The following is a 57,671-nucleotide window of genomic DNA, read 5'->3' on the forward strand; positions in this document are numbered from 1 at the left end:
TGTATTGCTCGCCCGTGGGGCTGACCAGCGAACGGCTGTTGATGTCCAGCTCCCAACCGTTAAAGCGATAGCTTTCAACCAAACGGCGCTCTTCCGTACCGCCGCCCAGATTCATGGTGCGCGACAGCAGGTTACGGGCGCGGATGGTTAACTCACGGGGATTGAACGGCTTGGTGATATAGTCATCGGCACCGATTTCCAAACCAAGAATTTTGTCCACTTCGTTGTCGCGACCGGTCAGGAACATCAGCGCGACGCTGGCTTGCTCACGCAGCTCACGCGCCAATAGCAAACCGTTCTTACCTGGCAGATTGATATCCATAATCACCAGATTAATGTCGTTCTCGGACAAAATATGATGCATCTCTGCACCGTCAGTGGCCTCGTGAACCAGGTATCCTTCCGCCTCAAAAATACTTTTGAGGGTATTGCGAGTTACCAACTCGTCTTCAACAATAAGAATGTGCGGCGTCTGCATGTTTGCTACCTAAAATTGCCAACTAGAATAATAAAGAGAAGTACAGAAGTCGCTGTTATCATTGGAGTTTTTAGGTAAAAGGTCACCATCTCACTCAACATTGGACTAAAGTACGTAAATGCGTTCTTGATGCACATTTCACCTGCACGAAATTACGCTAAACAGGCGACAGCGGAACCAGCCTAACAGAGCTCAAAGTGGTGCACAGTTTAACCTTATTAACAGCAACATAACAGTAAACACTGATTTTACCGGCTGATAAATCTACGGTTCCATTGACATATATCAAATTTCATTGTAGCACGTTAACTATTTTGTGAAAAACACTTAGCAGATTGCCTGTTTAAGTCACAATTTAGCATTTTTTGAGAACGATTCAGCATGGCCGGTCGCCGGGGTGAATCGGGCTGTGCCGACTCCCTTTTTATTAACGGCATGATATAAATAAAATTTATCGCTCAATGATTTTTACCCTGCTGGAAAATTTTTTTCCCCGGCGGTGAAAACGCATTGGGGTGTTTTTGTGAATTAAATGTTTTTACATGTTGCGATAGCGCTTTCCGCCTGGTTAGCGCTGATAACGTCTTTTGACCGGGCTTTGCGGCGCGGTGAGGTCCGCGAGGCGTGCGCAAGGTTTAGGGCTTTCGGCTTGCCGTCAGCGGGTGCAGCACGCTGTCGATGAGCCGCGCGGTGTAGGCGTGGCCGGGCCGATGGAGGACGTTATCCACGCTGCCGTATTCCACCAGGCGGCCCTCTTTTAAGACCGCCACGTCGCGACACAGCTGGCTGACCACCACCAGATCGTGGCTGATAAATAAGCAACTGAACCGATATTCCCGCTGGAGTTTTTGCAGCAAGTCCAGAATGTGCGCCTGCACCGACACATCCAGCGCCGACGTCGGCTCATCGGCAATCAGCAGCGTCGGTTTCAGCGCCAGCGCCCGGGCGATGGCCACGCGCTGGCACTGGCCGCCGGAGAGCTGGTGCGGATAGCGCTGACGCCATTGCGCCCCCAGCCCGACCTGTTCCAGCAGGTGGTCCACCTCGGCGGCGACGGCCGCTTTACTGGCGCCGGTATGCACTTCCAGCGGCTCGGCGATGGACTGGGCGATACTGTAGCGCGGATTGAGCGAACTACGCGGGCTTTGAAACACAAAGCCGATGGTCCGGCGGATACGCCGGATATCCTCGCTTTTTCCGCGCACCATGCTGACGTCATCGATGGTGATATCGCCCGCGCTGGGGGCGATAAGTCCCGCCAGCGCCCGTCCCAACGTCGATTTCCCCGAACCGGACTCGCCGACAAGGCCGGTAAAACAGCCCGCCTGCAGCGACAGGGAAACGTTGTCCAGCGCATGAAAACGCTGCCTGCGGCGGCGATATTCCACGTGCAACCCCTCAACGTTCACCCGCACCGGCGCATCGGCAAACGCGGCCGCCGGTGGTTTGCGCTGATAGCGCGGGATGGCGGCCAGCAGGGCGCGGGTGTAGTCAGCCCGCGGCCGAGAGAACAGGTCGGCGATATCGGCGGTTTCGACGATTTCCCCCCGACGCAGCACGATCGCCCGATCGGCGATATTCGCCACCACCCCCATATCGTGGGTAATCAGCAGGATGGCAATGTCGATGCGCCGGCGAAGCTGGCGCAGCATCTGCAGTATCTCTTTCTGTATCGTGGCATCCAGCGCCGTTGTCGGCTCATCGGCGATCAGCATGTCCGGATCGCAGGCCAGCGCCATGGCGATCATCACCCGCTGGCATTGGCCGCCGGAAAGCTGGTGCGGGTAAGAGTCGATACGGCCGGCGGCGTCGGGGATCTCCACCAGTTGCAGTAATTCCAGGGTACGCGCCCTGGCCGCCGCCCGGTCGCTCGCTTTCTTATGGGTGAGCAGCACTTCGGCGATCTGCTCGCCGATGCTGAACACCGGATCCAGCGCCAGCCGCGGGTCCTGGAAAATCATGGCGATGCGTTTGCCGCGTAATTGCTGTAATTGCCGCGGCGAGGCGTCCAGCAGCGACTGGCCGGCAAAGGTCACCGTTCCGCCGATGCGGGCGCCGGCGGGCAACAGACCGAGAATCGACAGCGCCGTCAGGCTCTTGCCCGACCCGGACTCCCCCACCAGCGCCAGCACTTCATGTCGGTACAGCTCGAAGCTGAGATTGGTCAGCGCGAGCTGGTAGCCCGACGGGTGCTGAAACCCGACGTTGAGGTCGCGCACTGTCAGTAAAGGGGACGGCTTGTCTGCGGGCATCGGCGCATTTCCTCTGGGCGATAAACGGGTTATTGCGGGTTCTGACGCAGCCAGCGATCCAGGCGGATGATGGCCAGCACGTAAATCGGGAATACCGACAGCAGCGACGGCAGGTGCAGAGACTCGTCGGCGCCGTGCGGGTAACCGTGCCCTTCTGGCAGAAAGTCCGGAATTCGCTTCTCCGTGCGGGCATAGCCGGGTCCGAAGGTGATGCCGCGCGGCAGCACCTTCGAATGGGTGGCGCCGCCCATCGCGTAGGGCGCTTCATCGCCGGGGCGGATCGCCTGATAGCTTTGCTGCAGGATCTGCACGCGCGGATCGTTCTCTTCAATATAAAAAGGCGGCGCGTCTTTCCACGTCAGCAGCCGGATCCCATGCGGCAGCAGATTGCGTTCCAGCGCGGCGAGCAGGCTTTCCGCGTTTTGCGTCACCGGATAGCGAATATCCAGCGAAACCTGCAGGGCGCGTTCGTGCGGATGAGGGCGCCAAATCCCGGCGTTAAACGTCAGCTTACCGGACGGCCGATCTTCAAAGGCGATGCCGATCTCTTCACCGTAAGGAGACGACAGCGCCTGTTCAAAAAACAGCGCCGCCTGCCGGTCGAGATCTTTCAGCAGACGCGCCTCCAGCAGCGCGGAAAACAGCACCCGCACGGCGCTGAGCGTGCCTTCGGGGAAGGCGGCGTGGCCGGCGATGCCCTGCGCCTCCACCCACAGCCCGCCGTCTTTGGGCGTTGTGCTGATGCGGCCCTGCGCCAGTCCGGCAAGCTGCGCCAGCCGTTCGCCGGCCGTCTTTTGATCGACACCGGTCAGGAGCAGGCCGGCGCGTTCCGGCACGCTGTTGCCGGCGATCCCGGCGGAAAAATTCGCCAGATGCTCGCCGACCGGGACGTTCAGCGTCAGGGTAAGCTGTCCTTTCTGGGCGTAATTGACCGGAAAACGTCCGTCGGTAACGATGGAGATCGCCGGAACCGGCGCGTTCCGCGCGTACCAGCTCAGATCCTCCATGCCGGTCTCTTCCGCCAGACCGTAGATAATGCGCAGGTTGTGCGCCAGCGGGATCCCCAGATCGCGGATCAGGCGCAGCAGGTAGAGATCCAGCACGGCGGGGCCTTTGTTATCCGCCACGCCGCGGCCGATCAGAAACTCGCCTTTGCGGGTGACGTCAAACGGCGGATAGACCCAGTTTTCCCCTTCCGGCACCACGTCCAGATGGCTGGCCAGCCCGATCTCCTGCGGATGGTCGCCGTAAATAATCGAACCGGCGTACCCCTGATGGGTTTCGGTGCGAAATCCCAGTTCGCGGGCGCGGTGAAGCGCCAGATCCAGCACCTGGGCGCAGGCCGGCCCGAAAGGCGCGCCCTCGGCGGCCTGATCCGCCCGGCTGACGCTGGGAACGCGCACCCAGGCGCTCAAATCGTCGAGCAGTTCCTGCTGATGTTGCGCCACCCACTCATCGATGCGGGACAGCCACTGCTGCTCTTGCTGATTCAGGGATGTAGACATATCGCCTCCGTTATTCCGGTTATGTAACGACTAGGCTGGCGGCGAGGATGGATCGAACGCCTGCTTCAGCGCGTCGCCGATAAAATTGATGGACAGCACCATAACAAACACCATTACTCCCGGCGGCAGCCACAGCCACCAGGCATTGCCCAGCACCCGCATGCTTTGCGCCGCCGACAGCATATTGCCCCAGCTTGCCGTGGGCTGTTTCACCCCCAGCCCGAGAAAGCTGAGCGCCGCTTCGGCCAGAATACCGGTGGCGATGGCCAGCGTGGCGTAGACAATCACCGGTCCCAGCGCGTTAGGCAGCAAATGGCGGAAAATAATGCGCCCGTGCCCGACCGCCATGACCCGGGCGGCATCTACATACTCCTGGCGGGATAAAGAGAGAAACTCGGCGCGCACCAGACGGGCGATGCCGGTCCAGTTCAGTACGCCGATAATCACCACCACGTTCCAGGTGCTGGCGCCGAGGATCCCCGCCAGGGTGATGGCGATGGCGTAAAAGGGAAAGCACATGATGATGTCGGTAAAGCGCATAATGACGGCGTCGATCCCTTTGCCGAAGTAGCCGGCGATCCCGCCCAGCGTCACGCCGATGATGAGCTGCAACAGCGTGGCGCTGAACGCCACCAGCACCGACACCTGTCCGCCGTAGATCAGCCGGGTGAATACATCGCGTCCCAGTTCGTCGGTGCCCAGCCAGTGGCGGGCGGACGGCGGCGCTTCTATCTGCGACAGATCGATATGATTGGGATCCAGCGGGCTGACCAGCGGAACGACGATCACCAGCAGCACGATCAGACTCAGCGCCACCAGCCCGATCATCCCTGGACGATGCCGGCGGAAGCGCCGCCACATCACATTGCCCGCGGGCTGCGCCGCGCCGGCCAGCGGAGGAAACGTGCTGTTCATGATGCGTACCTCACTCGCGGATCGACCAGCGCGTAAAGCATATCGGCCAGCAGATTGGCCACCAGCGTCAGCAACGCCAGCAGCATGATGATGCCCATCAGCAGGTTGTAGTCGCGGTTCAACACCGCTTCATAGTTGAGGCGGCCGATCCCCGGCCAGGAAAACACGGTTTCGGTCATCAGCGCGCCGGAAAACAGCACCGGAATTTCCAGCGACAGAATGGTGATCATCGGCTTGGCGGCGTTTTTCAGCGCGTGTCGCCAAATGATGCGGCGCCGCGACAATCCTTTGGCGTACAGGGTGCGGATAAAGTCCTGGTCGATAATCCCCAGCATGCTGCTGCGCAGGTATTTGATAAACACGGCGCTGTTCATCAACCCGAGCACCAGCGCCGGCAGCGCCAGATGACGCAGCACGTCCAGCGCATAATCGATCCCCTGCAGAGAGTGGCCGAGGGTGACTTTGCCGGAAACCGGCAGCCAGCGCAGATCGACCGCGAAGATTTTGATCAACACCAGCCCGAAAAAGAACGACGGAATGGAGAAAAATACAAAGCTCAGGGAGACGGCGAGGGTGTCCAGCGGCGAATTGCGGTGCAGCGCGGCGAGTATGCCCACCGGCACGGCCACCAGCAGCGAGATGGTCAGCGCCGCGCCGGCCAGCAGCAGGGTATTGCCGAGGCGGCCGGCGATCACCTCGCCGACCTGGGCGCGATAGTGCAGCGAGAAGCCGAAATCCCCTTGCACGATACGCGCTAACCATTTGAGGTATTTAAGATAAAGGGGATCGTAATAGCCGACTTTCCGCAATAGCGCCTCTTTTACCGCCGGCGGGGCGCTGGGGTCGATCATCAACGCATAGGGATCGCCGGGCTGCAGATTGATCAGCAGAAAAACCAGCAGCGAGATCCCCAGGGCAATCGGCAGCACCAGCAGCAGGCGGCGGGCGAAATAAGCGAGCAACATCAGGCTAGGGCGCTCCCTGTCGACGCCGGGACAGGGCCGCAACGGTTTGGCGTCATGGGGCGATAGTCCACTGATTCACCTGGCTAAAGGCCTCATACGCGTAGGGCTGGTACTGGCTAATGCGCGGATTGACCGCATAGCCGAGGCTGGGAATATAGAGCCAGGTGAGAATGGCCAGTTCGTTCTGGCGCTGCGCCCATTGGTGCAATAGCTGATTGCGCGCGCCGCTTTCCACCGTGCGATTGGCTTCATCCCCCAGTTGGCTAAGCCGCTCGTCGCTGAAGCGCTCCCACCAGTAATCATTGCTGTACTGCCCCGGCCGGAACATGCCGCCCATCAGCAGCAGCTGGTAGGGCGTCTGCGGGTTTTGCAAAATGGCCAGCGTGGAGTTGAAGTCGCCGACGATGATATTGACGTCGATACCGATCTGCTTCAGATCCTGCTGAATGATCGCCGCCGACTGTTCGCGCGTGCGGTTGCCGGTCGGCACGTGCAGCGTCAGGACCAGACGCTTGCCGTCTTTGACGCGGATGCCGTCGCCGCCCGCGACCCAGCCCGCCTGTTCGAGCAGCGCGGCCGCTTTCTCCGCCGAGTAGGGATACTCGTTCAACTGCGGCGGGTAGGCGGGATCCTGCGGGTGGATCTTGGCGTTAAATAGCTGACCGTTGCCGAACAGCAGATGATCGATAATGCCCTGGCGGTTGATGCCGTAAATCAGCGCCTGCCGCACGCGGGTATCGGCGAGGATCGGATCCTGATGATTGACCGAGATGTACTGGCCGCTGGTGCCGTTCAGCACAATCAGATTGATGCCCGCATCCTGGTAGAGTTTTAAATCCGTCGGGTTAAACGAGGAAAGCTCGACGATATCCAGCTCGCCGTTAATTAATTCCGACTGGGCGGTGTCGCGATTGCTGACCTTGAAGATCAGCCGTTCGGTCTTGGGCGCGCCCTTGAAATAGTCGTCGTTGCGCGCCAGCTCAACGTATTGATCGGGCACGAAACTCGTCACTTTATACGGCCCGGTTCCCACCGGGCTATTCAGCAGAGCGGTGGCGCTGCTCCACTCGGCGATCGGGGTCTTTTCCCAGATATGCTTCGCCAGCACCGGGCGGTCGGCAAAATAGGAGAGCGCCGAGGCATAGGGCGTGGTAAAGGTGAAGCTCACCGTGCGATCGTCAATGACCTTGATGCCGCTGACGGCGTCGGCGCTGCCTTCATGATACGCTTTGAACCCTTCGAGCTGGGTGGCGAATTCCGGCGTATCCGCCGGCCAGTGCGCATCGGCGGTGGCCTGATAGGTAAACGCCACGTCCCGGGCGGTGAAGGGTTGGCCGTCGTGCCACTTCACGCCGTCGCGGAGATGAAACGTCAGGGTTCTGCCGTCCGGCGAATATTCATAGCGCGAGGCCAGCGAGGGGGTAAATTCCTGCTGCGGGCTAAGTTCCACCAGCCGGTCGAAAGTGACGAAAATGACCGCGCGATCGTAATCGGTGAAGTAAAGTTCAGGATGAAAATTCCCGCTGGGCGAAGACCACAGCGCGTAGCGAATGGTGGAGGGCGAAGCGCCGCCGGCGGTATCGGCGCTATCGCAGCCGGCCAGCAAAAATAGGGAAAACGCGACGACGGCCAGCTTTTTTATTGCGCGGAATGGGCCGGTGGAAAGTACAGCGGAAGCGGGCATGTTAATTTCATCCTGAATCAAGAAATGGTAGTCTGGTACGTCAGGTTTTATCCGCGCCTGGCCTGTTGCGCGGCTGTCGTCGAAACCGTTCAGGTAAATATAAAGTAAAGAAAATGATGGGGTTAGCTCAATTCCAGATTACGTTATGAAAAATAAACATACCCTTCGTTTAACGGCAGCGGTAAGCAAGCGGTTTTATTTTTTTTGTTTTAACGGGTGACGTAGGGTACGGGGAAGTGGTGATGCAGTTTCATATTATTTTGGTTGAACCCGCGCGGGCTGAAAATGTGGGCGCCGCCGCCAGGGCGATGAAAACCATGGGATTCGGCGGGCTGCGCATCGTCGGCGGCAATATTCATCAGGATCCGGCCGCGCGCCGCGTCGCCCATGGCTCCGGGGATATTCTGGATGCGGCGACCACCTTTCCTACGCTGGCCCATGCGTTGACGGATATTGATTTTACCGTTGCGGCCACGGCGCGCAGCCGCGCCAGATTCCGTTATTACTGCACCCCCGCCGAACTGCTGGGGGTGATGCGGGAAAAACAGCACTGGGTGGGAACGGCGGCGCTGGTTTTCGGGCGGGAAGATTCCGGCCTGACCAATGAAGAGCTCGAACTGGCGGATATTTTAACCGGCGTGCCGATGAAGGCGGATTATCCCTCCCTCAACCTTGGTCAGGCGGTGATGGTGTACTGCTACCAGCTGGCGGAGCTGATGCAGGTGAAACCCGACGCCGCCGTCGCGCCGCAGGAGGGGCAATTGTCGGCGCTGCGTCAACGGTTGGAGCGGTTGTTAATCAATCTGGCGGTGGAGGATGATGAAAAGCTGCGCGACTGGATCCATCAGCGGCTGGGGCGGTTGGAGCGGCGGGACACGGCAATGCTGCATATGTTGCTGCATGACATCGAGAAAACCCTATCGAAATAAAAAGTTTATCAATGATTCTTTTGCAGTTAAATGTATTAGCTTTTCTATTTTTGTGAATAATTATTTTTAAAGATAAACTTTTCATAGATTATTCAACGTTTGTCGCTTGGCCTCCGCCGCGATGAAAAAAAAGAAATCCGTTGACTTCAAGGGGCGATTGCCCTAACTAATAGGGTCATCGGATTTAAATTTACCAAGACAAGATTTTATCATGCGCCATATCAGCCCGATCGCCACGATTATTACCATCACCATTACAACCAGTAACGGTGCGGGCTGACGCATACAGAAGAATCGAAAAAAGCCCGCACCGAACAGTGCGGGCTTTTTTTATGGCGGACTATCCTTGTCCGCCACCTTGACAGGCCGTCGCGGGGCGACGTTTAAAATCGCTCCAGGCGATTTTTTTAGTGCGGGCTACCCTGCCCGCCGCACCTTAAGCCGCGGTAAGCGGCGTTCAAAAACGCTCCGGGCGTTTTTGTCGATGGAAATTCAGGAGAAAAGATAAAAATGCGAGTGTTGAAATTTGGCGGGACTTCGGTGGCGAACGCGGAGCGATTTATACGCGTGGCCGACATTATCGAGAACAATGCGCGCCAGGGACAGGTTGCCACCGTCCTGTCGGCGCCGGCGAAAATCACCAACCATCTGGTTGCGATGATTGATAAAACCGTCGCCGGACAGGATATTCTGCCTCATCTTAACGACGCCGAAGCTATCTTCTCTTCCCTGCTGCAAGGTCTGGCGCAGTCTCAGCCCGGATTTGACGCTACCCGCCTGAAAGCGCTGGTGGATCAGGAATTCGCGCAGTTAAAACAGGTGCTGCACGGTATCTCCCTGCTGGGGCAGTGCCCCGACAGCGTGAACGCGTCCATTATCTGCCGCGGCGAAAAGCTCTCCATCGCCGTTATGGAAGCGGTGTTTCAGGCGCGCGGCTACGGGGTTTCCGTTATCAACCCGGTGGAAAAACTGCTGGCGCAGGGGCACTACCTTGAATCCACCGTCGATATCGCCGAATCCACCCGCCGCATCGCGGAAAGCGCCATCCCGAAAGAGCACGTGATCCTGATGGCCGGTTTCACCGCCGGTAATGAAAAAGGGGAACTGGTGGTGCTGGGCCGCAACGGCTCCGACTATTCCGCCGCGGTGCTGGCCGCCTGCCTGCGCGCCGACTGTTGCGAGATCTGGACGGACGTCGACGGCGTTTATACCTGCGATCCGCGCCAGGTGCCGGACGCCAGATTGCTCAAGTCGATGTCCTATCAGGAGGCGATGGAGCTATCCTACTTCGGCGCCAAAGTCCTCCACCCCAGAACCATCGCCCCCATCGCCCAGTTCCAGATTCCCTGCCTTATCAAAAACACCGAAAATCCACAGGCTCCCGGCACGCTGATCGGCCTGGACAGCACCGACACCCAATATCCGGTCAAAGGCATCACCAACCTGAACAATATGGCGATGTTCAATATTTCCGGGCCGGGCATGAAAGGGATGATCGGCATGGCGGCCCGCGTATTCGCGGCCATGTCGCGGGCGGGCATCTCGGTGGTGCTGATTACCCAGTCCTCTTCGGAATACAGCATCAGCTTCTGCGTGCCGCAGAGCGAGCTGGCGCGCACCAGAAAGACGCTGGAAGATGAGTTCTATCTGGAATTGAAAGAGGGCGTGCTGGACCCGCTGGACGTGATGCAGCGCCTGACCATCATTTCGGTGGTGGGCGACGGCATGCGCACGCTGCGCGGCCTGTCCGCCCGTTTATTCTCCGCGCTGGCCAGCGCCAATATCAATATCGTCGCCATTGCCCAGGGCTCGTCCGAGCGCTCCATCTCCGTGGTGGTCAACAACGACGTGGCGACCACCGGCGTGCGCGTCGCGCACCAGATGCTGTTTAATACCGACCAGGTGATCGACGTGTTCGTCATCGGCGTCGGCGGGGTCGGCGGCGCGCTGCTGGAGCAGATCCATCGCCAGCAGCCGTGGCTGAAGCAGAAGCATATCGACCTGCGGGTGGTCGGCATCGCCAATTCCAAGGCGCTGTTGACCAACGTCAACGGTATTCCGATGGACAGCTGGCGCGATGAGCTGGCGAAAGCCCGCGAGCCCTTTAATCTGGGGCGGCTGATCCGTCTGGTAAAAGAGTATCATCTGCTCAATCCGGTGATCGTGGACTGTACTTCCAGCCAGGCGGTGGCCGATCAATACGCCGATTTCCTGGCCGACGGCTTCCACGTGGTGACGCCGAACAAGAAAGCCAATACCGGGTCGATGAACTACTACCAGCAATTGCGCAGCGCGGCGGCGAAATCGCGCCGCCGCTTCCTGTATGACACCAACGTGGGCGCCGGCCTGCCGGTTATCGAGAACCTGCAAAATCTGTTGAACGCCGGCGATGAGCTGATCCGCTTTACCGGCATCCTGTCCGGTTCGCTGTCGTTTATTTTCGGCAAGCTGGATGAGGGGCTGTCGCTGTCCGAAGCCACGCGTCAGGCGAAAGAAAAGGGCTACACCGAGCCCGATCCGCGCGACGATCTGTCCGGTATGGATGTGGCGCGCAAGCTGCTGATTCTGGCGCGCGAAGCGGGTTATAAACTGGAGCTGGACGACATCGCGGTGGAATCCGTGCTGCCGGCCGGTTTCGACGCCTCCGGCGACGTGGCGAGCTTTATGAGCCGTTTGCCGTCGGTGGACGGCGAGTTCGCCAACCGCGTCGCCCGGGCGCGCGATGAGGGTAAAGTGCTGCGCTATGTCGGCGTGATCGAAGAGGGGAACTGTAAGGTTCAGATTAGCGCGGTGGGCGGCAACGATCCGCTGTTTAAAGTTAAAGACGGCGAAAATGCGCTGGCCTTCTACAGCCGCTACTATCAGCCGTTGCCATTGGTATTAAGGGGTTATGGCGCGGGGAATGATGTTACCGCAGCCGGCGTATTCGCCGACTTGCTGCGAACCCTGTCATGGAAGTTGGGAGCTTGATTATGGTTAAGGTGTATGCGCCAGCGTCGATTGGCAACGTCAGCGTCGGGTTTGATGTGCTGGGTGCCGCCGTTTCGCCGCTGGACGGCTCGCTGCTGGGGGACTGCGTCTCCGCCGTCGCGGCGGATCAATTCAGCCTGCGCTGCGAAGGGCGATTTGTCGCCAAGCTGCCGGACGATCCGCGGCAAAATATCGTCTATCAGTGCTGGGAGCGTTTCTGTCAGGAAATCGGTAAAACCATCCCGGTGGCGATGACGCTGGAAAAAAATATGCCGATCGGCTCCGGCCTGGGCTCCAGCGCCTGTTCGGTGGTGGCGGGCCTGATGGCGATGAATGAATTCTGCGGCAAGCCGCTGGACGATACCCGCCTGCTGACGCTGATGGGCGAACTGGAAGGGCGTATTTCCGGCAGCGTACATTATGATAATGTAGCGCCCTGTTTTCTCGGCGGCATTCAGCTGATGCTGGGGGAAGAGGGCATTATCAGCCAGCCGGTGCCGGCGTTTGACGACTGGCTGTGGGTGATGGCCTATCCGGGCATCAAGGTGTCGACCGCCGAAGCGCGGGCCATTCTGCCGGCGCAATATCGCCGCCAGGACTGCATCAGCCACGGCCGTTATCTGGCGGGCTTTATTCACGCCTGCCATACCGGGCAAGCCTCGCTGGCGGCTAAACTGATGAAAGACGTAATAGCAGAACCTTATCGGACCAAACTGCTGCCCGGCTTTGCCGAGGCGCGCAAGGCCGCACAGGATATCGGGGCGCTGGCCTGCGGTATCTCCGGTTCAGGCCCGACATTGTTTTCCGTATGCGATGACATAGGCAGCGCGCAGCGGCTGGCCGACTGGCTGCGGGATAACTATTTGCAGAACGATGAAGGTTTTGTTCATATTTGCCGTCTGGATACCACAGGCGCGCGACAACTGGGATAATGCATGAAACTCTACAATCTTAAAGATCATAACGAGCAGGTCAGCTTTGCGCAGGCTATTCAACGGGGGCTGGGAAGTCAGCAGGGACTGTTCTTTCCTCTGGAACTGCCCGAGTTCGAGCGCACTCAAATTGATGAACTGCTGGAGATGGATTTCGTTACCCGCAGCAGCCGCATTTTATCCGCCTATATCGGCGATGAAATGGCCGATGAGACGGTCTATCAGCGCGTCAAGGCGGCATTCGCCTTCCCGGCGCCCGTCGCCGCCGTAACGGAAGATATCGCTGCACTGGAGCTGTTCCACGGCCCGACGCTGGCGTTCAAGGATTTCGGCGGGCGTTTTATGGCGCAGATGCTGACGGAAGTGGCGGGCGACAATAAAATCACCATTCTTACCGCCACCTCGGGGGATACCGGCGCGGCGGTGGCGCACGCGTTTTACGGTCTGGAAAACATCCGCGTGGTGATCCTCTACCCGGAAGGGAAAATCAGTCCGTTGCAGGAAAAACTGTTCTGCACGCTGGGCGGCAATATTCACACCATCGCCGTCGACAGCGATTTTGACGCCTGTCAGGCGCTGGTCAAGCAGGCCTTTGACGATGAAGAGCTGAAAAAGGCCATCGGTCTGAATTCGGCCAACTCGATTAATATCAGCCGGCTGCTGGCGCAAATCTGCTACTACTTTGAAGCGGTGGCGCAGTTGCCGCAGGAAGCGCGCAATCAGCTGGTGGTTTCGGTGCCGAGCGGCAACTTCGGCGATCTGACGGCCGGCCTGCTGGCCAAATCCCTCGGCCTGCCGATTAAACGCTTTATCGCCGCCACCAACGCCAACGACACCGTGCCGCGTTTCCTGAGCAACGGCGCCTGGCAACCGAACAAGACCGTCGCCACCTTGTCCAACGCCATGGACGTGAGCCAGCCGAACAACTGGCCGCGGGTGGAAGAACTGTTCCGCCGTAAAGACTGGCAGTTGAAAACGCTGGGCTTCGGCGCGGTAAGCGACGACACCACCAAAGAGACCCTGCATGAGCTTGAAGCGCTGGGCTATACCTCCGAGCCGCACGCGGCGATTGCCTACCGTTTGCTGCGCGATCAGCTTCAGCCCGGCGAGTTCGGGCTGTTTCTGGGTACGGCGCATCCGGCGAAATTCAAGGAGAGCGTGGAAGCCATTCTGGGCAAAACGCTGGAGCTGCCGGACGCGCTGGCGAAACGCGCCGATCTGGATTTGCTGTCGCACCATTTCCCGGCTGATTTCGCGCAGCTGCGTCAGTTCCTGATAACCTTGCCGGAGTAACCTTGGTGTAAGGCGGCGGCGTCCGCCTTGCACTCTCATTCTCCAACTTGTTATCTTCGCGCCGGCGCTATTGCTGCTGCCTGGACAGGTCCCAAATATTGGGCAGCAGGGTATTGGAATAGCCCGAAATAAAGGTTTTTTCCCGGCCGTCGGCGTCATACACCGCGCGCCGCACGGCGCCGATATTGGCGCCGTAGACATGGATGCTGATAGAGACCGCGTCCTCCAGCTCATTGCTTACCCGGTGAACGTCGCCGATAGTGGGCGACACCGCCTCCACCTCGCCCGGGCGCAGCAGCACCGGCGGTCCGTCTTCCACCAGGCGCCCATCGCGACGCACAAACGACTGCGAACGCTCCGCCCCGCGCAGCAGGCCAATCAGCCCCCAGACCCGATGGTCGTGCACCGGCGTGGATTGTCCGGGCCCCCAAACGAAACTCACCACCGAAAACCGCTGGCGGGAATCCACATGCAGCAGATACTGCTGATAGTGGTCGGGGTGCGGGCGGGTGAAATCCTCATCCAGCCAGTCGTCGTGGCGTATCAATTCCGCCAGCAGCGGCCGGCCCTGGCGCAGCAGGCTCTCTTCATCGTCAGCCGACTCCACCGCCGCCGCCAGTTTGTCGATAAAGTCGCGTAGCCGGTCGTGTCTTAACGTTGCGCTCATATTCTCTCCTTCACTCTGGTTTGCAAAACCCGCGCGCGCTGGCGCGGGGGATTTGTCCGGCGGCCGCGCCGGTCTATGCGGCGTGCGGCGCCGGCAGCCCCAGCCCGGCGGCCACCGACGCGGCGAAGCTGGCCGCCGCGTCGCGCAGTTGGTGCGGCAGGGCGGCATGCACCAGCCACAGGCGGTTTTGCGGGGCGAAATCCGCCAGGGGCAAAATGCGCAGCCGATCGGCCCACAGGCCGTTTTCCACCTGAAAGCGCGGCAGCAGACCTAACCCGCCGCCGCTGGCGATAAGCGACTGCTGCAGGTTGGAGCCGATCACTTCCATGGTGATGCGCAGCGGCAACCCTTGTTCCGCCAGCGCGCGTCGCAGCGCGGCGCGAAAACCGCACCCCTCCGGATTAAGCACCCAGCCGTGGGGATAGCACTCCGCCAACGTCCGCGGCGGGGGCGTTTTGTCGCGCGGCGCCACTACCGCCAGCGGCACAGGCCCGAGATCGCTGCTATGCAGCCCGTCGGGAAACACGTTGCCGGCGGGAAACATCAGCACCGCGGCGTCCAGCGCTCCCTGCCGCAGGCTCTCCAGCAAAGGCAGCCCCCAGTGGCTGACGATCTGCGGCCGGATATCGCGGTACTCGCCGGACAGCGTCGCCAATGCCGACATCACCCCCCGCTCCGCCAGGCTGTGCGGCAACCCCAGGCGCAGCGCGCCGCTCGGGCCCTCTTTGCGCGATACCAATTGACGCAGGGCGTCGATCTCGTGCCGAATGCGCCGGCACTGCCGGTAGACGCTCAGACCGAGCGGCGTGGGCTTGAGCGGCTTGGTTTGCCTGTCCAGCAGCTGCACGCCCAGCGCCTGCTCCAGATTTTGTACGCGGCGCGTGACCGCCGGCTGGGTTAGCCCCAGCTGAGTCGCGGTAGCCTGGGTGGATTTCAACTGCACCAGCGTCACAAAGGCGTCGATATCATCTATTTTCATAATAAACGGGCGCTATATTTATCGGGCCGAAAAAATAGCCCGAGATTATATGGATAGGATATTGGCTTATTCATTGACGGAAATATTGGCCCGTTGAATGATATCTTTACTGATGGAATAGGTGGCCTTAATTAATTCGCTGGTTTGCTCCGGCGTTTTTATTTCCGGCGATACGCCGATGCCGGTTAATTCCGCCTGGGTTTTCGCATCGCTTAACGCCTCACTAAAGGCGCGGCGCAATTTTTCCACCACCGGCTGCGGCGTGCCCGCGGGCGCGACGGCGATAAATGAGCCGGAGAAGTTCCACTGCGGATAGCTGGCGGTAATCGACGGAACGCCGGGTAAATCCGGCGCGCTGTCGGCGCCGAAATAGGCCAGACCGCGTAGTTTCCCGGCTTTGACAAAGCCGTTGGCCAGCGGATCGGAAACCAGGTCGATATGTCCGGCCACCGCGTCGGCCAGCGAGGGGGCGCTGCCCTTATAGGGAATATGCAGAATATCGACGCCGCTCAGCATCTTGAAATATTCCATGGAAATATTGCCCGGCGTACCGTTCCCCGAGGTGCCGTAAGTTAGCTTTCCTGGGTTTTTCTTCGCATAATCAATCAGTTCTTCAATGGAGTTAATCGGCAGCGATGGATTGACCGCGATAACGGAACGCGAGCCGCCAATATGGGCCAGCGGCGTGAAGTCCTTGAACGGATCAAACTGCGCCGGCAGCAGCTGCGGCGCGATGGCCAGATTGCCGATGGAGGCATTCAGCAGGGTATAACCGTCCGGACGCGCATGCGCCACTTTGGCCGCTCCCAGCGTGCCGCCCGCGCCGGGGCGGTTCTCTATCACTACCGGTTGACCCAGCCGCTGTTCCAGCGCGCGCGCGACGATGCGCGCTGAATTGTCATTGGTGCCGCCCGGCGTATAAGGGACGACATAAGTGATGGGGCGCGTCGGATAGGCTTCCTGCGCCTGTGCCGGCGTCCCCGCCACGATCGCCATGACGGCGGCGACGCGTATAAATGCATATTTCATTATCTATTTTCCCTCTTTATTTATCCCGGCAATGAATATGTGGAATTTATCTTTAGAAATTAAAAATGCGTACTTAGAATAGGGGCATAATTATAAAATTACATGATATAAATAACCGGTATTATGCAAACTATCTATATATTTTTTTGCTGACTAAAGTTGATTCATCGCTAAAGCGATATCGCTCTTTGGGCTGATATAACAAAACAGGCAATGAAAAGCAGACAATGATATGAACGCAAATAAACGGGAAATATATTTCGGGTTGTTTATTCGGGCCCTCGGCCTCCGCCCGGGGGCTGTGTATGTCACGGCGCATTAATCAACCTGACGCGCTCAGCGGCCTGCTGTATCTGCTGCTGGGCGGCGCGTTCGCGATCGTCGCCTGGCGGCATTACCCGTTGGGCGGCGCGGCGCGCATGGGGCCAGGCTTTCTGCCGTTCTGGCTCGGTGCCTTGCTGATGCTGATCGGCGGCTGGGTACTGGCGCAGGGCATACGTTCCCGCCTTGCCGAACGTCTGTCCCCTACGAATTGGCGCGCCCTGGGGCTGGTCGCCGGGTCCATCGTGGCGTTTGCGCTGGCCTTGCCCTGGTGCGGCCTGCTGTTCGCCATCGTGCTGATGGTGCTGGTCGCCACCCTGGCTGCGCCGCACGCCTCGCTGTTCCGGGCGGCGGCGCTGGGCGGTTCGCTGGCCTTGTTCAGCGCGCTGGTGTTCGTCAAGGGATTGGGCCTGCCGCTGCCCCTATGGCCGTTTTTCATAGGATAGGATCATGGAGTTACTACACAATCTGCAGTTGGGGTTCGCCACCGCGCTGAGCCTGGAAAATCTGCTGTTCGCCCTGCTGGGCTGCCTGCTGGGTACGCTGATCGGGGTACTGCCCGGCATCGGGCCGGTAGCCACGATAGCCATGCTCCTGCCGATCACCTACGGCATGTCCCCGACGGCGGCGCTAATCATGCTCTCCAGCATCTATTACGGCGCGCAGTATGGCGGTTCGACCACCGCCATACTGGTCAATCTGCCCGGCGAGTCCTCCTCCGTCATCACCACCCTGGATGGTCATCAAATGGCGCTTCAGGGCAGGGCAGGCGTGGCGCTGGCCGCCGCCGGCATCGGCTCTTTCTTCGCTGGCAGCGTGGCGACGCTGCTTATCGCCCTGTTCGCCCAGCCGCTTACCGTCATCGCGCTCAATTTCGGTCCCGCCGATTATTTTTCCCTGATGGTGTTTGGCCTGGTCGGCTCGGTGGTGATCGCTTCCGGCGCGCTGAGTAAAACCTTCGGCATGATTATCCTGGGGCTGCTGCTGGGCACCGTGGGAACCGACGTGAATTCCGGCATGGCGCGCTACGCTTTCGGCCAGCTCAGCCTGCTGGACGGGCTGGATTTCGTCTGCATCGCCATGGGCATTTTCGGCATAGCGGAAATCGTACGCAACCTGGAGCAGGGGGCGGCGCGGGCCGACGGCACCGCGCCGATCCACACCCTATGGCCGGCGCGCCGGGACTGGCGCCGCATGTGGCCCGCCATCCTGCGCGGCACCGGCCTGGGCAGCCTGCTGGGGGTATTGCCGGGCGCCGGAGCCACTCTGGCCGCCTTCTCCTCTTATAGCCTGGAAAAAAAATGTACCGCGCGGCCGCAGGAGTTCGGCCGGGGAGCGATTGAAGGCGTGGCGGGCCCCGAATCGGCGAATAACGCCGCCGCGCAGACCTCGTTTATCCCGCTGCTGACCCTGGGGATCCCGTCCAGCGCCACGATGGCGATGATGGTCGCGGCGATGATGATCCACAACATCCAGCCCGGGCCGCAGGTGATGAGCACCAACCCGGCGCTATTCTGGGGGCTTATTGTCTCAATGTGGCTGGGCAATCTGATCCTGGTGCTGCTCAATTTGCCGCTGGTCGGCCTGTGGGCCCGGCTATTGCGCATTCCCTATACCTTGCTGTATCCGATGATCCTGGTGTTTTGCTGCATCGGCGTGTATTCGGTGAAAAACGCCGCGGCGGATCTCTGGCAGATGCTGGCCTTTGGGCTATTCGGCTATCTGCTTGGCAAACTGCGGCTGGAGCCGGCGCCGCTGCTGCTGGGCTTCGTACTGGGGCCGCTGCTGGAGGAGAATTTGCGCCGGGCGTTGCTGCTGTCACGCGGCGATTTCAGCGTCTTCGTTACCCGCCCGCTCTCCGCGGGCCTGCTGTTGGCCGCGCTGCTGCTGGTGCTGCTTATCTTTTTACCCCGGCTGAATCGCTCCCGGCAGGAAGTTTTTCAGGAATAAATCACCGATGCCATGGCCGCGTCGCGCCTGCGATAAAACCGTGGGCGGGTAAGACGGGACAGGAAAATTTTTCGCAGGAGATAATGGTCTTATGGGTGCCTATGTTATTGATAGTGAACTGTTCGGCGACCAATTCGGTACGGCGGAAATGCGCGATATTTTCAGCGATCGCGCCACGGTACAGCGCTGGCTCGACGTTGAGGCCGCTCTGGCCGACGTTCAGGCGGAGCTCGGTATTATCCCGGCCGCCGCCGCCGTCGAGATCCGCCGCCAGGCGCGCGCCGAGCTTATCGATCTGGCGGCGCTCAAGGCCGATATGGATCGTATGGCGCATCCCATTGTGCCGCTGCTTAAGGCCATGAAACAGCTCTGCGCCGGAGACAGCGGCGAGTACATTCACTGGGGAGCGACCACGCAGGACATCATGGATACGGGAACGGTGCTGCAAATCCGCGACGCATTGACGTGGGTGGAGAAAAGTTTGGCGGAGCTGATAGCGCATACGCTGGCGCTGGCGGTTAAATATCGTGATTTGACGATGGTGGGACGCAGCCACGGCCAGCAGGCGCTTCCCATCACCTTTGGCTTTAAGGCCGCGGGCTGGACGCAGGAGCTGCGGCGCGGACAGCAGCGCCTGCAGGAGATCAAGCCGCGGGTATTGGTCGGCCAGTTTGGCGGGGCGGTGGGTACGCTGGCGTCGCTTGGCGATAAAGGCATCGCGGTGCAGCAGGGGCTTTTTCGGGCGCTCGGCCTGAATGACGCCGGCATCAGCTGGCATGTGAGCCGGGATAGCATCGCGGAATTGGTGGCTCAGCTGGCCATGGTCTCCCAGTCGGCCGCCCGCATTACCCATGAAATATATAACCTGCAAAAAAGTGAAATCGCGGAATTGGAAGAGCCGTTTAATGAAGGCAAAGTGGGCAGCAGCACCATGCCGCATAAGCGTAATCCACCCGCCTGTGAAACCGTGGTGGCGCTGGCGCGCATCGTGCGCAGTACGGTGCCGCTGGCGCTGGAGGCGATGATTGCCGATCATGAGCGCGACAAAATCGCCTTGCAGACCGAGCGGGAATTTATCAGCCGGGCGTTCAGTCTGACGCACGCGGTGCTGAAAAAAACCGCCGCCATCACCGCTGGTTTGAGCGTGCGTGACGGCAATATGGAACGAAACCTCCATCTGCAAAAAGGGCTGCTGCTGTCCGAAGCGGTGATGATGCGTCTGGGAGAAAAGATCGGCCGCCAGGAAGCTCATGACATTCTTTACCATATCTGCATGGCCGTATTTGAACAGGGCGGGTCGTTACAGGACGCGCTTCAACAGGACGCAAGGGTTACGCAATGGCTGGAAACTGGCGAGCTGGCGGAATTGCTCGCTCCCCATCGCTATACCGGCCTTGCCGGTTATTTCGTCGATCGTATCGCCGGTATCGAGCCGGGGCATTAAAGGCGCGGCGCCGTGAAAATGCTCTATTGGCTTGGGAAATTGTTACGCGTTTTTTAAATGCGCGGCAAAAGTATTATACGAATTATTAACAAAAACGGATTTATTATAATTTCATAGGCGGTTAATGCTTTTTATGGATTATATGGAAAGGCGTTAACCGCTTTTTTATAGGATAAATCTTAATCAGACCATTGACAAAGTAAGCATCTGTAATGCCGCCCCCAAATTCGTCATTCCTGCGAAAGCAGGAATCTTTCTGATATCAATGCATTAGCTGAAAGCAGATCCCCGCCTTCGCGAGGATGACGATGAAGGTGAAGGGGTTGTCAGCAACCTTAATATTATTGATTCGGAGGAAATAATTAATTTTCCCGAAATATATGTTGGGTATATCCATTGTTGTTATAAATATATTTGATATGGTTGGTTGTGATGATAGAGGGGAAACCCTACTATGATTAAGCGTAGTCGAATAACTTATTCTTGTCCCTGCGGAAGTCTTTGCGCTTAGGCGAAAGTATTATCAATTAGGATAATTAATTTATGAATGAACGTCGTGTTAATGACAGTCCTCTTGATTATCTTAATTTGGGGGGCGGAGATCCTGATGAATATATGTCGAGATTAAATGATTATAGATTTAATAAATTAAAAAAACAGATTGAGTATGTGTGGTCTAATAAAGATTATTACCAGCAAAAATTTTTAGCGGCGGGAGTCAGCCATCCTCGCGATATTGCATCTTTAGACGATTTTCGCCGGCTGCCTATATTTCTCGACAAGAATAGGCATAGGGAGTCCCAGGAGCTGTCATTGGTAAAATATGGCCACCCGCTGGGACTGCATCTGACCGTGCCGCCTGAAAAAGCGATACATCTTGCGGCGACCTCGGGAACCACGGGAACGCCGACCTTTTACGTATTCAGCAGAAAAGATCTGGCCATTACGTACCGAGTCATGGCCAGGTTGTTTCGCCTGGCCGGCATACGCCCGGGCGATACGACGTTTCATGCCTTTGGGTTATCGCTGTGGCTGGCGGGTATTACCTACGTTCAGGCCCTGGAAGCCTACGGCGCGCGCCCGGTAAGCGTGGGCGCCGAGGGCGGCGTTCCCAAGATTTTGCGCTTTATGGAGCTGACCCGGCCGCGGGTGCTGTTCGCGACGCCGTCGATGGTAACCCAGTTGATCGAAAGGTCCGTCGCAGAGATAGGGAAACCGGTCGGGGCCCTGGGTATAGAAATCATTTATTGCAGCGGAGAGCCGGGCGCAAGCCAGGAATCTTTCAGGAAACTGGTGCGCGAGCACTATGGCGCCCAGGTGTTCGATGCCACCGGCGCCGCATGGCATAACGGAACCATCACCTGTCATTCGGCCTTGTCATACGGAATGCATTACATGGCCGAGGATTATTGCTTCAGATACGATCTGGTCGATCCGGAAACGAAGTTACCAATAGAACTTAAAGACGGCGCCGTGGGCGAAGCGATTCATACCGGATTGGAATATGAGGCGGCTCCCGCTTTCCGCTATGCGACCGGAGACGTCGTGCGGATTCACGTCGGCGAATGTCCCGGCTGCGGACATTTCGGCGTACGCATGGAAATCATCGGTCGTACCGACGACATGCTGGCCGTAAAAGGCGTGAAGGTCTATCCGGCGGCGATTCAAAAAGTGGTGAGAATGTTTCAGCCCGAGCTATCGGGGGAGTTGAGAATCAGGCTGGATGCTCCTCCCCCCAAGGTCAATCCGCCGTTGCAGCTCGTGGTGGAAGCGGGAGCGGAAACCGGTCAGCTCGAGTGGGATAAGCTGGCGCGGAATCTGCAACAGAAAATTCGCGAAATATTAAATTTCAGACCTCATGTGGAAGTTGTCGCTTACGGTTCGTTTCCCCGCTCGGGCGCTAAAACAAAACTTGTAGAGATCATCGAGAATTAAATTATTGAATTAAAGGGACGGGAAAAATGGCTGACGTAACTTATGCTTCAAAAAACAGAATTGCCACCATCACCATAAGTAATCCGGGAAAATATAATATCTTCACCCATGAAATAGTCGATAAACTGAATGCAGCCTGGATCAGGTTCAATAATAGCGAAGACCGGGTCGCGGTGCTAACCGGCGAGGGCGATGAAGCCTTTACCGCCGGCGCTAATTTAAAGGATATTCCCCACGACCTGTGGCGCGCCATCCCGGGCATCGGCGTTGAGGTGAACAAACCGGTCATCGCGGCTATATCCGGGCTGGTGGTCGGCGGCGGATTGGTTTTTGTGCAAATGGCGGACCTGGCGATAGCCGCCGAGCACAGCGTTTTTTCGTACCCGGAAGCAAAAATCGGCTTCACCGGCGGACTGATCGCCTCGCTGGCCGCGCGGATACCGCATAAGGTGGCGATGGAATTGCTGCTGCTGGGTGAGCAGATTTCCGCGCGCAGGGCATATGAGATTGGTTTGATTAATAAGGTCACGCCGCGAGGCGAGCACCTTGATACGGCATATTTATACGCCGAAAAAATTGCCAATAACTCATCCGTGGTGATTAAAACCCTGAAGGAATATGTCGGAAAAACGCTGCCAAAAGGTCCTTCCGAAATATCCGCCATCTATCGCGCCAAAATCGAGAGCGTCACCAACTCCGCCGATTTTCAGGAGGGGATCGAGGCGTTTATCGAGAAGAGGGCGCCCAGGTTTCAGTGATAATTATCTGTTTGCTGGTTAAGTTGCGATATTTCCATTTTTCTCATTTTAAGGGGTATTTATGGCATACGGTCTCTTGATTAATAATATCGACGGTAAATATAGCGCCGAATATGCATTGATTGATGATTATCTTAATGATGAGCACGATGTTGTTGTCGACGTCGAGTGGTCGACGATCAACTACAAGGATGCGCTGGCCATCACCGGCAAGGCTCCCGTTATCCGCAAATTTCCGCTGGTGCCGGGAATTGATTTCGCGGGTACGGTGGAATCAAGCCGCCATCCGCAATGGCGACCGGGTGATAAAGTGGTGCTGAATGGTTTTGGCGTGGGGGAGAAATACTCCGGAGGACTGGCTGAAAAAGCCTTCGTCAAGGGCGATTATTTAATAAGGCTGCCGCAAAAATTTACCACGCGCCAGGCGATGGGCATCGGAACGGCGGGATATACGGCGATATTAAGCCTGTTGGCGCTGGAAAAACACGGTATTAAGCCGGGAGACGGCAAGATTCTGGTGACCGGCGCCAGCGGCGGCGTCGGCAGTATCGCCATTGCCCTGTTATCGTCATTGGGCTATGAGGTGATAGCTTCCACTGGAAACGTGAATAATCACCCATTGCTGCACCAGTTGGGCGCCGCCGAGATTATCTCCAGAGACGAACTGTCCGCCCGGCATAAACCGTTAAATAAAGAACGATGGGCGGGGGCGATTGATGCCGTGGGGGGATTAACCCTAAGCAACGTTTGCGCGTCCACGTCTTATGGCGGCGCCGTCGCCGCCTGCGGACTGGCGGGGGGCAATGATTTTCCCGCCACCGTACTGCCTTTTATTCTGCGGGGAATAACGCTGTATGGCATTGACAGCGTACAGGCGCCGCTGGCGGTGCGGGAAAACGCCTGGGCAAGGCTGGCGTCGGATCTTGATGCCGATAAGCTCGAATTGATCGTTAGCGAAATATCATTACGGCAGGTAATCGATAAGGCGAACGGTTTCTTCGATCATAAATTCGGCGGCAGAGTCGTGGTTAATATTCAGCCAGCTCATTAAAGATTTTTATCAAAGGAGAAAACAATGAAAAAGAAAATCACCCTGGCATTGTCCATGCTGCTGCTGATATTTAATAGCTATGCCGAAGAGGTGAAGACGGTGCTTGTCGCAACGCAGGGCGAAAATCCCGGGCTGAGCTATATCGATGAAAACGGCAAGGTTACCGGGTTTGAAGTTGAAGTGCTCAATGAGATAGACAAAAGGATCCCGGACGTAAAATTCGAATATAAGACCATGGATTTCGCCTCGCTTTTTGTTTCATTAGCCGGCCGCAAGGTGCAAATCATCAACAGCAATATCTGGCGCTCGCCTGAAAGGGAAAAACAGTTTCTTTATACCAGTGAGGTTTTTTATGAAACCCCGTTCAAGCTGGTAGTGCCGGAGAATAATACGGATATCCGGGGCGTCGACGATTTGAATGGAAAAAAAATCGCCGTGTTGGGTACCGGGGTACAGGCCAAAATCCTGGAGGGGATTATCAATAAAAAGGTATTGGATGTCGCCGTGTTTCCTTCCAAATCCAATACCGAAATGGTGGGGCTATTGAATTCCCAACGTGTCGACGCCCTGTTTTTGCCGGAACATCAGGTAAGTTTATTCAATAAATACAGGAATCAGCGTTTGAAAACGGTGGGGGAGGGATTTCTGCCGGAAAATGTCCGGCCCGGCGATCCCGGCGCGCATCTGCTGCTGCAAAAGTCGGATACTGAATTGCGGGATAAGCTGGATAAGGCGATTATCGAAATCAAGCGCGACGGTACGTTGGAAAAATTGAGTTATGAATGGTTTGGCGCTGATTTTACCAAGCCGCTCAAGTTTTAACGCTAAATTTCATTTATTTTCCACCGGCCCTAAATCGAATGGTGTTTTATGGACCCTTGGTTTGACTCCAATCTTGTCTGGCGGGCATTACCCATCGTCGTGGAATATCTGCCGGTGACGCTGACTATTTTTTTCTATAGTTCGCTGATCGGTCTGCTGTTCGGTTTATGCCTGGCCATTTTCAGAGTTTATAATATATGCATACTGCATACCTTGTCCGTTGTGCTCGTATCCTACGCCAGAGGCACGCCGGTATTGGTCCAGCTGATCCTGCTGTATTACCTGCTGCCGATATTTCTTATCAGCCTGGGCGTAGATATTAACGCCGTTCCCGCACTGTATTTTGTGATTGCGGCGAACGGGCTATATCTGTCGGCGAATTTTTGTGAGGTTTTTCGCTCCGCGCTGGGTAATGTGGATCGCGGGCAAATAGAGGCCGCCTATTCGATCGGCATGAAAAACCGTCAGGTCTTTTGCAGAGTAATGATGCCGCAGGCGGTTATGCTGGCTATTCCCGATATGAGCAATATATTTCTGGTGGCGTTAAAGAGCACGGCGTTGGCATTTACCGTCGGCGTTATGGATGTCATGGGGCGGGGCATAACCCTTAGCGCCCAGACCATGCGCTCCTTCGAAGTATTTTTATCCATATCCATTATCTATTTTATTCTCTGTAGCGGGATGGAGCGTATTTTCAAGCTCGTTGAAAGAAAATTTTCATTTCATAGGCGATACCCTAAATAATTCGAGCCGAAGTATGACGGGTATAAAGTAACTTATCTCGTTGAGAAAATATGATGCTGGACTTTGCGTTTATCCTTCATGCCGTCGTCGAAGTGCTGCCTGCCGTACCCACGACGTTATTTATCACCCTAACCTCGGTGGCGTTCGGTTTTGTCGGTGCGCTGGGGATCGTTTATATCAATTATTTCAACGTTCCTGTATTGACGCAAATTTCGAAATTCTACGTTTCATTTTTTCGCGGCACGCCGATGGTGTTGCATATTTTTCTGTTTTTTTACGGTTTCCCTCACTTTTTCGACGCATTGGCGCACTATTTTTCATGGCCGGTCAGAGCGAACAGCATACCGCTATCGGCGTTGGTGATCGGCGGGCTTTCGATGAGCACCGCGGCTTTCTTTTCGGAGATACTGAGATCCGGCATCAGCGCGATTTCCATGGGGGAACTTGACGCGTCGGTAGCATTGGGAATGACGCGCTTCCAGATGATGCGCAGGCTCCTTTTGCCTCAGGCGGTGCTGTATACCATCAAGAATTTAAGCTCGAGATCCATCAACGTATTACATGCCAGCTCTATCGCTTATTGGATCTCCGTGGTGGAAATTACCGGAAAGACCAACCTTGTCGCCTCAACAACCTATCAGTTCGTCGAGGCGTTTATTGCCGCCGCCATTATTTATTGGTGCATTACCCTATCCATAGAGGTGCTCTCTTCAATCCTGGATAGAAAACTGCACGCGCGGCTATCTCGCGGTTTGTGAGGGGATAGTTATTTTACCGCTCCCGCCGTTTGAAGATCAGCTCGTCCGCCGAAGAGTGGGCCGCTTCGAAGTAATAACCGTCCAGATCGAAATCCTTCAGCTGTTCCGCCCGCGTCAGGCGGTTGCGGATAATAAAACGGCTCATTAAGCCGCGGGCTTTTTTGGCGTAGAAGCTGATAACCTTGAACTTGCCGTTTTTCTCATCCAGAAATACCGGCTTGATGATTCGGCCATGCAGTTTTTTGCGGTTAACCGCTTTGAAGTATTCATCCGACGCCAGATTAACCACAATGTCGTCACCCTGTTCGCCGAGCGCCTGATTCAGCTTTTCAGCGATCGCGTCCCCCCAAAAGCCGTAGAGATCCTTGCCCGCTTTATTGTCGAGTCTGGTGCCCATTTCCAGCCGGTAGGGCTGCATTAAATCCAGCGGCCGCAACACGCCGTATAACCCGGACAGGATACGCAGGTGGCGCTGGGCGAAATCAAAGTCCTCTTCGCTGAAATCTTCCGCGGCCAGGCCGGTGTAAACATCCCCTTTAAAAGCCAGCAGCGCCTGGCGCGCGTTTTCGGGGGTAAAGTCGGGGTGCCAGTCATTAAAGCGGCCGGCATTCAGGTCGGCCAGCTTGTCGCTGATGCCCATCAGCGAGGCGATCTGCGCCGGCGTCAGTCGCTTGCAGATGGCAATCAACCGGCTGGAATAGTCCAGCAGTTCCGGCTGAGTATAGCGTTGCGTCGCTAAAGGCGTGGTGTAATCGAGGGTTTTTGCGGGTGAAATGGTTATAAGCATGCGCCATATCCTGTCGGGCCGATTTTGATGTCCTTACTATAACAAGAACCAGACAAAATCAGGCAAGAAAGCGGCGATGGTTATAACAGGGAGCGGTAATCATCGGCCGCCTTGCGCCGGATTTCGCGCGTGTTATTATCAGATTCAAGCGAAAATACACCGCCACCAGTTCATGCTCGAATAATTCACGTATAAACCAATGAGAAATGCCAATATGACGGATAAACTGACCTCCCTACGCCAACTGACAACGGTTGTGGCCGATACCGGCGATATTGCGGCGATGAAATTGTATCAACCGCAAGACGCCACCACCAACCCATCGCTGATCCTTAATGCCGCCCAGATCCCCGAATACCGCAAGCTGATTGACGACGCCGTCGGCTGGGCGCGCGAGCAGAGCGATAGCCGTGAGCAGCAGGTGATCGACGCCACGGACAAGCTGGCGGTGAACATCGGCCTCGAGATTTTAAAACTGATCCCCGGCCGTATCTCCACCGAGGTGGATGCCCGTCTTTCTTATGACGCGGAAGCCAGCGTGGCGAAGGCAAAACGCCTGATTAAGCTTTATAACGACGCCGGCATCAGCAATGACCGTATTCTGATCAAACTGGCTTCCACCTGGCAGGGCATTCGCGCCGCGGAACAGCTGGAAAAAGAAGGCATCAACTGTAACCTGACGCTGCTGTTCTCCTTTGCCCAGGCGCGCGCCTGCGCCGAAGCCGGCGTATTCCTGATTTCACCCTTTGTCGGCCGTATTCTGGATTGGTACAAAGCCAATGGCGATAAGAAAGAATTTGCCCCGCACGAAGATCCGGGAGTGATTTCGGTCACTGAAATCTACAACTACTACAAACAGCACGGTTATGAAACCGTGGTGATGGGCGCCAGCTTCCGTAACCTGGGGGAAATTATCGAGTTGGCCGGCTGCGACCGTCTGACCATCGCGCCGGCTCTGCTGAAAGAGCTGGCGGAAAGCGAAGGGGAAGTGGCGCGTAAGCTTTCTTATAGCGGCGAGGTTAAGGCGCGTCCGGCCAAACTGACCGAAGCACAGTTCTACTGGCTGCATAATCAGGATCCCATGGCGGTCGATAAACTGGCCGATGGCATTCGCAAGTTTGCTGTCGACCAGGGAAAACTGGAAAAAGTGATTGCCGAATTACTGTAATAAACCGCACGAAAAAAAAGGCCGGATATCCATCCGGCCATTGCAAGGCGTAAACGCATAACGCCATATACTTTAGGTTGTTTCATGTTTTAGTTATTTCGCCACGGCATTGCGCGTGTTTTTGGCGATATAAAGTTTTTCGTCCGCCCGGTTCATTACCGATATCAAATCTTCTTTTTCATGGTACTCCACCAGTCCGATACTGACCGTCAGGTCCACCTCATTGCCGAATATTTCGCTATTGGCATTGCTGACCCGTAATCTGGCCCGTTCCGCCACCAGATAGGCGTCTTCCAGTCCGATATTGGGTAAAACAATGGCAAATTCATCACCGCCGATACGTCCGAAAATATCTTCCCGGCGGAATGATTTTCTAAAAACCTCGGCGACGACTTTTAGCGCCTCATCCCCGGCGCCATGGCCGAAAGTATCATTCACGTTCTTAAAGTGATCGATATCGATAAGAATGACGCAAACCGGACGTTTGGAGAAATTGGCGATGCGCAGCGCCTTGTTGGCGGCCATAAAAAAGGCATCCCGCCGCAGGTATCCGCTCAGGTCGTCATATCTTGCGGTTATCGGCAGTTCTATCAGATACTTTTTGGCGAGTATGGAGAGCAGGCTCCCCAGTATCGAGCAAAACAGCACGATGCTCAGTATAACAACCGCCGAGGTGGTCGATAAAAAGGTATCCAGTATCGAAGGAATAGGCTCCCTTGCCGTGGTGCGGATGCGCAGGCCCAGCAGTTCGTCTTTTGCCGACAGAATCGGGAAAATGACCGTCAAGGTATCCTGCCCCGCGTACTCGCCTATGGAGGGGAGTTTATTCTGACAGACGCGGATAATGGCCATATCATTAAATTGCAGATCCGAGGATGATAACCGGTTGATACATTCACTGCTCACATCGCGGGTATTAAAGGCGAAGGTTCTTATGTGCGCGACAAGATAGCGTCCGGTTTTTTCCGTGGTATCGACGTCCGTAACGTCGCCGGAATTATAGGAATCATAGGTTTTAATGATCGAGTCAAGGTTACGCTTCTCCACCCGCCAGGTTCTTTTATCTGACTCGTGTATAACAACGACGGTGATTAACAAGGAAATAAAACCGAACAGAATAAATGCGGATATCGGGTGGGAAAAAAACTCTAATATCTTATATTTAGTGCTATTCATGCATACTTCCTTGGTGTGACTTTTTACTTATTATCTTGGCGTTAAGCTATGCGCGAATTTTATCATAGTATCTTCGCCCGAGTGAACGTTAATGATAGGCGGGGTCGTTGTTTTTCTTTTTTTTAAAAGTTTTTATTTAAAAAAAGAAAGGATAACGGACGTTGGGCGGTTGAGGAAACTCGCGTTGTTCTATTATCTCTTTGGATTCAATGCAACGGGTTGCTGATTAAAATGAATTTTTTTCATTTTTGAGCGGGGACTTAATAACGATTATTCTATGCGGGCTGGGCGGCATCCCGATATGGCGAAGCCTGGCGGTGCTGCGGCGATTTAGCCGCTCGAAGCAGACAATATCCTGATAAAATTGGGTTTTCATTTTCCAGGAGTCCTCTTATGAACGTATTGCATGTGGGATTGGTATCGGTTTCCGATCGGGCGTCCGGCGGTGTTTATCAGGATAAAGGCATTCCGGCGCTGGAAACGTGGTTGACGGCCGCGTTAACCACCCCCTTTGAAATCGAAACCCGCCTGTTGCCGGACGAGCAGCCGTTGATTGAGCAAACGCTATGTGAACTGGTTGATGAGCGTGGCTGTCATCTGGTGCTCACCACGGGCGGCACCGGGCCGGCGCGTCGCGATGTGACGCCCGACGCGACGCTGGCCGTCGCCGATCGCGTAATGCCGGGCTTTGGCGAACAGATGCGCCAGATCAGCCTGCAATTTGTACCGACGGCGATTCTGTCCAGACAGGTGGGGGTGATTCGCAAACATGCGCTGATTCTTAATCTGCCGGGGCAGCCCAAATCCATTAAAGAAACGCTGGAAGGGCTGAAAGATAGCGACGGCAACGCCGTCGTCGCCGGGATTTTCGCCAGTATTCCCTATTGTATCCAGCTGCTGGAAGGGCCTTACATTGAAACCGATCCGCGCGTCGTAGCAGCTTTTCGTCCTAAAAATGCCATCCGCGAAATAAAAAACTGAAGTTTGGCGATTTCAAACATAAGATTCAGCTTTGCTGGTGTATCAGAATTTTGCCGCTATAGTAATTTTTGCTTTACACAAGACGGTAAAATTTTATTTCCACTCTGGCATTGCGCGGTATTTATGAATCACGAGCAGCATCAATCTCACCAAGGGCAGCGCCGGTTAAACCGGCAGGATTACAAAACGCTTTCTCTGGCGGCGCTGGGCGGCGCGCTGGAGTTCTATGACTTTATTATTTTCGTCTTTTTCGCGGCGGTTATCGGGGATCTCTTTTTCCCGGCGGATATTCCCGAATGGCTGCGTCAGGTTCAGACCTTCGGCATTTTCGCCGCCGGGTATCTGGCCCGTCCGCTGGGCGGCATTATCATGGCCCACTTCGGCGATCTGGTCGGGCGTAAAAAAATGTTCAGCCTGAGCATCTTGCTGATGGCGTTGCCGACGCTGGCGATGGGGATGCTGCCGACCTATGAAGCCATCGGGATTGCCGCGCCGTTATTACTGCTGCTGATGCGCGTGCTGCAGGGCGCGGCGATCGGCGGCGAGGTGCCCGGCGCGTGGGTGTTTGTGGCGGAACACGTTCCCCGTTCCCGCATCGGTTTTGCCTGCGGAACCTTGACGGCCGGCCTGACGATGGGGATTTTACTGGGATCGCTGGTCGCCACCTTATTGAATACCGTGCTGACGCCGGCGCAGATGTCGGGCGGCGGCTGGCGGCTGCCTTTCTTTATCGGCGGAATTTTTGGCCTGGTGGCCATGTATCTGCGTCGCTGGCTGCAGGAAACGCCGATTTTTACCGCCATGAGGGCGCAAAAAAAGCTGGCGGAGGAGATGCCGCTGAAATCGGTGGTGCTGAAACATAAAAGAGCGGTGGCGGTGTCGATGCTGCTTACCTGGATGCTGTCCGCCTGTATTGTGGTGGTGATTCTGATGGCGCCCACCTATCTGCAAAAAGTTCACGGCATTTCCGCGGCGCTGGCGCTACAGGCGAACTGCCTGGCCACTATCGCCCTGATGTTCGGCTGCGTTATCGCCGGTTTGCTGAGCGACCGCTTCGGCGCCAGTAAGGTTTTCATCTGCGGCAGTCTGTTGCTGGCGGCGTGCAGCTGGTTTTTCTACCGCACGGCGGCAGGCGATACGGAGTGGCTGTTCGTCGGCTATGCGCTCGCCGGGCTGAGCGTCGGCGTGGTGGGGGCGGTGCCTTACGTGATGGTGCGCGCTTTTCCGGCTGAGGTCCGCTTTTCCGGGATCTCGTTTTCCTATAACGTGGCTTACGCTATTTTCGGCGGCCTGACGCCGATTTTCGTCACGGTGATTATGAAGGTAACGCCGCTGGCGCCGGCCTGGTACGTGCTGGCGCTGTCCGGCGTCGGGGTGCTGCTGGGAATCTATTTACAGCGCGATCTGAATAGCGAGCAGGCCGGCAAGGCGCCGGAGGCGGAGCCTACCCGTTCGCCGGTCGGTATTTAATCCCGGTTGGCCACTCCCCGCCGCGCAGGGAGTGACGCCATTGTCTTAAACCGTATTGCGTACTTAGTGCGCGCCGCGCGCGCCGATGGGCAGGACTTTACGACCGAACTGTTCGTTCAGCACTTCCGCCATCGCCAGATAAATCGCGCTGGCGCCGCAGATAATGCCTTCGAAACCGGCAAAGGTCAGCAGCGCATGGTTGCCGGTAAAATTGCCGACGGCCAGTAACGCGAAAAGCAGCGTCAGGCTGGCAAACACAAACTGCAACGCCAGGTTGGCGCGTAAGGTTCCGAAGAACATAAACAGCGTGAACACCCCCCACAGGCCGAGGAAGACGCCCAGGAACTGAGGATCGCTGGCTTCGGCCAGGCCCATTTTCGGCAATATAAGAATAGCGACCAACGTCAGCCAGAAAGCGCCGTAAGAGGTGAATGCGGTAGCGCCGAAGGTATTGCCTTTTTTATATTCCAGTAATCCGGCCAGAATCTGGGCGATACCGCCGTAGAAAATGCCCATGCTGAGGATAATGGAAGAAAGCGGGAAAAAGCCTGCGTTGTGCAGGTTTAATAAAATAGTGGTCATCCCGAAGCCCATCAGCCCTAACGGACCGGGATTCGCCAACGTGTTTGCGCTCATAAAACCTCTGCAATAACAGATTATCAAAATAGATGTCGTTTAAGGTGTTATTGCCCGTGATAGCGACGGAAGCGTACCCCGTTTTACCAGCGAGCGCGGCATCATATCCGGCGCGTTGAGCGGACACAACATGGCGAATGCGGAATAGTTTGATTGAACAGGGCATAAAGGTCATTTTTTTTCATATCCCCCCTTGATGATGGAATTGTTGACCCCATCTTATTTTCAACCAAAACGGTTTGACCAAATCAAAAAGGGTTTATGTCGGCTCGTCACGCTAGCGCGGCGTCTTGGAAATATCAGGCCGCGCCGGTGGAAAATGTTGTTGTGCAGTTGAAAAATGACATTGCGTCCGCATAGTAGGTTGAACTACCACACCGAATATGACTTTTTAGTGGAGATGTTTAGATGGGTAAGATTATTGGTATCGACCTTGGTACGACCAACTCTTGTGTAGCGATTATGGACGGTACGCAGGTTAAAGTACTGGAAAACAGCGAAGGCGATCGCACCACGCCTTCAATCATTGCTTATACCCAAGACGGTGAGACTCTGGTTGGCCAACCGGCTAAACGTCAGGCGGTGACTAACCCGAAAAATACGCTGTTCGCGATTAAGCGTCTGATCGGCCGTCGTTTCAAAGATGAAGAAGTTCAGCGCGATACCAACATCATGCCGTATAAAATCATCGCGGCTGATAATGGCGATGCCTGGCTGGAAGTGAAAGATCAGAAGCTGGCTCCGCCGCAGATTTCAGCGGAAGTGCTGAAAAAAATGAAGAAAACGGCGGAAGACTACCTGGGCGAGCCGGTAACCGAAGCGGTTATCACCGTTCCGGCCTACTTCAACGATGCTCAGCGCCAGGCGACCAAAGACGCCGGCCGTATCGCCGGTCTGGAAGTGAAGCGTATTATCAACGAACCGACCGCCGCCGCGCTGGCGTACGGCCTGGATAAAGAAGTGGGCAACCGCACCATTGCCGTCTATGACCTGGGCGGCGGTACCTTCGATATCTCTATTATCGAAATCGATGAGGTTGACGGCGAAAAAACCTTTGAAGTTCTGGCGACCAACGGTGACACCCACCTGGGCGGCGAAGACTTCGACAGCCGTTTGATCAACTATCTGGTTGACGAATTCAAGAAAGAGCAGGGCTTCGACCTGCGTAACGATCCGCTGGCGATGCAGCGTCTGAAAGAAGCGGCGGAAAAAGCCAAGATTGAGCTCTCTTCCGCGCAGCAGACCGACGTCAACCTGCCGTACATCACCGCGGATGCGACCGGCCCGAAACACCTGAACATCAAAGTGACGCGCGCCAAACTGGAGTCTTTGGTTGAAGATTTGGTCAACCGTTCTCTGGAACCGCTGAAAGTCGCGCTGAAAGACGCCGGCCTGTCCGTGTCGCAGATTCAGGACGTTATTCTGGTTGGCGGTCAGACCCGTATGCCGCTGGTACAGAAGAAAGTGGCTGATTTCTTCGGCAAAGAACCGCGTAAAGACGTCAACCCGGATGAAGCGGTGGCTATCGGCGCAGCGGTTCAGGGCGGCGTGTTGTCCGGCGACGTGAAAGACGTTCTGCTGCTGGACGTTACCCCGCTGTCGCTGGGTATCGAAACCATGGGCGGCGTGATGACGGCGCTGATTACCAAGAACACCACTATCCCGACGAAACACAGCCAGGTGTTCTCTACGGCGGAAGATAACCAGTCCGCGGTGACGATTCATGTTCTGCAGGGTGAACGTAAACGCGCCCAGGATAACAAGTCCCTGGGACAGTTTAACCTGGACGGCATTCAGCCTGCGCCGCGCGGTTTGCCGCAGATCGAAGTTACCTTCGACATCGATGCCGACGGTATCCTGCACGTTTCCGCGAAAGATAAAAACAGCGGCCGCGAGCAGAAAATCACCATTAAGGCCTCTTCCGGTCTGAATGAGGACGAGATCCAGAAAATGGTGCGCGATGCCGAAGCGAACGCGGAATCCGACCGTAAGTTTGAGGAGCTGGTGCAGACCCGCAACCAGGGCGATCACCTGTTGCACAGCACGCGCAAGCAGCTGGAAGAAGTCGGCGATAATCTGGCCGCCGATGATAAAACCGCCATTGACGACGCCCTGAAAGCGCTGGAAAGTGCGCTGAAAGGCGAAGACAAGGCCGATATCGAAGCGAAGATCCAGGCGCTGGTTCAGGTTTCCGGCAAACTGCTGGAAGCCTCTCAGCAGCAGGCTCAGGCCGGCGCGGGCGCTGAAGGCGCGGCGGATGACGCCGCTCGTAAAGACGACGACGTGGTCGATGCCGAGTTTGAAGAAGTAAAAGATAAAAAGTAATTGCCCTGAGCGGGCACGGTAGCGGTCAGTAGTAGATACTGTTGCTGGCAACCAGCACGGGCGTCGAGGAAACTCTGCGCCCGTGCACGTATGTTGAGGGCAGGAAAAAAAGAATGGCGAAGCAAGACTATTACGAGATTTTAGGCGTTGCTAAAGATGCGGACGAGCGTGAAATCAAGAAGGCTTATAAACGTCTGGCGATGAAGTATCACCCGGATCGTAATTCTGGTGAGAAAGAAGCCGAGGCGCGATTTAAAGAGATCAAGGAAGCCTACGAGATCCTCACCGACTCACAGAAACGAGCCGCTTACGATCAGTACGGCCATGCCGCGTTTGAACAAGGCGGCATGGGCGGCGGCGGTGGTTTTAGCGGCGGCGGCGCCGATTTCGGTGATATCTTTGGCGACGTTTTCGGCGATATTTTTGGCGGCGGTCGCCGCCAGCGCGCGAGCCGCGGCTCCGACTTACGCTACAACATGGAGCTGTCGCTGGAAGAAGCCGTCCGCGGCGTCACCAAAGAGATCCGTATTCCCACGCTGGAAGAGTGTGATGCCTGCCACGGCAGCGGGGCGAAACCGGGCAGTTCGCCCGTCACCTGTCCCACCTGTCACGGCAACGGCCAGGTGCAAATGCGCCAGGGCTTCTTTACCGTGCAGCAGGCCTGTCCGCACTGCCACGGCCGCGGCAAGATCATTAAAGATCCCTGCGTTAAATGCCACGGTCACGGCCGGGTGGAAAAGAGTAAAACGCTGTCGGTGAAGATCCCGGCCGGGGTGGATACCGGCGACCGCATCCGTTTGTCCGGCGAAGGGGAAGCGGGGGAGCACGGCGCGCCGGCGGGCGATTTGTATGTGCAGGTTCAGGTGAAAGCGCATCCGATTTTCCAGCGCGAAGAAAACAACCTGTACTGTGAGGTGCCGATCAACTTCGCCATGGCGGCGCTGGGCGGAGAAATTGAAGTGCCGACGCTGGATGGCCGGGTGAAGCTGAAAGTTCCCGCCGAAACGCAAACCGGCAAGCTGTTCCGCATGCGCGGCAAGGGCGTGAAGTCGGTACGGGGCGGCGCCCAGGGCGATCTGCTGTGCCGGGTGGTGGTGGAAACCCCCGTCAGCCTGAATGAGCGGCAAAGAGAGCTATTGCAGGAGCTGGCGGAAAGCTTCGGCGGTCCGTCGGGCGACAGAAACAGCCCGCGTTCCAAAAGTTTCTTCGACGGCGTGAAGAAGTTTTTTGACGATCTGACGCGCTGACGTTTTTATCGCCAGCGGGATAAGACGGAAAAACCGGTCGCGAATCAGCGGCCGGTTTTTTTGCTCTGACGACAGACATAAAAAAACCGGCCTAAGCCGGTTTCTTTAACCACAATAATACGCGAAAAGCGATTATTGCATGGCGTTGATGCGCGCAACCAGATTGGATTTATGACGTGCAGCTTTGTTTTTGTGGATCAGGCCTTTGCTTGCCTGACGATCCACGATCGGTTGCATATCATTAAACGCATTCTGTGCCGCTTCTTTATCGCCAGTCGCGATCGCCGCGTATACTTTCTTGATGAAAGTACGCATCATCGAGCGACGGCTTGCGTTATGCTTGCGGCGCTTCTCAGATTGTACGGCGCGTTTCTTAGCTGATTTGATATTAGCCAAGGTCCAACTCCCAAATATATTCTATCGAGGACAATTCAAAGGCCGAGGAATATGCCCTTTTAGCCTTCGTTTGTCAATGGATTTGTGCAAATAAGCGCCGTTTGTACGTCGACGCTTGTTACGTTGTGATGGCGCAGGATTTTAACAGCTTCACGCGGTGGAATACAGCTTTTCGCATGATAAATTCACCTTAAGGCGATTAAAGCGCGATAAAACAATTAATCACGGCGAAAACCCCGTCGGAATAGCCCGCTTGTCGCCGCTATTCGCCGACGATCCGTCCAAAAACCGCCAAAATAGCGGCAGTATCCGCAAGACCGGCGGTAAAAGGCGCGAATCGCGGGTTAACCTTACTCGCTGTACAAGGTATAATCCGCCGGTTTCCAATTTAACCCATTTGTTCTGAGCCAGCCATGCAGCTAATACGCGGTATACACAATCTTCGGGCACACCATTATGGCTGTGTGCTCACTATTGGTAATTTTGACGGCGTGCATCGCGGGCATCAGATGCTGCTTGAGCGTTTGAAGCAGGAAGGCCGCGCGCGCGGACTTCCTGTCATGGTGATGATTTTCGAACCTCAGCCTTTGGAGCTGTTTTCCGCCGAGAAGGCGCCGGCGCGGCTGACTCGTCTGCGCGATAAAGTGAACTATCTGCGGAAAGCCGGCGTGGACTACCTGCTGTGCGTGCGGTTTGACGCCCACTTCGCCGCCAACCATGCTCAAACTTTTGTTTCCACCCTGCTGGTGGAAAAGCTGGGCGTCAGGTTTTTGGTAGTGGGGGATGACTTCCGCTTCGGGGCTGGTCGCGAAGGCGATTTCCTGTTATTACAGAAAGCGGGCCGGGAGGCGGGTTTTAACGTTATCAGCACCGCGTCATTCTGCAACGACGGCAAGCGCGTGAGCAGCACCGCGGTGCGCGAAGCGCTCTACAATGACGATTTGGCGCTGGCGGAAAGCCTGTTGGGGCATCCCTACAGCATTTCCGGGCGCGTGGTTCATGGTAACGAGCTGGGGCGAACCATCGGTTTCCCCACCGCCAATCTGCCTCTAAAACGCCAGGTGTCGCCGGTGGGCGGGGTTTATGCCGTCAGCGTTTATGGCCTGGGGGATAAGCCGTTGCCGGGCGTGGCCAATATCGGTACGCGCCCGACGGTCACCGGAGACAAGCGCCAGCAGCTCGAAGTGCATTTGCTGGATGTGACGATGGATCTCTATGGCCGCCATATAGATGTGGCGCTACGCAAAAAGATACGTAATGAACAGCGTTTTGCTTCGCTTGAAGCGCTCAAGCAGCAAATCGCTGATGATGTGGTGACGGCCCGGGAGTTTTTCGGGTTAAAGACACCGGTTTAATTTTTCTAGCCGAAAACGAAATCGAGAATCTAATGAGTGACTATAAGACTACCCTGAATTTGCCGGAAACAGGGTTCCCGATGCGTGGCGATTTGGCCAAGCGTGAACCTGACATGCTGAAACGTTGGTATGAACAGGATCTGTACGGGATTATTCGCCGTGCTAAAAAGGGCAAAAAAACCTTTATTCTGCACGATGGCCCGCCGTATGCGAATGGCAACATTCATATCGGTCACTCAGTCAATAAAATTCTGAAAGATATTATCGTCAAGTCGAAAACCCTGGCCGGCTATGACTCGCCGTATATCCCCGGCTGGGACTGCCACGGCCTGCCGATTGAGCTGAAGGTTGAACAGCTTATCGGTAAGCCGGGCGAGAAGGTCAGCGCCGCGGAATTCCGCGCCGAGTGCCGCAAATACGCGGCCGAGCAGGTTGCCGGTCAAAAGAAAGACTTTATCCGTCTCGGCGTGCTGGGCGACTGGGATCATCCCTACCTGACGATGGACTTCGCGACCGAAGCCAACATCATTCGCGCGCTGGGCCAAATTATCGCCAACGGCCACCTGCATAAAGGGGCCAAGCCGGTTCACTGGTGCGCCGACTGCGGTTCCGCCCTGGCGGAAGCGGAAGTGGAATACTACGACAAAACCTCGCCTTCCATCGACGTGGCGTTTAACGCCATCGATGCCGCGGCGGTTAGCGCCAAATTCGGCGTCAGCCGGGTAGAAGGGCCGCTTGCGCTGGTTATCTGGACCACCACGCCGTGGACGCTGCCGGCTAACCGCGCCATCTCCCTCAACGCTGAATTCACCTATCAACTGGTGCAGGTGGAAGGCCGGGCGTTGATTCTGGCGGCGGATCTGGTGGAAAGCGTGATGAAACGCATCGGCGTCAGCCACTGGACCGTGCTGGGCGAATGCAGCGGCCGCGATCTCGAACTGCTGCGTTTTCAGCATCCGTTCCTGGCGTTCGACGTGCCGGCGATCCTGGGCGACCACGTGACGCTGGACGCGGGCACCGGCGCGGTGCATACCGCGCCGGGACACGGTCCGGACGACTATGTCATCGGTCAGCAATACGGGCTGGAGGTCGCCAATCCGGTGGGGCCGAACGGCTGCTACCTGAGCGGCACCTATCCGGAACTGGACGGCAAGTTTGTCTTTAAGGCCAATGACACCGTCGTCGAGATCCTGCGCCAGCGCGGCGCGCTGCTGCACGTGGAAAAACTGCTGCACAGCTATCCGTGCTGCTGGCGCCATAAAACGCCGATCATTTTCCGCGCCACCCCGCAGTGGTTTATCAGCATGGATCAGCAAGGGCTGCGTAAGCAGTCGCTGGCCGAAATCAAAGGCGTACAGTGGATCCCGGACTGGGGCCAGGCGCGTATCGAATCGATGGTCGCCAACCGACCCGACTGGTGTATTTCCCGTCAGCGCACCTGGGGCGTGCCGATGTCGCTCTTCGTCCATAAAGAGACGGAAGAACTGCATCCGCGCACCGGCGAGCTGATCGAAGCGGTCGCCAAACGCGTGGAGCAGGACGGCATTCAGGCCTGGTGGGATCTCGACCCGGCCGAACTGCTCGGCGCCGACGCGGCGGACTATGTGAAAGTCCCTGATACGCTGGACGTCTGGTTCGACTCGGGATCGACCAGCCGCTCGGTGGTGGACGTGCGCCCCGAGTTCGGCGGCCACGCGGCGGATATGTATCTGGAAGGTTCCGACCAGCACCGCGGCTGGTTTATGTCATCGCTGATGATTTCGACGGCGATCAAGGGCAAGGCGCCCTACCGTCAGGTATTGACCCACGGCTTCACCGTCGACGGTCAGGGCCGCAAGATGTCCAAATCCATCGGCAACACCGTCAGCCCGCAGGATGTGATGAACAAGCTGGGGGGCGATATTCTGCGGCTGTGGATCGGTTCGACCGACTACTCCGGCGAAATCGCGGTGTCCGATGAGATTCTGAAGCGTTCCGCGGACGCCTACCGCCGTATTCGCAACACCGCGCGCTTCCTGCTGGCCAACCTGAACGGTTTTGATCCGCGGACGGATATGGTTAAGCCGGAAGAGATGGTGGTGCTGGATCGCTGGGCGGTCGGCCGCGCCAAAGCCGCGCAGGAAGAGATTACCGAAGCCTACGACAGCTATGATTTCCACCGCGTGGTTCAGCGTCTGATGCAGTTCTGCTCTATCGAGATGGGCTCGTTCTATCTCGATATCATCAAGGATCGCCAGTATACGGCGAAAGGCGACAGCGTGGCCCGCCGCAGCTGCCAGACGGCGCTGTATCATATTGCGGAAGCGCTGGTGCGCTGGATGGCGCCCATCCTCTCCTTTACCGCGGATGAAATCTGGGCGTATCTGCCGGGCGAGCGCGCGCAATACGTATTTACCGAAGAGTGGTATGACGGCCTGTTTGGTCTGGATACGGCGGAAACCATGAATGACGCTTTCTGGGCGGATATTCTGCAGGTACGCAGTGAAGTGAATAAGGCGATCGAGCAGGCGCGTAACGACAAGCGTATCGGTGGATCGCTGGAAGCCTCGGTCACGCTGTACGCCGACGCGGACCTGGCCGGTAAGCTTAATCGGCTGCATCAGGAGCTGCATTTCGCCCTGCTGACCTCGAAAGCCCGGGTCGAGGGGTATGAAAACGCGTCGGCCGACGCGCAGGCCACGGAACTACCTGGATTGAAAATTGCCTTAAGCAAGGCGGAAGGGCATAAGTGTCCGCGCTGCTGGCATTATGAGTCGGATATCGGCAGCAACCCCGATCATCCCGATATTTGCGGTCGCTGCGCGACCAACGTCGGCGGCAAAGGCGAAGAGCGTAAATTTGTCTGATGAATAAATCGATCTGTTCGAGCGGATTGCGCTGGCTGTGGCTGGCGCTGGTAGTTTTGGTTGTCGACCTCGGCAGCAAGCAGTGGATTTTAGCCCACTTCGCGCTGGGGGATACGCAGCCGCTGGTTCCCTATCTGAACCTGCACTATGCGCGCAATTATGGCGCGGCGTTCAGTTTTCTGGCGGACAAGGGCGGCTGGCAGCGCTGGTTTTTTGCCGGTATCGCCATCGCCATCGTTATCGCCCTGCTGGTGATGATGTATCGCGGCAGCGCGCGGCAGAAGCTGAACAATATCGCCTATGCGCTGATTATCGGCGGCGCCTTGGGCAACCTGTTTGATCGGATGTGGCATGGTTTTGTCGTGGACTTTATCGACTTCTATGTCGGTAGCTGGCATTTCGCCACCTTCAATCTGGCGGACAGCGCTATCTGTATCGGCGCCGCGCTGATTGTGCTGGAAGGCTTTTTCAACACCAATGATGACGCGGTCAAGCAAAAGGGTCACTGATGTCTGAGACTGTACAGAGCAACAGCGCTGTGCTGGTGCATTTTATCCTGACGCTGGAGGATGGTTCCGCGGCGGAGTCTACCCGTGAAAGCGGCAAACCCGCGCTGTTCCGCCTGGGCGACGGCAGCCTGTCCGCCGAACTGGAACGGCATCTGCTGGGATTGAGGCGGGGGGAGAAACGCAAGTTCACGCTGGCGCCGGAGTCCGCTTTCGGCGCCGAAAATCCCGACCTGATCCAGTTTTTCCTGCGTCGCGACTTTGCCGAGACCGGGGTGCCGGACGTGGGGACCATCATGTTGTTTAGCGGCATGGGCGGCAACGATATGCCGGGGATTATCCGTGAGGTGACGGAAGAGTCCGTCACCGTGGATTTCAACCATCCGCTGGCCGGCCGCTCGGTTACCTTCGATATGGAAATATTGGATATCGACCCATCTCGGCAGGAGGTTCCCCATGCAAATCTTGCTGGCTAATCCCCGTGGCTTTTGCGCCGGGGTTGATCGCGCCATCAGCATCGTCGAGCGGGCGCTGGAGATTTACGGCACCCCGATCTACGTGCGTCATGAAGTGGTGCATAACCGCTATGTGGTTAACGGGCTGCGCGAGCGCGGCGCGATATTTATCGAACAGATCGAGGAAGTGCCGGACGGCTCGATTCTGATTTTCTCGGCCCACGGCGTTTCGCAGGCGGTGCGCGCCGAGGCCAAAAATCGCGATCTGACCGTCTTTGACGCCACCTGTCCGCTGGTGACCAAGGTGCATATGGAAGTGGCGAGGGCCAGCCGCAAAGGCGTGGAGGCGATCCTGATCGGCCACGCCGGCCACCCGGAGGTCGAAGGCACCATGGGGCAGTACAGTAACGCGCGCGGCGGCATGTATCTGGTGGAGTCGCCCGAGGATGTCTGGCGCTTGCAGGTGAAGGACGAAAACAACCTCTGCTTTATGACGCAAACCACGCTGTCCGTTGATGATACCTCCGCGGTGATCGATGCGCTGCGCGAACGTTTTCCGCGCATTATCGGTCCGCGCAAAGACGATATTTGCTACGCCACCACCAATCGCCAGGAGGCGGTGCGCAATCTGGCGACTGACGCCGACGTGGTGCTGGTGGTCGGCTCCAGGAACTCTTCCAATTCCAATCGTCTGGCCGAACTGGCGCAGCGCGCGGGGAAAGCGGCTTATCTGATTGATGCCGCCGAGGACATTCAGGAAAGCTGGCTGAGCGGCATTACCCGCGTCGGGGTGACCGCGGGGGCGTCGGCGCCGGATATCCTGGTGCAGCAGGTCATCAAGCGCTTGCAGGCCCTGGGCGGAGAGATTGCCGTGGAAATGCAGGGGCGCGAAGAGAACATCGTCTTTGAGGTGCCCAAAGAGCTGCGCGTTGAAGTGAAGCAAATCGATTAACCTTGATGGCGGCGGGAGCGCGTTTTCGCTGCGCCGCCTCTTCCCCCATTCTCCCCGAATAAGCCCGATCGCCGATTAATTATCGGATAAAATGCATATTTATGCGTCATCGTGCTTAATGTGGCGGCGTAAGCGCTGGCGGCGGACAGGCTTTACGCGTTACCCTCTCTGCGCACATAATATTCTTATCCGCCTATTAAATCCGCTGGCGATAGGGCCTCACGCCCGTTAACCTAGCGTTATTTCATGACGAAATCAGCAAAGAGAGAGACATTATGCAGGATTCATCAATCATCCGTATCGCCGTTGCCGGTGCCGGCGGCCGTATGGGGCGTCAGCTTATTGCGGCGGTGGAGCAGGCGGAGGGCGCGGTATTGGGCGCCGCGCTGGAGCGTTCCGGATCGTCGCTGGCGGGGGTTGACGCCGGCGAACTGGCCGGGCTGGGCAAAACCGGCGTGACGGTGAGCGACAGCCTGGAGGCCGTGCGCGACGACTTCGATATCTTAATCGATTTTACCCGTCCTGAAGGCACGCTGGCCTATCTGGAATTTTGTCGTCAGCACCATAAGGGCATGATTATCGGCACCACCGGCTTTGATGAGCAGGGAAAAGCGGCTATTCGCGACGCCGCGCGGGAGATCGGCATTGTTTTCGCCGCTAACTTCAGCGTGGGCGTGAACGTGATGCTCAAGCTGCTGGAAAAAGCCGCCAAGGTGATGGGCGATTATAGCGATATCGAAATTATTGAGGCCCACCACCGGCACAAAGTGGATGCGCCTTCAGGAACGGCGCTGGCGATGGGTGAGGCGATTGCCGGCGCGCTGGGGCGCGATCTGAAAACCTGCGCCGTTTATGCCCGCGAAGGCCATACCGGCGAGCGCGATCCGCAAAGCATCGGTTTTGCCACCGTGCGGGCGGGCGATATCGTCGGCGAGCACACGGCGATGTTTGCCGATATCGGCGAGCGCGTCGAGATTACCCACAAGGCTTCCAGCCGTATGACCTTTGCCAATGGCGCGGTTAGGGCGGCAATCTGGGTTAAATCCAGAAAAGAGGGGCTTTTCGATATGCGAGATGTGCTTGGGTTGGATGATTTGTAAAAAATAAGTGGAATTTAAATAAGTATAAACAATTGATAAAAGTGGCGATTTTTTGTCGTTACTTTTATTTTTGTAGTTTTGTTTTTTATTTTTACATATCTGCGTTATTTTTCTCGTTTTTGTTGTTTTTTCTGGCCCGTTTTTCTATCCCGAAGCCGAAAAACGGAGCCTATTGAGTCATTCTCCCCTTTATTTTAACCATATGGGGTAGCAATCGTTTACTTTCCTTAGTTAACCTGCGTTTTTGCGGCGGTGGGCCGGCATTTATGCCATAAGCTATATAAATAAGGGAAAAAGTGCGGTTAAAGTGGACAATTTAGCCAGCCATCATTAAAATGCGCCCAATTTGCCAAAAATTTACCTTGCAGGTGGTTTTTGCGTTGATTTAGATCGATTAATCTGAATTAATATGCAAATAACATGATTTTTTATTCCTTGGAGGGTGTTTTGATTAAGTCAGCGCTATTGGTTCTGGAAGACGGAACCCAATTCCATGGCCGGGCCATCGGGGCGGAAGGCTCGGCAGTGGGAGAAGTGGTCTTCAATACGTCGATGACCGGATATCAAGAAATCCTTACCGATCCATCCTATTCCCGCCAGATCGTGACTCTCACTTATCCCCATATCGGTAACGTCGGCGCCAACGCGGCCGACGAAGAATCGCCCGCCATACAGGCTCAGGGCCTGGTCATTCGAGACCTGCCGCTGATTGCCAGTAACTACCGCAGCGAAGAGAGCCTGTCCGACTACCTCAAACGCCACAACATCGTCGCCATCGCCGATATCGATACCCGTAAGCTGACCCGCCTGCTGCGCGAGAAAGGCGCCCAGAGCGGCTGCATTATCGCCGGCGACGCGCCGGACGCCGCGCTGGCGCTGGAAAAAGCCCGGGCGTTTCCGGGGCTGAAGGGCATGGATCTGGCGAAAGAGGTCACCACGGCGGAAAGCTATGGCTGGACGCAGGGCAGCTGGACGCTGGAAGGCGGGCTGCCGGCGGCGCAAGCGGAGAGCGAACTGCCTTACCACGTGGTGGCTTACGACTACGGCGTGAAGCGCAACATTCTGCGCCTGCTGGTGGACAGAGGTTGCCGCCTGACGGTGGTGCCGGCGCAGACCCCGGCGGAGGAGGTGTTGAAGCTGAATCCGGACGGCATCTTCCTGTCGAACGGCCCGGGCGACCCGCAGCCTTGCGACTACGCCATTCGGGCGATTAAAACCTTTCTGGACACCGATATCCCGGTATTCGGCATCTGCCTCGGCCACCAGCTGCTGGCGCTGGCGAGCGGGGCGAAGACGGTCAAAATGAAGCTTGGCCACCACGGCGGCAACCATCCGGTAAAAGATCTGGATAATAATCGCGTGATGATTACCGCTCAGAACCACGGTTTTGCGGTGGATGAAAACGATCTGCCTGCCACCCTGCGGGTGACGCACAAATCGCTGTTCGACCACACGGTGCAGGGGATTCACCGCACCGACAAGGCGGCGTTCAGTTTTCAGGGGCACCCGGAAGCCAGCCCCGGCCCGCACGATGCGGCGCCGTTTTTCGACCACTTTATTGAATTGATCAAGACTTACCGTTCTTCAGCCGAATAATCAGGAGCGAGAAAATGCCAAAACGTACAGATATTAAAAGCATCCTGATTCTGGGCGCCGGCCCGATTGTTATCGGCCAGGCGTGCGAATTCGACTACTCGGGGGCGCAGGCCTGCAAGGCGCTGCGCGAAGAGGGCTACCGCGTCATTCTGGTGAACTCCAACCCGGCCACCATCATGACCGACCCGGAAATGGCCGATGCCACCTACATCGAGCCGATTCACTGGGAAGTGGTGCGCAAAATCATCGAGAAAGAGCGCCCGGACGCGGTGCTGCCGACCATGGGCGGCCAGACGGCGCTGAACTGCGCGCTGGAGCTGGAGCGTCAGGGCGTGCTGGCCGAATTCGGCGTCACCATGATCGGCGCCACCGCCGATGCGATTGATAAGGCCGAAGATCGCCGCCGCTTTGACGTGGCGATGAAGAAAATCGGCCTGGATACCGCCCGTTCCGGTATCGCGCACAATATGGAAGAGGCGCTGGCGGTGGCGGCCGAGGTCGGTTTCCCGTGCATTATCCGCCCCTCCTTTACCATGGGCGGCACCGGCGGCGGCATCGCCTATAACCGCGAAGAGTTCGAAGAGATCTGCGAGCGCGGCCTGGATCTGTCGCCCACCAAAGAATTGCTGATCGACGAATCGCTGATTGGCTGGAAAGAGTATGAAATGGAGGTGGTGCGCGATAAGAACGACAACTGCATCATCGTCTGCTCCATTGAAAACTTCGACGCCATGGGGATCCACACCGGCGACTCCATCACCGTTGCGCCGGCGCAAACCCTGACCGACAAAGAGTATCAAATCATGCGTAACGCCTCGATGGCGGTGCTGCGCGAGATCGGGGTGGAAACCGGCGGTTCGAACGTCCAGTTCGCGGTCAACCCGAAAAACGGCCGCCTGATCGTGATTGAGATGAATCCGCGGGTGTCGCGCTCCTCCGCGCTGGCATCCAAAGCCACCGGCTTCCCGATTGCGAAAATCGCCGCCAAGCTGGCGGTGGGCTACACGCTTGACGAGCTGATGAACGATATTACCGGCGGCCGTACGCCGGCCTCCTTTGAACCCTCCATCGACTATGTGGTTACCAAGATCCCGCGCTTCAACTTCGAGAAGTTCGCCGGCGCCAACGACCGCCTGACCACGCAGATGAAATCGGTGGGTGAAGTGATGGCTATCGGCCGCACGCAGCAGGAATCGTTGCAGAAAGCGCTGCGCGGCCTGGAAGTGGGGGTGAACGGATTCGATCCGAAAGTCGATTTGGACGATCCGCAGGCGCTGACTCAAATCCGCCGCGAGCTGAAGGATGCGGGCGCCGAGCGTATCTGGTATATCGCCGACGCTTTCCGCGCCGGCATGTCCGTCGACGGCGTATTCAACCTGACCAATGTCGACCGTTGGTTCCTGGTGCAGATTGAAGAGCTGGTGCGTCTGGAAGAGCAGGTGGCGGAAAAAGGCGTGAACGCGCTGGACGCCGACTTCCTGCGCCAGCTGAAGCGTAAAGGCTTTGCCGATGCGCGTCTGGCCGCGCTGGCCGGGGTGGCGGAAAGCGAAATACGCAAGCTGCGCGACAGGTTCGACCTGCACCCGGTGTATAAGCGCGTCGATACCTGCGCGGCGGAGTTCGCCACCGACACCGCGTACATGTATTCCACCTATGAGGAGGAGTGCGAAGCCAATCCGCATCAGGACCGCGACAAAATCATGGTGCTGGGCGGCGGGCCTAACCGTATCGGTCAGGGCATCGAGTTCGACTACTGCTGCGTTCATGCGTCGCTGGCGCTGCGCGAAGACGGTTATGAAACCATTATGGTCAACTGTAACCCGGAAACCGTCTCGACCGACTACGACACCTCCGACCGTCTGTACTTTGAGCCGGTGACGCTGGAGGACGTGCTGGAAATCGTGCGTATCGAGCAGCCTAAAGGGGTTATCGTGCAATACGGCGGCCAGACGCCGCTGAAGCTGGCGCGGGCGCTTGAAGCCGCCGGCGTGCCGGTTATCGGCACCAGCCCGGATGCCATCGACCGCGCCGAAGACCGTGAGCGTTTCCAGCAGGCGGTAGACCGTCTGAACCTGAAACAGCCGGCCAACGCCACGGTGGTGGCGATTGAGCAGGCGGTGGAAAAGGCGCGCGATATCGGCTATCCGCTGGTGGTGCGTCCCTCCTATGTGCTCGGCGGCCGGGCGATGGAGATCGTGTACGACGAAATCGATCTGCGTCGCTACTTCCAGAATGCGGTGGTGGTGTCCAACGATGCGCCGGTGCTGCTGGACCGCTTCCTGGACGACGCCATTGAAGTGGACGTGGACGCCATCTGTGACGGCGAGCGGGTGCTGATCGGCGGCATTATGGAGCACATCGAACAGGCGGGCGTTCACTCCGGCGACTCGGCCTGTTCGTTGCCGGCGTATACGCTGAGCAAGGAAATTCAGGACGTGATGCGCCGGCAGGTAGAGAAACTGGCGTTTGAGCTGGGGGTGCGCGGCCTGATGAACGTGCAGTTCGCCGTCAAAAACAACGAAGTCTATCTGATTGAAGTCAACCCGCGGGCGGCGCGTACCGTGCCGTTTGTTTCCAAGGCGACCGGCGTGCCGCTGGCGAAAGTCGCGGCGCGGGTGATGGTGGGCCAGACGCTGGCGCAGCAGGGGGTGACGAAAGAAGTGATCCCGCCTTACTACTCGGTGAAAGAGGTGGTGCTGCCGTTTAACAAATTCCCCGGCGTCGACCCGATTCTGGGGCCGGAAATGCGCTCCACCGGCGAGGTGATGGGCGTGGGCCGCACCTTCGCCGAAGCCTTCGCCAAAGCCATGCTGGGCAGCAACTCGCAGATGAAGAAATCCGGCCGGGCGCTGCTGTCGGTGCGTGAAGGCGACAAGGCGCGGGTGGTGGATCTGGCGGCGAAACTGCTCAAGCACGGCTTTGAGCTGGATGCGACGCACGGCACGGCCATTGAGCTGGGTGAAGCGGGGATTAATCCTCGCCTGGTGAACAAGGTGCATGAAGGGCGCCCGCACATTCAGGATCGCATCAAAAACGGCGAGTACGCCTATATCGTCAACACCACTGCGGGGCGCCAGGCGATTGAGGATTCCAAGCTGATCCGCCGCAGCGCGCTGCAATACAAGGTGCATTACGATACCACCATGAACGGCGGGTTCGCCACGGCGATGTCGTTAAACGCCGATCCCACCGAGAGAGTGATCTCGGTGCAGGAAATGCACGCCCTGGTGAAAGGCTGATTCCTTCCTGACCGGTAAAGCCGGCGTTGGCGATCAACGCTGGCTTTTTTTGAGTCGCCGAACTACGCTTTATCACTGTTCCCTCTTTATTTTTTTCTCCCTCCTAACTCCTTTTATTTTCTTCCTTTTTGGCGGTTTATTGCCGTGTTTCAGGAAAGTATCCAGATAATCGTCTACCCTTAAGCGTATTGTTTGAAGTTTTATGCGGTAAACAATATAAGAGGTGAGTATGAGTGTTAACCAGCAGGATCCAAGCTTAACCAAAGACGCGTTATCCCCATTAACCGGTAAAAATCCGACCGAGGCGTACCCCAAACCGCCTTTTGCAGATCAGCCCCAGACGCCGCCGGGATTGGCCAGCAAAATGAAACCCGTTCCCGATCATGGCGAAAAAAGCTACCGCGGCAGCGGGCGTCTTTCCGGCCGCAAGGCGTTGATCACCGGCGGCGATTCGGGGATCGGGCGCGCCGTCGCCATCGCTTACGCCCGGGAAGGGGCGGACGTGGCGATTAACTATCTGCCGGAAGAAGAATCCGATGCGCAGGAAGTGATTGCGCTGATTCGCGCCGAAGGGCGTACCGCCGTGGCCATCCCCGGCGATATCCGCACGGAGGCGTTCTGTCAGAGTCTGATCAAGGAAGCGGTGGAAAAGTTGGGCGGGCTGGATATTCTGGTTAACAATGCCGGACGTCAGCAATATAACGAGTCCATTGAGGCGCTGACCACGGAAGACTTTGACGCGACCTTTAAGACCAACGTGTATGCGCCGTTCTGGATCTCGAAAGCCGCGCTGGCGCATTTGTCGGCGGGCTCCGTCATCATCAACACCTCGTCGGTGCAGGCGTTTATCCCCAGCCCGATCCTGCTGGATTATGCCCAGACCAAAGCCTGTAATGTGGCGTTCACCAAGGCGCTGGCTAAACAGCTGGGGCCGAAGGGCATTCGCGTCAACGCGGTGGCGCCGGGGCCCTACTGGACGCCTTTACAGCCGAGCGGCGGTCAGCCCGAGGAAAAAGTGAGGGAGTTTGGCGGCGATAGCCCGTTGGGCCGCCCCGGTCAGCCGGCGGAGATTGCGCCGCTGTACGTGACGCTGGCCTCGGCGGAAAGCAGCTATTCCTCCGGCCAGGTATGGTGTTCCGACGGCGGGACGGGAACCCTCTAAGCCGCACAAAAGGCCCGCTCGGTGGGCCCATTAACGACCCCCTCCCAGCCTCCCCCTTGTCAGGGGGAGGAGCCAGCGTTTTTACTCCCTCTTCCTTGTCAGGGGGGAGAGCGTGCTCCCTCCCCTGCGAAGGGGAGGGTTGGGGTGGGGTTGGACTGCCCCGCTCGACGGGCCTTAAATTTAAAACCGCCGTTAACCCAGCGCCACCTTGATACCGAGCGCAATCAGCACCGTACCCAGCAGTTTATCCACCAGCTTTTGCGCTTTTTCCAGCACGCGGCGTACCGGCCCGCTCTGAAAAATAACCACCAGCAGCGGCCACCAGACTGCGGCCAGAACCCAGATAATCATGGCATACCACAGTTTCTCGCCGACGCCGGAGTCGACGCTCAGCACCTGGGTAAACATCGCCAGAAAGAACAGCGTTGCCTTCGGGTTCAGCAGATTGCATAAGTAGCCCTGCAAAAAGGCTCTCTTCATGCTGACCCGCTGTTTCGTTAAACCCGCGAGATTCATTTTACTCCCGCCGCGGGACAGCAGCGCCTGAACGCCAACCCAGATCAGATAAGCGGCCCCGGCGTATTTCAGTAAATTGAACAGCCAAGGGGTGGTGGTGATAACCACCGCCAGCCCCGCCACGCAGTACGCCATATGGGTCGCTACGCCGCAAATTACGCCTAATGACGTCATCAGCGCCGCGGCTCGCGGATAGCGGGCCGCATTTTTGATTACCAGAAAAAAATCAGGCCCGGGCGAAAGCATGCCCAGCGTGGCAATGGTGGCGACAAATAGCGATGTTTCCAGCATGATGGGTTCCAGGTGGCGGAAATAAGAAATAAAAACAGGATAGAATAATAGCGCCGGAGCAATTAATTCGCATCACCATTATTGGCTATTGCCCGGTAATATGTTAACAAGTCTCCTTGCTTTGTTCAGGGTTAATTTCTGTGGGTCGGGATCGGGATAAAAACATGGTCGATGAAACGTCACGGCAAAGGGAGATTACCCGGCTGTGCATTCAGTGCGCGCTGTTGCTGTTGCAGCACGGCGCGGAAAGTACGGTTGTGGAGCAGTTGCCCGCCAGGCTTGGCGTGGCGCTGGGCGTTGATAGCGTCGAGAGTTCGATCTCGGCGAACGCCATCGTCCTGACCACCATCCAAGGGGGGCATTGCCTGACGTCCACGCGCAAGAATGTCGATCGCGGCATCAATATGCACGTGGTTACCGAGGTGCAGCACACGGTGATTATGGCCGAGCATAGATTGCTGGATGTGGCCGGGGTGGAGAAACGTTTTGCCCATATCAAGCCGCTGCGCTATCCGCGCTGGCTGATGGTGTCCATCGTGGCGCTGTCCTGCGCCTGCTTCAGCCGGCTGAACGGCGGCGGGTGGGACGCCTCGGTGGTGACGCTGGTCGCCAGCGGCCTGGCGATGTACGTGCGCCAGCTATTCACCGCCCGCCACCTTAATCCGCTGATTAACTTCTGTATTACCGCATTCGTGGCGACGTCGGCCTCGGGGCTATTGATGAAGCTGCCCGTTTTCCAGCACACCTCAACCGTGGCGATGGCGGCCAGCGTGCTGCTGCTGGTTCCCGGTTTTCCGCTGATCAACGCGGTGGCCGATATGTTTAAAGGACACGTTAATACGGGACTGGCCCGTTGGACGGTGGCCAGCCTGCTGACGCTGTCTACCTGCATTGGCGTGGTGATGGCGCTGGCGATGTGGGGGTTACGCGGATGGGCTTAACGCTGTTGGGGGAACTGTTACTGGATATGGCGCTGGCGGCGGTGCCGGCGTTGGGCTTCGCCATGGTGTTCAACGTTCCCGTCAGAGCGCTGCGCTATTGCGCGGCGCTGGGAGCGCTGGGACACGGCGTGCGCTTTATCGCCATGCATTTCGGTTTGAACATCGAATGGGCCTCGTTTCTGGCGGCGATTACCATCGGCATTCTCGGCATTCGCTGGTCGCGCTGGCTGTTGGCGCACCCCAAGGTGTTCACCGTCGCCGCGGTGATTCCCATGTTCCCGGGGATTTCGGCCTATACCGCGATGATTTCCGTGGTGGAGCTGTCGCACCTTGGCTACAGCGAAGAATTGATGAGCGTAATGATCACCAATTTCCTTAAGGCCAGCTTTATCGTCGGGGCGTTGTCCATCGGCCTGTCGCTGCCGGGAATATGGCTGTACCGCAAGCGCCCCAGCGTCTAAATATATTGCTATACCCAATAGATTTCGAGATGCAGGAAGGCGGCAACCGAGTGAGTCCCCAGGAGCTTACTTAAGTAAGTGACTGGGGTGACTGACAAATCTGCCTGGAGCAGATTTGAACGCTGCTTGCAGCGGCCCCAACGGGGCGAGGCCCACGGATGGGCCGAGTAATGCAGCCAACGCACCTGCAACTTGAAAGATGACGGGTATATAAGAGGTATCCATATCGACGAGTGCGGGGGCTTTCCGTATAGTGTCAGCAATTTTCTGACCTATAGGGTTTCACCATGGTTATTAGTTTGATTGCTGCATTGGCTGTGGATCGTGTTATCGGTATGGAGAACGCCATGCCGTGGCATTTACCGGCGGATTTGGCGTGGTTTAAACGTAATACGGTAGATAAGCCGATCGTGATGGGGCGCAATACTTTCCGTTCTATCGGTCAGCCGTTGCCGGGGCGGCTCAATATTGTGGTCAGCAATCATCCCGGCGATGACGACCGGGTGACCTGGGTGTCCTCACTGGACGAGGCGCTGGCCGCCGCCGGCGATGCGCCAGAAGTGATGGTGATCGGCGGCGGGAGTATCTACCGGCAGATGTTGCCCAGGGCCGACCGGCTGTATCTGACCCATATCGATGCGGAAGTCGAAGGCGATACGCATTTTCCGGATTATGAGCCTGATGAGTGGTCGTCCACTTTCAGCGAATTTCACGATGCGGATGAGCGCAATTCTCACAGCTACTGTTTCGAGATTCTGGAAAGAAACTGATTTCTTTTGATCGGGGCGCAGACGGCGCGCCCTGGTCATATTGCGGACGGATTACTCGGCATTGCCCGCATCCGGGCGCGACAGCGATTTCTGTCTGAAGTAGCGCTTGTCTTCCCAGCGCAGCATGGTCAACTCCCCGCCCCAGCAGCAGCCGGTATCCAGCGCGTAGATATTCTCCGGCGTGCCTTTTCCTTCCAGCGACGCCCAGTGCCCGAAAGCGATGGCGTACGCCGGGGCGATCCGGCTCGGTAATTCAAACCACGGCTTCAGCAATGAGGGCGCCTGCGTCGGCGGCTCTTTGCAGATCATATCCAGTTGACCGCCCGCGAAGCAGTAGCGCATACGGGTAAAGACGTTGGTGCTGAAACGCAGGCGGGGCAGGCCGCTAAGCTCCGGGCTCCAGTGATTCGGCATGTCGCCGTACATCGAGTCGAGAAACAGAGGGTAGCTATCGCTGACCAGCATGGATTCCACTTCCCGGGCGCACATTTGCGCGGTTGCCAGATCCCACTGCGGCGTAATGCCGGCGTGCGCCATCACCAGCTTTACGTCTTCATCAACCTGCAACAGCGGCTGGCGGCGCAGCCAGTTAATCAGCTCATCGGCGTCCGGCGCTTCCAGCAGGGCGTTGAGCCGGTCTTTGGGCTTATTGCGGCTGATCCCTGCGTAGACGGCCAGCAAATGCAGATCGTGATTGCCTAAAACCACGCGGACCGCGCTGCCGAGCGAGCGAACAAAACGCAGCACCTGAAGCGAATCCGGACCGCGGGCCACCAGATCGCCGGTCAGCCACAGGGTATCCTGTCGCGGGTGGAAAGAAACCTGCGCCAATAGCGCCTCAAGTTCCGCTATACAGCCGTGAACATCGCCAATCAAATAAGTAGACATAATTAATGTATCAGTGAGGGAATAGCCAGACGGAATACGGGAATAGCGACCTGAAAAGCGTTACCCTGATGATCGATCATCTGGTAGTGCCCTTCCATGGTGCCTAACGGGGTTTCCAGCACCGTGCCGCTGGTGTACTGAAATTCACTGCCGGGCGGGATCACCGGCTGCTCGCCGACGACGCCTTCTCCCTGGACCTCGGTCTGATGACCGTTGGCATTGGTAATCAGCCAGTAGCGGCCGAGAAGACGTACCTCATGCCGCCCCAGATTGCGCACCGTGATCGTATAAGCGAAGACGAAACGTTCTTCATCAGGCAGTGACTGAGACTCGACGTAAAAGCTCTGGACCTGTACACAAACACGGGGCGCATTAATCATCACGAACAACTCCAGTTATTCCGGCGCGGCAGGATGCTCGGTCAGCCAGTTCGCCAGGCGGCAGTATTGCTCCACCGTCACGTTTTCGGCCCGACAGGCCGGGTCGATGCCCAGCTCGGTCAGCAGTGGCGGCGTAAAGAGATTACCCAGGCTGTTGCGCAGCGTTTTACGCCGCTGATTAAACGCCGCGGTGGTAATCCTGCTCAGCGTACGGATGTCGCTCACCGGATACGGAACCTGCGCGTAAGGAACCAGACGGACCACGGCGGAATCGACTTTCGGCGCCGGTTTAAACGCCGTGGGCGGCACTTCCAGCACCGGGATCACCTGACAGTAATACTGGGCCATCACGCTTAAGCGGCCGTAGGCTTTACTGTCGGGACCGGCGACAAGACGGTTGACCACTTCCTTCTGCAGCATAAAGTGCATGTCGCGGATAGCCTGAGTATAGCTGAACAGGTGGAACATCAACGGCGTGGAGATATTATACGGCAGATTGCCGAACACCCGCAGCGGCTGTCCGGCCTGCTCGGCCAGCGCGGAGAAATCCACCGTCATGGCGTCCTGCTGAATAATGGTCAGCTTATCTTTCAGCGTGGGATGGGTTTCCAGCCGCGCCGCCAGATCGCGATCCAGCTCGATGACGGTAAAGCGATCCATCCGCTCGCCGACCGGCGCGGTAAGCGCGCCAAGTCCGGGGCCGATCTCGACGATGGCCTGACCGGGCTGCGGATAAATGGCGGAAACAATGCTGTCGATCACGAAACGATCGCTTAAAAAGTTTTGCCCAAAGCGTTTACGGGCGAAGTGACCTTGGTGTACTCGATTATTCATTAATGTGCGTTGTCATTTTAATGGCAAGGTTTAATGCCGTGATAAAGCTGCCGGGATCGGCGCTGCCGCTGGCGGCCAGCTCCAGCGCCGTGCCGTGATCGACCGAGGTGCGGATAAACGGCAACCCCAGCGTGATATTCACCGCGCGGCCGAATCCCTGATATTTCAGCACCGGCAGGCCCTGATCGTGATACATCGCCAGCACCGCGTCCGCGTGTTGCAGATACTTCGGCTGAAACAGCGTATCCGCGGGCAACGGACCGATAAGGGCGATGCCCTGACGGCGCAGTTCATCCAGCGCGGGGATGATGACGTCCAGCTCTTCACGGCCCATATGGCCGCCTTCCCCGGCGTGGGGATTCAGGCCGCAAACGTAGATTTGCGGCCGTTCGATGCCGAATTTGCTCTGTAAATCATGATGCAGAATGGTGACGACTTCATGCAGGCTCTGCCGGGTAATGGCGGCCGAGACGTCGGCGAGCGGCAGATGCGTGGTGGCTAACGCGACGCGTAATTCTTCGGTCGCCAGCATCATCACCACGCGCTTGCAGCGGCTGCGGTCGGCGAAAAATTCGGTATGTCCGCTGAACGGCACCCCGGCGTCGTTAATGATGCCTTTGTGAACCGGCCCGGTGATCAGGGCGGCGAATTCGCCGTTCAGGCAGCCATCGCAGGCGCGCGCCAGCGTCTCGACCACGTAGGCGCAGTTGCTGACGTTAAGCCGGCCGGCCACCACGGTGGCCGGGGCAGGGAGCGCCAGCAGCGTCAGGGTTCCCGCCTGCTGCGGCCGGGCGGGCGTCCCGGGCTGGTAATGCCGCAGGGTCAGCGGCAGGCGCAGCTGCAGCGCCCGGCTCATCAGCAGGTCGGGGTCGGCGCACACCACCAGCTCGACCGGCCACGGCCGCTGCGCCAGCGCAATAACCAGATCGGGGCCGATCCCGGCGGGCTCGCCGGGAGTGATCGCCACGCGTGGCGTATCGTCGTTGCCGTGCATCAGTCGTCCGCGCCGTTGACGATTTTAACGTAAGCCGCCGCGCGCTGTTCCTGCATCCAGGTTTGCGCCTCTTCGGCAAACTTGCGGTTGAAAATCATGCGGTAGGCGCGCTCTTTCTGCGCCGCGTCGGTTTTATCCACCTGGCGGGTATCCAGCAGCTGAATCAGATGCCAGCCGAAAGCGGAGTGGACCGGCTGACTGATTTCGCCTTTGCGCAATTTCAGCAGCGCATCGCGGAACGCCGGATCGTACATATCCGGGGAAGCCCAGCCCAGATCGCCGCCCAGATTGGCCGAACCGGGATCCTGCGACAGTAGTTTCGCCTGCGCGGCAAAGTCGGTGCCGCCGTTTTTAATCTGCTGGGCGACCTCTTCCAGCTTCGCCTGCGCCTGGCTGTCGGTCATCACCACCGAAGGCCGCAGCAGAATATGGCGGGCATGGGTTTCGGTGACCGACACGGTTTTATCGCTGCCGCGCAGATCGTTAACCCGCAGAATATGGAAGCCGACGCCGGAACGAATAGGACCGACTATCTGTCCTTTCTGCGCCTGCGTCAGCCGTTCGGCGAACAGGGTCGGGATCTCCTGCAGCTTGCCCCATCCCATTTGGCCGCCTTGCAGCGCCTGGGAGTCGGCGGAATAGCTGATGGCGAGCTTGGCGAAATCCGCGCCTTCGTTGATTTGCTTCACCAGGGAGCCGGCCAGATTTTCAGCTTCATCAACCTGCTGCTGGCTGGGGTTTTCCGGTAACGGAATAAGGATATGGCTCAGATTGAGTTCGGTATCTTCCCCGGTCTGGTTGGCGATCTGTTTGGCCAGCGCGTCCACTTCCTGCGGCAGCACGCTGACGCGCCGGCGAACTTCGTTATTGCGCACCTCGGCGATCAGCATCTCTTTACGAATCTGGCTGCGGTAGGTGTTGTAGTTAAGACCTTCATAGGCCAGCTGGCTTTTTAACTGATCGAGCGTAATACGGTTCTGGGCGGCGATGTTGGCGATAGCCTGATCCAACTGCTGATCCGTAATCTGGATACCCATTTTCTGCGCCATCTGCAGGACGATGTTATCCATGATCAGACGGTCGATAATCTGATGGCGCAGGGTGGCGTCATCCGGCAATTGCTGGCCCGCCTGTTGGGCATTCAGTTTCACCGACTGCAAAAGGCCGTTGACGTCGCTTTCCAATACGACGCTGTTATCAACCACTGCTGCAACTTTATCAACCACTTGTGGTGCTGCGAACGCGGTAGAAGCACTTAGTGCCAATCCGAGAATAAGCGTTCTCCAGTTATTCATACCTTTCCCATTTATCTCATCCGCAAGGCGGGTTAAAAGTTTCGTTGATACAGCCTGTTCGCCCATTTATACCGGCTGACGGCGCGATGGCGTCAAAATGCGCGCTGGTAAGGCAAAATACCCGACCGCAGCATTTTTTCGGAGCCCAGACTGTAATTATTGCTTAAACCACGTAATTCGATATTAAACGACACCTTATTATCATACACGCTGCCGTTGCTCTCCCAGTCGGTGATTTTGCGTTCGTACCCGACGCTGACGGCCCAGCAGCAGGTGTTGTACTGCACCCCAATCAACTGGCTGGCAGGCTGATTGGCCTTGGTATCATAGTAGTAAGCTCCCACCACGGCCCACTGGTCGACGATCGGCCAACTGGCGGTCACGCCCACCTGCGAAATGCCCTGTTGGAAACCGGGATTGCGCACATTCGGCAGCATGGCCTGAATGTACTCCGGGCTGGCGAAGCGGTAGTTCAACTGTACCAGACGCTCGGCGTCTTTGCGGTACTCCAGCACGGCGTCGC

General features: G+C 57.2%; 51 protein-coding genes and 1 other annotated feature (2 of these 52 only partly in view). Of the genes, 31 read left to right on the forward strand and 20 right to left on the reverse strand.

Annotation, left to right across the window (positions count from 1 at the left end; translation table 11 throughout):
* The 6 genes from arcA to MFP24_RS16070 form a co-directional block, all read right to left on the reverse strand.
* Nucleotides 1–478: the 5' portion of a two-component system response regulator ArcA gene (arcA, locus tag MFP24_RS16045; protein WP_136166026.1), read on the reverse strand. 239 nt of this gene lie to the left of the window's left edge; the window shows 478 of its 717 coding nt (coding positions 1–478); the start codon lies at nucleotides 476–478; the stop codon falls past the left edge of the window.
* Between the two features lie 635 nt (nucleotides 479–1,113).
* A complete protein-coding gene (locus MFP24_RS16050) occupies nucleotides 1,114–2,730 on the reverse strand; it encodes a dipeptide ABC transporter ATP-binding protein (RefSeq protein ID WP_249231336.1) in 1,617 nt (538 codons plus the stop codon).
* 29 nt (nucleotides 2,731–2,759) lie between these two features.
* Nucleotides 2,760–4,235, reverse strand: a complete 1,476-nt coding sequence (locus MFP24_RS16055; RefSeq protein WP_249231335.1) for a Sapep family Mn(2+)-dependent dipeptidase — start codon at nucleotides 4,233–4,235, stop codon at nucleotides 2,760–2,762.
* Nucleotides 4,236–4,265: 30 nt separating this feature from the next.
* A complete protein-coding gene (opp4C, locus tag MFP24_RS16060; RefSeq protein ID WP_249231334.1) occupies nucleotides 4,266–5,150 on the reverse strand; it encodes an oligopeptide ABC transporter permease in 885 nt (294 codons plus the stop codon).
* Entirely contained in the window at nucleotides 5,147–6,115 is a 969-nt protein-coding gene (locus MFP24_RS16065) for an ABC transporter permease (protein ID WP_249231333.1), read from the reverse strand. Before MFP24_RS16065 ends, opp4C begins: the two co-directional genes overlap by 4 nt.
* A 52-nt stretch (nucleotides 6,116–6,167) precedes the next feature.
* Nucleotides 6,168–7,799 (reverse strand): ABC transporter substrate-binding protein, encoded by a 1,632-nt coding sequence (locus tag MFP24_RS16070; RefSeq protein WP_249231332.1) that lies wholly within the window; start codon nucleotides 7,797–7,799, stop codon nucleotides 6,168–6,170.
* A gap of 242 nt (nucleotides 7,800–8,041) precedes the next feature.
* Between MFP24_RS16070 and MFP24_RS16075 the strand changes: the two genes are divergently transcribed.
* From MFP24_RS16075 to thrC, 5 genes are all read left to right on the forward strand, one after another.
* On the forward strand, nucleotides 8,042–8,728 hold the full coding sequence (locus MFP24_RS16075) for a tRNA/rRNA methyltransferase (protein ID WP_249231331.1): 687 nt from the start codon (nucleotides 8,042–8,044) through the stop codon (nucleotides 8,726–8,728).
* A gap of 211 nt (nucleotides 8,729–8,939) precedes the next feature.
* On the forward strand, nucleotides 8,940–9,008 hold the full coding sequence (gene thrL, locus MFP24_RS24275; RefSeq protein ID WP_369075411.1) for a thr operon leader peptide: 69 nt from the start codon (nucleotides 8,940–8,942) through the stop codon (nucleotides 9,006–9,008).
* Nucleotides 8,947–9,062 (forward strand) — a sequence feature (Thr leader region). It overlaps the preceding gene by 62 nt.
* A 176-nt stretch (nucleotides 9,063–9,238) precedes the next feature.
* On the forward strand, nucleotides 9,239–11,698 hold the full coding sequence (thrA, locus tag MFP24_RS16080) for a bifunctional aspartate kinase/homoserine dehydrogenase I (protein ID WP_249231330.1): 2,460 nt from the start codon (nucleotides 9,239–9,241) through the stop codon (nucleotides 11,696–11,698).
* Nucleotides 11,699–11,700: 2 nt separating this feature from the next.
* A complete protein-coding gene (gene thrB, locus MFP24_RS16085; protein WP_249231329.1) occupies nucleotides 11,701–12,630 on the forward strand; it encodes a homoserine kinase in 930 nt (309 codons plus the stop codon).
* Nucleotides 12,631–12,633: 3 nt separating this feature from the next.
* Nucleotides 12,634–13,923 (forward strand): threonine synthase, encoded by a 1,290-nt coding sequence (gene thrC, locus MFP24_RS16090; protein WP_249231328.1) that lies wholly within the window; start codon nucleotides 12,634–12,636, stop codon nucleotides 13,921–13,923.
* 67 nt (nucleotides 13,924–13,990) lie between these two features.
* Here thrC and MFP24_RS16095 read toward each other — a convergent pair whose 3' ends face one another.
* The 3 genes from MFP24_RS16095 to MFP24_RS16105 form a co-directional block, all read right to left on the reverse strand.
* Nucleotides 13,991–14,590 carry a cysteine dioxygenase family protein gene (locus tag MFP24_RS16095; protein WP_249231327.1) on the reverse strand — a complete coding sequence of 200 codons (600 nt, stop codon included), beginning with the start codon at nucleotides 14,588–14,590 and terminating at the stop codon, nucleotides 13,991–13,993.
* A gap of 73 nt (nucleotides 14,591–14,663) precedes the next feature.
* Entirely contained in the window at nucleotides 14,664–15,569 is a 906-nt protein-coding gene (locus tag MFP24_RS16100; protein ID WP_249231326.1) for a LysR family transcriptional regulator, read from the reverse strand.
* Nucleotides 15,570–15,635: 66 nt separating this feature from the next.
* Nucleotides 15,636–16,598 carry a Bug family tripartite tricarboxylate transporter substrate binding protein gene (locus MFP24_RS16105; RefSeq protein WP_249231325.1) on the reverse strand — a complete coding sequence of 321 codons (963 nt, stop codon included), beginning with the start codon at nucleotides 16,596–16,598 and terminating at the stop codon, nucleotides 15,636–15,638.
* Nucleotides 16,599–16,903: 305 nt separating this feature from the next.
* Between MFP24_RS16105 and MFP24_RS16110 the strand changes: the two genes are divergently transcribed.
* The 9 genes from MFP24_RS16110 (at nucleotide 16,904) to MFP24_RS16150 (ending at nucleotide 26,381) form a co-directional block, all read left to right on the forward strand.
* Nucleotides 16,904–17,365: a tripartite tricarboxylate transporter TctB family protein gene (locus MFP24_RS16110; RefSeq protein ID WP_249231324.1), complete on the forward strand. Its 462-nt coding sequence runs from the start codon at nucleotides 16,904–16,906 to the stop codon at nucleotides 17,363–17,365.
* A gap of 4 nt (nucleotides 17,366–17,369) precedes the next feature.
* Nucleotides 17,370–18,869: a tripartite tricarboxylate transporter permease gene (locus MFP24_RS16115; RefSeq protein WP_249231323.1), complete on the forward strand. Its 1,500-nt coding sequence runs from the start codon at nucleotides 17,370–17,372 to the stop codon at nucleotides 18,867–18,869.
* Nucleotides 18,870–18,960: 91 nt separating this feature from the next.
* The gene (purB, locus tag MFP24_RS16120; RefSeq protein WP_249231322.1) at nucleotides 18,961–20,313 is read left to right on the forward strand and encodes an adenylosuccinate lyase; all 1,353 of its coding nucleotides are present in this window, start codon (nucleotides 18,961–18,963) and stop codon (nucleotides 20,311–20,313) included.
* An 813-nt stretch (nucleotides 20,314–21,126) separates the two neighbouring features.
* Nucleotides 21,127–22,248 (forward strand): phenylacetate--CoA ligase family protein, encoded by a 1,122-nt coding sequence (locus tag MFP24_RS16125; protein WP_249231321.1) that lies wholly within the window; start codon nucleotides 21,127–21,129, stop codon nucleotides 22,246–22,248.
* Nucleotides 22,249–22,274: 26 nt separating this feature from the next.
* On the forward strand, nucleotides 22,275–23,006 hold the full coding sequence (locus MFP24_RS16130; RefSeq protein WP_249231320.1) for an enoyl-CoA hydratase/isomerase family protein: 732 nt from the start codon (nucleotides 22,275–22,277) through the stop codon (nucleotides 23,004–23,006).
* A gap of 61 nt (nucleotides 23,007–23,067) precedes the next feature.
* On the forward strand, nucleotides 23,068–24,057 hold the full coding sequence (acuI, locus tag MFP24_RS16135; protein WP_249231319.1) for an acrylyl-CoA reductase (NADPH): 990 nt from the start codon (nucleotides 23,068–23,070) through the stop codon (nucleotides 24,055–24,057).
* Between the two features lie 24 nt (nucleotides 24,058–24,081).
* Nucleotides 24,082–24,879, forward strand: coding sequence for a transporter substrate-binding domain-containing protein (locus MFP24_RS16140; protein WP_249231318.1), 798 nt, complete (start codon nucleotides 24,082–24,084; stop codon nucleotides 24,877–24,879).
* Nucleotides 24,880–24,927: 48 nt separating this feature from the next.
* Nucleotides 24,928–25,623 (forward strand): amino acid ABC transporter permease, encoded by a 696-nt coding sequence (locus MFP24_RS16145; protein ID WP_249231317.1) that lies wholly within the window; start codon nucleotides 24,928–24,930, stop codon nucleotides 25,621–25,623.
* 50 nt (nucleotides 25,624–25,673) lie between these two features.
* Nucleotides 25,674–26,381, forward strand: coding sequence for an amino acid ABC transporter permease (locus MFP24_RS16150; RefSeq protein ID WP_249231316.1), 708 nt, complete (start codon nucleotides 25,674–25,676; stop codon nucleotides 26,379–26,381).
* Between the two features lie 13 nt (nucleotides 26,382–26,394).
* Here the strand turns inward: MFP24_RS16150 and yaaA are convergent, their stop codons facing one another.
* Nucleotides 26,395–27,168: a peroxide stress protein YaaA gene (gene yaaA, locus MFP24_RS16155; RefSeq protein WP_249231315.1), complete on the reverse strand. Its 774-nt coding sequence runs from the start codon at nucleotides 27,166–27,168 to the stop codon at nucleotides 26,395–26,397.
* Nucleotides 27,169–27,382: 214 nt separating this feature from the next.
* Between yaaA and tal the strand changes: the two genes are divergently transcribed.
* Nucleotides 27,383–28,336: a transaldolase gene (gene tal / locus MFP24_RS16160; protein ID WP_249231314.1), complete on the forward strand. Its 954-nt coding sequence runs from the start codon at nucleotides 27,383–27,385 to the stop codon at nucleotides 28,334–28,336.
* Between the two features lie 93 nt (nucleotides 28,337–28,429).
* On the opposite strand, the gene MFP24_RS16165 is transcribed toward tal, so the two are convergent.
* A complete protein-coding gene (locus MFP24_RS16165; RefSeq protein ID WP_249231313.1) occupies nucleotides 28,430–29,512 on the reverse strand; it encodes a GGDEF domain-containing protein in 1,083 nt (360 codons plus the stop codon).
* A 393-nt stretch (nucleotides 29,513–29,905) separates the two neighbouring features.
* Between MFP24_RS16165 and mog the strand changes: the two genes are divergently transcribed.
* The gene (gene mog / locus MFP24_RS16170; RefSeq protein ID WP_249231312.1) at nucleotides 29,906–30,493 is read left to right on the forward strand and encodes a molybdopterin adenylyltransferase; all 588 of its coding nucleotides are present in this window, start codon (nucleotides 29,906–29,908) and stop codon (nucleotides 30,491–30,493) included.
* Between the two features lie 123 nt (nucleotides 30,494–30,616).
* Nucleotides 30,617–31,963: an MFS transporter gene (locus tag MFP24_RS16175; protein WP_249231311.1), complete on the forward strand. Its 1,347-nt coding sequence runs from the start codon at nucleotides 30,617–30,619 to the stop codon at nucleotides 31,961–31,963.
* A gap of 63 nt (nucleotides 31,964–32,026) precedes the next feature.
* On the opposite strand, the gene satP is transcribed toward MFP24_RS16175, so the two are convergent.
* Nucleotides 32,027–32,599, reverse strand: coding sequence for an acetate uptake transporter (gene satP / locus MFP24_RS16180; protein WP_249231310.1), 573 nt, complete (start codon nucleotides 32,597–32,599; stop codon nucleotides 32,027–32,029).
* 408 nt (nucleotides 32,600–33,007) lie between these two features.
* On the opposite strand from satP, the gene dnaK reads away from it, so the two are divergent.
* A complete protein-coding gene (gene dnaK, locus MFP24_RS16185; protein WP_249231309.1) occupies nucleotides 33,008–34,924 on the forward strand; it encodes a molecular chaperone DnaK in 1,917 nt (638 codons plus the stop codon).
* Between the two features lie 113 nt (nucleotides 34,925–35,037).
* Nucleotides 35,038–36,171, forward strand: a complete 1,134-nt coding sequence (gene dnaJ, locus MFP24_RS16190) for a molecular chaperone DnaJ (protein ID WP_249231308.1) — start codon at nucleotides 35,038–35,040, stop codon at nucleotides 36,169–36,171.
* Between the two features lie 132 nt (nucleotides 36,172–36,303).
* On the opposite strand, the gene rpsT is transcribed toward dnaJ, so the two are convergent.
* Nucleotides 36,304–36,567 carry a 30S ribosomal protein S20 gene (gene rpsT / locus MFP24_RS16195; RefSeq protein ID WP_009111382.1) on the reverse strand — a complete coding sequence of 88 codons (264 nt, stop codon included), beginning with the start codon at nucleotides 36,565–36,567 and terminating at the stop codon, nucleotides 36,304–36,306.
* 413 nt (nucleotides 36,568–36,980) lie between these two features.
* On the opposite strand from rpsT, the gene ribF reads away from it, so the two are divergent.
* From ribF to MFP24_RS16240, 9 genes are all read left to right on the forward strand, one after another.
* Nucleotides 36,981–37,922, forward strand: a complete 942-nt coding sequence (ribF, locus tag MFP24_RS16200; protein WP_249231307.1) for a bifunctional riboflavin kinase/FAD synthetase — start codon at nucleotides 36,981–36,983, stop codon at nucleotides 37,920–37,922.
* Between the two features lie 32 nt (nucleotides 37,923–37,954).
* Entirely contained in the window at nucleotides 37,955–40,768 is a 2,814-nt protein-coding gene (ileS, locus tag MFP24_RS16205; RefSeq protein ID WP_249231306.1) for an isoleucine--tRNA ligase, read from the forward strand.
* On the forward strand, nucleotides 40,768–41,277 hold the full coding sequence (gene lspA / locus MFP24_RS16210) for a signal peptidase II (protein ID WP_249231305.1): 510 nt from the start codon (nucleotides 40,768–40,770) through the stop codon (nucleotides 41,275–41,277). Before ileS ends, lspA begins: the two co-directional genes overlap by 1 nt.
* Nucleotides 41,277–41,750, forward strand: coding sequence for an FKBP-type peptidyl-prolyl cis-trans isomerase (gene fkpB / locus MFP24_RS16215; RefSeq protein WP_249231304.1), 474 nt, complete (start codon nucleotides 41,277–41,279; stop codon nucleotides 41,748–41,750). Before lspA ends, fkpB begins: the two co-directional genes overlap by 1 nt.
* Nucleotides 41,731–42,681, forward strand: coding sequence for a 4-hydroxy-3-methylbut-2-enyl diphosphate reductase (gene ispH, locus MFP24_RS16220; protein WP_249231303.1), 951 nt, complete (start codon nucleotides 41,731–41,733; stop codon nucleotides 42,679–42,681). The genes fkpB and ispH overlap by 20 nt, the downstream gene beginning before the upstream one ends.
* 275 nt (nucleotides 42,682–42,956) lie before the next feature.
* The gene (dapB, locus tag MFP24_RS16225; protein ID WP_249231302.1) at nucleotides 42,957–43,781 is read left to right on the forward strand and encodes a 4-hydroxy-tetrahydrodipicolinate reductase; all 825 of its coding nucleotides are present in this window, start codon (nucleotides 42,957–42,959) and stop codon (nucleotides 43,779–43,781) included.
* 447 nt (nucleotides 43,782–44,228) lie between these two features.
* Entirely contained in the window at nucleotides 44,229–45,377 is a 1,149-nt protein-coding gene (gene carA / locus MFP24_RS16230; RefSeq protein WP_369075410.1) for a glutamine-hydrolyzing carbamoyl-phosphate synthase small subunit, read from the forward strand.
* Nucleotides 45,378–45,391: 14 nt separating this feature from the next.
* The gene (gene carB / locus MFP24_RS16235) at nucleotides 45,392–48,616 is read left to right on the forward strand and encodes a carbamoyl-phosphate synthase large subunit (RefSeq protein ID WP_249231300.1); all 3,225 of its coding nucleotides are present in this window, start codon (nucleotides 45,392–45,394) and stop codon (nucleotides 48,614–48,616) included.
* Between the two features lie 229 nt (nucleotides 48,617–48,845).
* Nucleotides 48,846–49,778 carry an SDR family oxidoreductase gene (locus MFP24_RS16240; protein ID WP_249231299.1) on the forward strand — a complete coding sequence of 311 codons (933 nt, stop codon included), beginning with the start codon at nucleotides 48,846–48,848 and terminating at the stop codon, nucleotides 49,776–49,778.
* A 192-nt stretch (nucleotides 49,779–49,970) separates the two neighbouring features.
* Here MFP24_RS16240 and MFP24_RS16245 read toward each other — a convergent pair whose 3' ends face one another.
* Entirely contained in the window at nucleotides 49,971–50,585 is a 615-nt protein-coding gene (locus tag MFP24_RS16245; protein ID WP_249231298.1) for a LysE family translocator, read from the reverse strand.
* 164 nt (nucleotides 50,586–50,749) lie between these two features.
* On the opposite strand from MFP24_RS16245, the gene MFP24_RS16250 reads away from it, so the two are divergent.
* The 3 genes from MFP24_RS16250 (at nucleotide 50,750) to folA (ending at nucleotide 52,757) form a co-directional block, all read left to right on the forward strand.
* Nucleotides 50,750–51,526, forward strand: a complete 777-nt coding sequence (locus MFP24_RS16250) for a threonine/serine exporter family protein (RefSeq protein ID WP_249231297.1) — start codon at nucleotides 50,750–50,752, stop codon at nucleotides 51,524–51,526.
* Entirely contained in the window at nucleotides 51,517–51,987 is a 471-nt protein-coding gene (locus MFP24_RS16255; protein ID WP_136166065.1) for a threonine/serine exporter, read from the forward strand. The genes MFP24_RS16250 and MFP24_RS16255 overlap by 10 nt, the downstream gene beginning before the upstream one ends.
* 287 nt (nucleotides 51,988–52,274) lie before the next feature.
* Nucleotides 52,275–52,757 carry a type 3 dihydrofolate reductase gene (folA, locus tag MFP24_RS16260; protein ID WP_249231296.1) on the forward strand — a complete coding sequence of 161 codons (483 nt, stop codon included), beginning with the start codon at nucleotides 52,275–52,277 and terminating at the stop codon, nucleotides 52,755–52,757.
* A gap of 51 nt (nucleotides 52,758–52,808) precedes the next feature.
* Here the strand turns inward: folA and apaH are convergent, their stop codons facing one another.
* The 6 genes from apaH to lptD all read right to left on the reverse strand — a co-directional run.
* Complete coding sequence (gene apaH, locus MFP24_RS16265; protein ID WP_249231295.1) at nucleotides 52,809–53,645, reverse strand: bis(5'-nucleosyl)-tetraphosphatase (symmetrical) ApaH; 837 nt, start codon at nucleotides 53,643–53,645, stop codon at nucleotides 52,809–52,811.
* A 2-nt stretch (nucleotides 53,646–53,647) separates the two neighbouring features.
* Nucleotides 53,648–54,025 carry a Co2+/Mg2+ efflux facilitator ApaG/CorD gene (apaG, locus tag MFP24_RS16270; RefSeq protein ID WP_249231294.1) on the reverse strand — a complete coding sequence of 126 codons (378 nt, stop codon included), beginning with the start codon at nucleotides 54,023–54,025 and terminating at the stop codon, nucleotides 53,648–53,650.
* A 15-nt stretch (nucleotides 54,026–54,040) separates the two neighbouring features.
* Nucleotides 54,041–54,859 carry a 16S rRNA (adenine(1518)-N(6)/adenine(1519)-N(6))-dimethyltransferase RsmA gene (rsmA, locus tag MFP24_RS16275; protein ID WP_249231293.1) on the reverse strand — a complete coding sequence of 273 codons (819 nt, stop codon included), beginning with the start codon at nucleotides 54,857–54,859 and terminating at the stop codon, nucleotides 54,041–54,043.
* Complete coding sequence (gene pdxA, locus MFP24_RS16280) at nucleotides 54,852–55,853, reverse strand: 4-hydroxythreonine-4-phosphate dehydrogenase PdxA (RefSeq protein WP_249231292.1); 1,002 nt, start codon at nucleotides 55,851–55,853, stop codon at nucleotides 54,852–54,854. Before pdxA ends, rsmA begins: the two co-directional genes overlap by 8 nt.
* Entirely contained in the window at nucleotides 55,853–57,148 is a 1,296-nt protein-coding gene (surA, locus tag MFP24_RS16285; protein ID WP_249231291.1) for a peptidylprolyl isomerase SurA, read from the reverse strand. The genes pdxA and surA overlap by 1 nt, the downstream gene beginning before the upstream one ends.
* A 92-nt stretch (nucleotides 57,149–57,240) precedes the next feature.
* Nucleotides 57,241–57,671 carry the end of an LPS assembly protein LptD gene (lptD, locus tag MFP24_RS16290; protein ID WP_249231290.1) on the reverse strand. The gene runs 1,963 nt beyond the window's last position, so 431 of the gene's 2,394 nt are visible here — the last part of the coding sequence; its start codon lies beyond the right edge, outside the window; the stop codon is at nucleotides 57,241–57,243.

The sequence above is a fragment of the Brenneria tiliae genome (genome assembly GCF_023347575.1).
Lineage (GTDB): Bacteria > Pseudomonadota > Gammaproteobacteria > Enterobacterales > Enterobacteriaceae > Brenneria > Brenneria corticis.

Bases quoted from the DNA above. Each gene is read 5' to 3' on its own strand.
- MFP24_RS16250 (WP_249231297.1), top strand. From the start codon at position 50,750: ATGGTCGATGAAACGTCACGGCAAAGGGAGATTACCCGGCTGTGCATT.
- ispH (WP_249231303.1), top strand. From the start codon at position 41,731: ATGCAAATCTTGCTGGCTAATCCCCGTGGCTTTTGCGCCGGGGTTGAT.
- purB (WP_249231322.1), top strand. From the start codon at position 18,961: ATGGGTGCCTATGTTATTGATAGTGAACTGTTCGGCGACCAATTCGGT.
- thrB (WP_249231329.1), top strand. From the start codon at position 11,701: ATGGTTAAGGTGTATGCGCCAGCGTCGATTGGCAACGTCAGCGTCGGG.
- folA (WP_249231296.1), top strand. From the start codon at position 52,275: ATGGTTATTAGTTTGATTGCTGCATTGGCTGTGGATCGTGTTATCGGT.
- rsmA (WP_249231293.1), bottom strand. From the start codon at position 54,859: ATGAATAATCGAGTACACCAAGGTCACTTCGCCCGTAAACGCTTTGGG.
- MFP24_RS16100 (WP_249231326.1), bottom strand. From the start codon at position 15,569: ATGAAAATAGATGATATCGACGCCTTTGTGACGCTGGTGCAGTTGAAA.
- dnaK (WP_249231309.1), top strand. From the start codon at position 33,008: ATGGGTAAGATTATTGGTATCGACCTTGGTACGACCAACTCTTGTGTA.
- mog (WP_249231312.1), top strand. From the start codon at position 29,906: ATGAACGTATTGCATGTGGGATTGGTATCGGTTTCCGATCGGGCGTCC.
- MFP24_RS16140 (WP_249231318.1), top strand. From the start codon at position 24,082: ATGAAAAAGAAAATCACCCTGGCATTGTCCATGCTGCTGCTGATATTT.
- satP (WP_249231310.1), bottom strand. From the start codon at position 32,599: ATGAGCGCAAACACGTTGGCGAATCCCGGTCCGTTAGGGCTGATGGGC.
- MFP24_RS16065 (WP_249231333.1), bottom strand. From the start codon at position 6,115: ATGTTGCTCGCTTATTTCGCCCGCCGCCTGCTGCTGGTGCTGCCGATT.
- MFP24_RS16130 (WP_249231320.1), top strand. From the start codon at position 22,275: ATGGCTGACGTAACTTATGCTTCAAAAAACAGAATTGCCACCATCACC.
- dnaJ (WP_249231308.1), top strand. From the start codon at position 35,038: ATGGCGAAGCAAGACTATTACGAGATTTTAGGCGTTGCTAAAGATGCG.
- MFP24_RS16070 (WP_249231332.1), bottom strand. From the start codon at position 7,799: ATGCCCGCTTCCGCTGTACTTTCCACCGGCCCATTCCGCGCAATAAAA.
- tal (WP_249231314.1), top strand. From the start codon at position 27,383: ATGACGGATAAACTGACCTCCCTACGCCAACTGACAACGGTTGTGGCC.
- opp4C (WP_249231334.1), bottom strand. From the start codon at position 5,150: ATGAACAGCACGTTTCCTCCGCTGGCCGGCGCGGCGCAGCCCGCGGGC.
- carB (WP_249231300.1), top strand. From the start codon at position 45,392: ATGCCAAAACGTACAGATATTAAAAGCATCCTGATTCTGGGCGCCGGC.
- apaG (WP_249231294.1), bottom strand. From the start codon at position 54,025: ATGATTAATGCGCCCCGTGTTTGTGTACAGGTCCAGAGCTTTTACGTC.
- ileS (WP_249231306.1), top strand. From the start codon at position 37,955: ATGAGTGACTATAAGACTACCCTGAATTTGCCGGAAACAGGGTTCCCG.
- fkpB (WP_249231304.1), top strand. From the start codon at position 41,277: ATGTCTGAGACTGTACAGAGCAACAGCGCTGTGCTGGTGCATTTTATC.
- MFP24_RS16095 (WP_249231327.1), bottom strand. From the start codon at position 14,590: ATGAGCGCAACGTTAAGACACGACCGGCTACGCGACTTTATCGACAAA.
- MFP24_RS16165 (WP_249231313.1), bottom strand. From the start codon at position 29,512: ATGAATAGCACTAAATATAAGATATTAGAGTTTTTTTCCCACCCGATA.
- MFP24_RS16050 (WP_249231336.1), bottom strand. From the start codon at position 2,730: ATGCCCGCAGACAAGCCGTCCCCTTTACTGACAGTGCGCGACCTCAAC.
- MFP24_RS16175 (WP_249231311.1), top strand. From the start codon at position 30,617: ATGAATCACGAGCAGCATCAATCTCACCAAGGGCAGCGCCGGTTAAAC.
- MFP24_RS16255 (WP_136166065.1), top strand. From the start codon at position 51,517: ATGGGCTTAACGCTGTTGGGGGAACTGTTACTGGATATGGCGCTGGCG.
- yaaA (WP_249231315.1), bottom strand. From the start codon at position 27,168: ATGCTTATAACCATTTCACCCGCAAAAACCCTCGATTACACCACGCCT.
- MFP24_RS16075 (WP_249231331.1), top strand. From the start codon at position 8,042: ATGCAGTTTCATATTATTTTGGTTGAACCCGCGCGGGCTGAAAATGTG.
- MFP24_RS16150 (WP_249231316.1), top strand. From the start codon at position 25,674: ATGATGCTGGACTTTGCGTTTATCCTTCATGCCGTCGTCGAAGTGCTG.
- lspA (WP_249231305.1), top strand. From the start codon at position 40,768: ATGAATAAATCGATCTGTTCGAGCGGATTGCGCTGGCTGTGGCTGGCG.
- thrC (WP_249231328.1), top strand. From the start codon at position 12,634: ATGAAACTCTACAATCTTAAAGATCATAACGAGCAGGTCAGCTTTGCG.
- MFP24_RS16055 (WP_249231335.1), bottom strand. From the start codon at position 4,235: ATGTCTACATCCCTGAATCAGCAAGAGCAGCAGTGGCTGTCCCGCATC.
- MFP24_RS16240 (WP_249231299.1), top strand. From the start codon at position 48,846: ATGAGTGTTAACCAGCAGGATCCAAGCTTAACCAAAGACGCGTTATCC.
- MFP24_RS16115 (WP_249231323.1), top strand. From the start codon at position 17,370: ATGGAGTTACTACACAATCTGCAGTTGGGGTTCGCCACCGCGCTGAGC.
- thrA (WP_249231330.1), top strand. From the start codon at position 9,239: ATGCGAGTGTTGAAATTTGGCGGGACTTCGGTGGCGAACGCGGAGCGA.
- acuI (WP_249231319.1), top strand. From the start codon at position 23,068: ATGGCATACGGTCTCTTGATTAATAATATCGACGGTAAATATAGCGCC.
- dapB (WP_249231302.1), top strand. From the start codon at position 42,957: ATGCAGGATTCATCAATCATCCGTATCGCCGTTGCCGGTGCCGGCGGC.
- MFP24_RS16145 (WP_249231317.1), top strand. From the start codon at position 24,928: ATGGACCCTTGGTTTGACTCCAATCTTGTCTGGCGGGCATTACCCATC.
- MFP24_RS16245 (WP_249231298.1), bottom strand. From the start codon at position 50,585: ATGCTGGAAACATCGCTATTTGTCGCCACCATTGCCACGCTGGGCATG.
- pdxA (WP_249231292.1), bottom strand. From the start codon at position 55,853: ATGCACGGCAACGACGATACGCCACGCGTGGCGATCACTCCCGGCGAG.
- ribF (WP_249231307.1), top strand. From the start codon at position 36,981: ATGCAGCTAATACGCGGTATACACAATCTTCGGGCACACCATTATGGC.
- MFP24_RS16105 (WP_249231325.1), bottom strand. From the start codon at position 16,598: ATGAAATATGCATTTATACGCGTCGCCGCCGTCATGGCGATCGTGGCG.
- surA (WP_249231291.1), bottom strand. From the start codon at position 57,148: ATGAATAACTGGAGAACGCTTATTCTCGGATTGGCACTAAGTGCTTCT.
- MFP24_RS16110 (WP_249231324.1), top strand. From the start codon at position 16,904: ATGTCACGGCGCATTAATCAACCTGACGCGCTCAGCGGCCTGCTGTAT.
- apaH (WP_249231295.1), bottom strand. From the start codon at position 53,645: ATGTCTACTTATTTGATTGGCGATGTTCACGGCTGTATAGCGGAACTT.